The 46,242-nt window shown below is 68.7% G+C and carries 50 protein-coding genes (1 of these 50 running past the window's edge); 19 read left to right on the top strand and 31 right to left on the bottom strand.

The genetic code is table 11. The features are described from left to right. Nucleotides 1-623: 623 nt before the first annotated feature. From CSIV_RS00565 to CSIV_RS00550, 5 genes are all read right to left on the bottom strand, one after another. Complete coding sequence (locus CSIV_RS00565) at nt 624-893, bottom strand: hypothetical protein (RefSeq protein ID WP_077049492.1); 270 nt, start codon at nt 891-893, stop codon at nt 624-626. After that, nucleotides 890-1,102 (bottom strand): hypothetical protein, encoded by a 213-nt coding sequence (locus CSIV_RS00560; protein WP_077049491.1) that lies wholly within the window; start codon nt 1,100-1,102, stop codon nt 890-892. Before CSIV_RS00560 ends, CSIV_RS00565 begins: the two co-directional genes overlap by 4 nt. Before the next feature lie 84 nt (nt 1,103-1,186). Beyond that, a complete protein-coding gene (locus CSIV_RS00555; protein ID WP_202969664.1) occupies nt 1,187-1,993 on the bottom strand; it encodes a transposase in 807 nt (268 codons plus the stop codon). A 2-nt stretch (nt 1,994-1,995) separates the two neighbouring features. Then, entirely contained in the window at nt 1,996-2,421 is a 426-nt protein-coding gene (locus CSIV_RS18545; protein WP_202969663.1) for an IS110 family transposase, read from the bottom strand. 220 nt (nt 2,422-2,641) lie between these two features. Further along, nucleotides 2,642-3,688: a hypothetical protein gene (locus CSIV_RS00550; protein WP_077049490.1), complete on the bottom strand. Its 1,047-nt coding sequence runs from the start codon at nt 3,686-3,688 to the stop codon at nt 2,642-2,644. A 160-nt stretch (nt 3,689-3,848) separates the two neighbouring features. Here CSIV_RS00550 and CSIV_RS00545 point away from each other — a divergent pair, with 160 nt between their 5' ends. Genes CSIV_RS00545 through CSIV_RS00535 form a run of 3 tightly spaced genes read left to right on the top strand, consistent with a single transcriptional unit; the run spans nt 3,849 to nt 5,171 of the window. Then, nucleotides 3,849-4,289: a hypothetical protein gene (locus CSIV_RS00545; protein WP_077049489.1), complete on the top strand. Its 441-nt coding sequence runs from the start codon at nt 3,849-3,851 to the stop codon at nt 4,287-4,289. Then, nucleotides 4,289-4,504 (top strand): hypothetical protein, encoded by a 216-nt coding sequence (locus CSIV_RS00540; protein WP_077049488.1) that lies wholly within the window; start codon nt 4,289-4,291, stop codon nt 4,502-4,504. The genes CSIV_RS00545 and CSIV_RS00540 overlap by 1 nt, the downstream gene beginning before the upstream one ends. Further along, on the top strand, nt 4,494-5,171 hold the full coding sequence (locus CSIV_RS00535) for a hypothetical protein (RefSeq protein WP_077049487.1): 678 nt from the start codon (nt 4,494-4,496) through the stop codon (nt 5,169-5,171). Before CSIV_RS00540 ends, CSIV_RS00535 begins: the two co-directional genes overlap by 11 nt. A gap of 34 nt (nt 5,172-5,205) precedes the next feature. Here CSIV_RS00535 and nrdH read toward each other — a convergent pair whose 3' ends face one another. From nrdH to CSIV_RS00510, 5 genes are all read right to left on the bottom strand, one after another. Beyond that, the gene (gene nrdH, locus CSIV_RS00530; RefSeq protein ID WP_077049486.1) at nt 5,206-5,439 is read right to left on the bottom strand and encodes a glutaredoxin-like protein NrdH; all 234 of its coding nucleotides are present in this window, start codon (nt 5,437-5,439) and stop codon (nt 5,206-5,208) included. Between the two features lie 5 nt (nt 5,440-5,444). After that, nucleotides 5,445-5,678, bottom strand: a complete 234-nt coding sequence (locus CSIV_RS00525) for a hypothetical protein (RefSeq protein WP_077049485.1) — start codon at nt 5,676-5,678, stop codon at nt 5,445-5,447. A gap of 41 nt (nt 5,679-5,719) precedes the next feature. Next, nucleotides 5,720-6,376, bottom strand: coding sequence for a helix-turn-helix domain-containing protein (locus tag CSIV_RS00520; protein ID WP_077049484.1), 657 nt, complete (start codon nt 6,374-6,376; stop codon nt 5,720-5,722). Between the two features lie 19 nt (nt 6,377-6,395). Continuing rightward, nucleotides 6,396-11,357, bottom strand: a complete 4,962-nt coding sequence (locus tag CSIV_RS00515; RefSeq protein WP_139340556.1) for a telomere-associated protein — start codon at nt 11,355-11,357, stop codon at nt 6,396-6,398. Nucleotides 11,358-11,591: 234 nt separating this feature from the next. Further along, nucleotides 11,592-11,894 carry a hypothetical protein gene (locus tag CSIV_RS00510; RefSeq protein WP_077049483.1) on the bottom strand — a complete coding sequence of 101 codons (303 nt, stop codon included), beginning with the start codon at nt 11,892-11,894 and terminating at the stop codon, nt 11,592-11,594. 403 nt (nt 11,895-12,297) lie between these two features. Between CSIV_RS00510 and CSIV_RS00505 the strand changes: the two genes are divergently transcribed. Then, complete coding sequence (locus CSIV_RS00505; RefSeq protein ID WP_077049482.1) at nt 12,298-13,770, top strand: hypothetical protein; 1,473 nt, start codon at nt 12,298-12,300, stop codon at nt 13,768-13,770. 43 nt (nt 13,771-13,813) lie between these two features. Next, nucleotides 13,814-14,284, top strand: coding sequence for a hypothetical protein (locus CSIV_RS00500; protein ID WP_139340555.1), 471 nt, complete (start codon nt 13,814-13,816; stop codon nt 14,282-14,284). 1 nt (nt 14,285) lies between these two features. Here the strand turns inward: CSIV_RS00500 and CSIV_RS00495 are convergent, their stop codons facing one another. The 20 genes from CSIV_RS00495 to CSIV_RS00400 form a co-directional block, all read right to left on the bottom strand. Beyond that, nucleotides 14,286-14,993: an SOS response-associated peptidase gene (locus CSIV_RS00495; protein WP_077049480.1), complete on the bottom strand. Its 708-nt coding sequence runs from the start codon at nt 14,991-14,993 to the stop codon at nt 14,286-14,288. Nucleotides 14,994-15,026: 33 nt separating this feature from the next. Continuing rightward, nucleotides 15,027-15,854 (bottom strand): hypothetical protein, encoded by an 828-nt coding sequence (locus CSIV_RS00490; protein ID WP_077049479.1) that lies wholly within the window; start codon nt 15,852-15,854, stop codon nt 15,027-15,029. Between the two features lie 114 nt (nt 15,855-15,968). Further along, the gene (locus tag CSIV_RS00485) at nt 15,969-16,370 is read right to left on the bottom strand and encodes a hypothetical protein (RefSeq protein ID WP_077049478.1); all 402 of its coding nucleotides are present in this window, start codon (nt 16,368-16,370) and stop codon (nt 15,969-15,971) included. Then, nucleotides 16,367-16,585, bottom strand: coding sequence for a hypothetical protein (locus CSIV_RS00480; protein ID WP_077049477.1), 219 nt, complete (start codon nt 16,583-16,585; stop codon nt 16,367-16,369). Before CSIV_RS00480 ends, CSIV_RS00485 begins: the two co-directional genes overlap by 4 nt. A 4-nt stretch (nt 16,586-16,589) precedes the next feature. After that, a complete protein-coding gene (locus tag CSIV_RS00475) occupies nt 16,590-16,961 on the bottom strand; it encodes a hypothetical protein (RefSeq protein ID WP_077049476.1) in 372 nt (123 codons plus the stop codon). Between the two features lie 14 nt (nt 16,962-16,975). Then, complete coding sequence (locus CSIV_RS00470; protein WP_083734902.1) at nt 16,976-17,569, bottom strand: prepilin peptidase; 594 nt, start codon at nt 17,567-17,569, stop codon at nt 16,976-16,978. Further along, nucleotides 17,569-17,847 (bottom strand): hypothetical protein, encoded by a 279-nt coding sequence (locus CSIV_RS00465; RefSeq protein WP_077049475.1) that lies wholly within the window; start codon nt 17,845-17,847, stop codon nt 17,569-17,571. Before CSIV_RS00465 ends, CSIV_RS00470 begins: the two co-directional genes overlap by 1 nt. 26 nt (nt 17,848-17,873) lie before the next feature. Continuing rightward, nucleotides 17,874-21,191 (bottom strand): LysM peptidoglycan-binding domain-containing protein, encoded by a 3,318-nt coding sequence (locus tag CSIV_RS00460; RefSeq protein WP_077049474.1) that lies wholly within the window; start codon nt 21,189-21,191, stop codon nt 17,874-17,876. A gap of 11 nt (nt 21,192-21,202) precedes the next feature. After that, nucleotides 21,203-22,234 carry a hypothetical protein gene (locus CSIV_RS18590; RefSeq protein ID WP_238592309.1) on the bottom strand — a complete coding sequence of 344 codons (1,032 nt, stop codon included), beginning with the start codon at nt 22,232-22,234 and terminating at the stop codon, nt 21,203-21,205. Beyond that, entirely contained in the window at nt 22,228-22,848 is a 621-nt protein-coding gene (locus CSIV_RS00450) for a hypothetical protein (RefSeq protein ID WP_077049473.1), read from the bottom strand. The genes CSIV_RS18590 and CSIV_RS00450 overlap by 7 nt, the downstream gene beginning before the upstream one ends. Nucleotides 22,849-22,857: 9 nt before the next feature. Beyond that, nucleotides 22,858-23,280, bottom strand: coding sequence for a pilus assembly protein TadG-related protein (locus tag CSIV_RS00445; RefSeq protein WP_077049472.1), 423 nt, complete (start codon nt 23,278-23,280; stop codon nt 22,858-22,860). Then, nucleotides 23,277-23,729, bottom strand: coding sequence for a TadE/TadG family type IV pilus assembly protein (locus CSIV_RS00440; protein WP_077049471.1), 453 nt, complete (start codon nt 23,727-23,729; stop codon nt 23,277-23,279). Before CSIV_RS00440 ends, CSIV_RS00445 begins: the two co-directional genes overlap by 4 nt. Continuing rightward, nucleotides 23,726-24,136, bottom strand: coding sequence for a TadE/TadG family type IV pilus assembly protein (locus tag CSIV_RS00435; protein WP_077049470.1), 411 nt, complete (start codon nt 24,134-24,136; stop codon nt 23,726-23,728). The genes CSIV_RS00440 and CSIV_RS00435 overlap by 4 nt, the downstream gene beginning before the upstream one ends. A gap of 5 nt (nt 24,137-24,141) precedes the next feature. Then, entirely contained in the window at nt 24,142-24,333 is a 192-nt protein-coding gene (locus CSIV_RS00430; protein WP_077049469.1) for a hypothetical protein, read from the bottom strand. A gap of 60 nt (nt 24,334-24,393) precedes the next feature. Beyond that, nucleotides 24,394-25,278, bottom strand: coding sequence for a type II secretion system F family protein (locus CSIV_RS00425; protein WP_077049468.1), 885 nt, complete (start codon nt 25,276-25,278; stop codon nt 24,394-24,396). Then, the gene (locus CSIV_RS00420; protein ID WP_077049467.1) at nt 25,275-26,153 is read right to left on the bottom strand and encodes a type II secretion system F family protein; all 879 of its coding nucleotides are present in this window, start codon (nt 26,151-26,153) and stop codon (nt 25,275-25,277) included. Before CSIV_RS00420 ends, CSIV_RS00425 begins: the two co-directional genes overlap by 4 nt. Beyond that, nucleotides 26,150-27,742 carry a CpaF family protein gene (locus CSIV_RS00415; protein ID WP_077049466.1) on the bottom strand — a complete coding sequence of 531 codons (1,593 nt, stop codon included), beginning with the start codon at nt 27,740-27,742 and terminating at the stop codon, nt 26,150-26,152. Before CSIV_RS00415 ends, CSIV_RS00420 begins: the two co-directional genes overlap by 4 nt. Further along, entirely contained in the window at nt 27,739-28,539 is an 801-nt protein-coding gene (locus CSIV_RS00410) for a hypothetical protein (RefSeq protein ID WP_077049499.1), read from the bottom strand. Before CSIV_RS00410 ends, CSIV_RS00415 begins: the two co-directional genes overlap by 4 nt. A gap of 2 nt (nt 28,540-28,541) precedes the next feature. Next, nucleotides 28,542-29,225: an SAF domain-containing protein gene (locus tag CSIV_RS00405; protein ID WP_077049465.1), complete on the bottom strand. Its 684-nt coding sequence runs from the start codon at nt 29,223-29,225 to the stop codon at nt 28,542-28,544. 30 nt (nt 29,226-29,255) lie between these two features. Next, nucleotides 29,256-29,714, bottom strand: coding sequence for a hypothetical protein (locus tag CSIV_RS00400; protein WP_077049464.1), 459 nt, complete (start codon nt 29,712-29,714; stop codon nt 29,256-29,258). A 570-nt stretch (nt 29,715-30,284) separates the two neighbouring features. Here CSIV_RS00400 and CSIV_RS00395 point away from each other — a divergent pair. Both CSIV_RS00395 and CSIV_RS17930 read left to right on the top strand, forming a co-directional pair. Beyond that, nucleotides 30,285-31,283 (top strand): ParA family protein, encoded by a 999-nt coding sequence (locus tag CSIV_RS00395; protein WP_083734900.1) that lies wholly within the window; start codon nt 30,285-30,287, stop codon nt 31,281-31,283. Next, nucleotides 31,280-31,738 (top strand): hypothetical protein, encoded by a 459-nt coding sequence (locus CSIV_RS17930; RefSeq protein ID WP_139340553.1) that lies wholly within the window; start codon nt 31,280-31,282, stop codon nt 31,736-31,738. The genes CSIV_RS00395 and CSIV_RS17930 overlap by 4 nt, the downstream gene beginning before the upstream one ends. Nucleotides 31,739-31,909: 171 nt before the next feature. Here CSIV_RS17930 and CSIV_RS00385 read toward each other — a convergent pair whose 3' ends face one another. Next, nucleotides 31,910-32,683 carry a hypothetical protein gene (locus tag CSIV_RS00385; RefSeq protein ID WP_077049463.1) on the bottom strand — a complete coding sequence of 258 codons (774 nt, stop codon included), beginning with the start codon at nt 32,681-32,683 and terminating at the stop codon, nt 31,910-31,912. Between the two features lie 281 nt (nt 32,684-32,964). On the opposite strand from CSIV_RS00385, the gene CSIV_RS00380 reads away from it, so the two are divergent. The 12 genes from CSIV_RS00380 to CSIV_RS17925 form a co-directional block, all read left to right on the top strand. Further along, nucleotides 32,965-33,198: a hypothetical protein gene (locus CSIV_RS00380; protein WP_139340552.1), complete on the top strand. Its 234-nt coding sequence runs from the start codon at nt 32,965-32,967 to the stop codon at nt 33,196-33,198. 3 nt (nt 33,199-33,201) lie between these two features. Then, nucleotides 33,202-34,227, top strand: coding sequence for a conjugal transfer protein (locus tag CSIV_RS00375; RefSeq protein WP_077049461.1), 1,026 nt, complete (start codon nt 33,202-33,204; stop codon nt 34,225-34,227). 23 nt (nt 34,228-34,250) lie between these two features. Further along, complete coding sequence (locus tag CSIV_RS00370) at nt 34,251-34,484, top strand: hypothetical protein (protein ID WP_077049460.1); 234 nt, start codon at nt 34,251-34,253, stop codon at nt 34,482-34,484. A gap of 33 nt (nt 34,485-34,517) precedes the next feature. Beyond that, nucleotides 34,518-35,117: a hypothetical protein gene (locus CSIV_RS00365; protein WP_077049459.1), complete on the top strand. Its 600-nt coding sequence runs from the start codon at nt 34,518-34,520 to the stop codon at nt 35,115-35,117. A 5-nt stretch (nt 35,118-35,122) separates the two neighbouring features. After that, nucleotides 35,123-37,690 (top strand): ATP-binding protein, encoded by a 2,568-nt coding sequence (locus CSIV_RS00360; RefSeq protein ID WP_077049458.1) that lies wholly within the window; start codon nt 35,123-35,125, stop codon nt 37,688-37,690. After that, nucleotides 37,687-39,684, top strand: coding sequence for a hypothetical protein (locus tag CSIV_RS00355; protein ID WP_077049457.1), 1,998 nt, complete (start codon nt 37,687-37,689; stop codon nt 39,682-39,684). The genes CSIV_RS00360 and CSIV_RS00355 overlap by 4 nt, the downstream gene beginning before the upstream one ends. After that, nucleotides 39,684-40,859, top strand: coding sequence for a hypothetical protein (locus tag CSIV_RS00350; RefSeq protein WP_077049456.1), 1,176 nt, complete (start codon nt 39,684-39,686; stop codon nt 40,857-40,859). The genes CSIV_RS00355 and CSIV_RS00350 overlap by 1 nt, the downstream gene beginning before the upstream one ends. Before the next feature lie 162 nt (nt 40,860-41,021). Continuing rightward, the gene (locus CSIV_RS00345) at nt 41,022-41,537 is read left to right on the top strand and encodes a hypothetical protein (RefSeq protein ID WP_077049455.1); all 516 of its coding nucleotides are present in this window, start codon (nt 41,022-41,024) and stop codon (nt 41,535-41,537) included. A gap of 433 nt (nt 41,538-41,970) precedes the next feature. Beyond that, nucleotides 41,971-42,693: a TnsA-like heteromeric transposase endonuclease subunit gene (locus CSIV_RS00340; RefSeq protein WP_077049454.1), complete on the top strand. Its 723-nt coding sequence runs from the start codon at nt 41,971-41,973 to the stop codon at nt 42,691-42,693. A gap of 80 nt (nt 42,694-42,773) precedes the next feature. Then, entirely contained in the window at nt 42,774-44,678 is a 1,905-nt protein-coding gene (locus CSIV_RS00335; protein WP_175627529.1) for a Mu transposase C-terminal domain-containing protein, read from the top strand. Continuing rightward, nucleotides 44,675-45,661 carry a TniB family NTP-binding protein gene (locus CSIV_RS00330; RefSeq protein WP_077049452.1) on the top strand — a complete coding sequence of 329 codons (987 nt, stop codon included), beginning with the start codon at nt 44,675-44,677 and terminating at the stop codon, nt 45,659-45,661. The genes CSIV_RS00335 and CSIV_RS00330 overlap by 4 nt, the downstream gene beginning before the upstream one ends. Nucleotides 45,662-46,029: 368 nt before the next feature. Continuing rightward, nucleotides 46,030-46,242: the 5' end (the start) of a hypothetical protein gene (locus CSIV_RS17925; RefSeq protein WP_175627528.1), read on the top strand. Its footprint extends 483 nt past the window's final position; only the first 213 of its 696 coding nucleotides appear in the window; its start codon is at nt 46,030-46,032; the stop codon falls past the right edge of the window.

Genomic DNA, 46,242 nt, shown 5'->3' with positions numbered 1-46,242 from the left:
ATCGAATGCGCCGGATGCAAGGAACTCAGGGACGCCCACAACGGCCACGTCCTCCGGCTAGGCCGGTCTCAGCGCTGCGCGCTCGACCCATAGCCACCGGCGGCAGGCCGCCGGCCCTCTCGTGGTTGCTCTTCTCGTGGCGGTCCAGTCCCGCCCCGCGGCCGGGTCGCTGCGCGCCCCGGTTGGCCGGGGCCATCGCTCCCCGGGCTCGGTGCCGGGCCCGCCCCTCGCCGGGCTGGCCCGCATCGGTCGATCGGCCCCGGGCGCTGCGCGCCTCCCCCCGGGCTCCCCCCGCCCCTCGTCAGGGAGGGAGCAGCAGATCGCCCCGGTCTCTCGGTGGTGAGAGCCGGGGCGATCGGGGACGTGTGTTTCAGGCTTGGCCGGGCCGGAGGACGTGGCCGTTGTGGGCGTCCCTGAGTTCCTTGCATCCGGCGCATTCGATTCGGGGGTCATCGCCGTCCCAGATCCAGGAGTGGGCGGGGCCGTCGACTCGGATGGGGTGAGGGTAGATCTCCGGATCTGGCGGCCGCGGCGGGTCTGCGGCCGCTGCGCGCCCGAAGGCATCGCCGATGAGGCGCCAGAGCTCGCCGCCGCCGGGTTCGTTGCCCCATCCGCCGGCGGTCTCAGCCATGGTCGGCCGCCGGCGTGCTCGAGGCGGGCGCGCAGCTCGAGCAGAGGTCCTCGGTCTCGCTGACCCATGTGCAGCCGAGGAAGCAAGCGCTGTCGTCCGTGCATCCGCAGCTGCGGCAGGTGCGGATGACGTCGAGCTCGACGCTGATGCCGGCGGCGGCGAGATCGTCGGCCATGGCGGTGACTCGCTCGAGGAGGTCCTGCGGGGCGATGGACGGGACGGTGATGCCGACCGTGACCGGCTCTGATTCGGTGACGCTCATGGCTGCTCCTGCCGGTAGGGGTTCGATGGGAACTTGTAGCCCGCAGCGGGGTCCGGGTGCATGGCCGCCTCGAGCTCCGCGTCGACGCCGCGGTCGAATGCCACGGCGCACCTCTCCTGGACATCGCTCAGCAGCGCCTCGTGGTCGGCGAGGAGCGCTGTGAGCGCCTCTGAGAGCTCGATTTCATGGTCCGTGGGCCGATGGGTCACGTTGCCGGCGAGGGCGGCTACAGCGGCCCTCGCGCGCTCGGCGCTGCCGGTCTCGGGCTGAGGGTGTGATGCTCCTATTGCGTGTCAAGCGGCTGTGAGCCATTCGCGGTAGCGGGTGGCGAGTTCGTCGTTGGGTCGTCGTCCAAGTTCGAGTTCGCCGACTCGGGCGGGCCAGACGCCGAGGTGGTTGGCTGCAGCAGTCAGGGTGAGGTTCTTGGCCCGGCGTGCGGGACGTAGGTCGCTGTAGTCGGGCACGACGCAGTTCCCGGTGAGTGCCTGGAAGATCTCGCGTGCGACAGCGCGTTTGAGAGCGCGGAACACGGCTTTGATCGTCCATCCCTTCGCGAGATGCGCGTCGCGGTAGGCGCGGGTGGCGGGATCGCAGGAGAGTCGGACTTTCACGATGTGGTGCAGCGCGGCGTTGGCTTGCCGGTCTCCGCCTCGGGAGAGTCGGTGTCGGTCGGTGCGGCCGGAGCTGACCGGGATCGGGGCGGTGCCGCAGAGCGCGGCGAAGGACGCGGAGGATCTGAGCCGGTCGGGGTTGTCCCCGGCGGTGATCAGCAGTTGCGCGCCAACGACGGGACCGACTCCTTTGACGGCTATGAGGGCGGGGTTGGCTGCGGTCACGCGTGCTCTCATGCGAGCTTCGATGTCAGTGATCTCTTCTCCGAGCGCGCGGTAGCGGCGCGCCAGTGAACGCAGGGAGTGGAGGATATCGGCCAGGCCGGGATCGGTGTGTTGTTCTGGCCGGACGGCAGCAAGCGCGGCGATCAGCTTTGCGTCGCTCAGGTTCCGGTAACGATCCCGGAGATGGGCGGGGGCGTTGACCAGCACTGCGCCGATCTGCCGGAAAGCGACTTGCTGAGCTTTGACCGCCGAACGGCGGGCCACGTTCAGTGACGCAGTGGCTCGATCGTGGCGCTTTTCGGATCGGTGCTGGCTTCACCCGACTGCACCGACCGTGCGGCGCGGTAGGCGTCGAGCCGGTCTGTCTTCCCCTGCCGTCGCCGCTCGGCTGGCCTGGTGCGGTTGACTTCCACCACCCGGATGCCAGCCGCGGCGATGGCCGCGGTGATGCCGACGCCGTAGCTCGAGGTCCCCTCGACCCCGACAGCCGTCAAAGGACCGTGCTCGATGAGCCACGCGACCGCCCGACGGTAGCCGGCTTGCGTGGTCGGGAACTCACGATCAGCGACGTGATGCCCGACCTCGTCGATGACCGCAGCGTGGATGCTGTCTTTGTGGGAGTCGATTCCGCCGACCCGGTGGTGGTGCTCTGTCATGCTGGTGATGCCCTTCCGATCCAGTGGGGTCGACACCGGCCGGATCGGTCAGACAGGACATGCACCAGGCCTCCTGCGACGGGGTCAGGCTCGTATTAGGTCATGCCCGACCGGCCGGTGCCGTCAGAAGGCGCGGGAGCCGGACTGATCAGACCATCGGCAGTCCAGCAGGACGCCAGTCAGATTTCGGGTCACGACCCCCGCACCGTCATACCAGCATGCATGTCTGAGGACTCATGTGCTCGGCTCCGTTGGTTCAGTTCGCGGTGATCATGAGCTGCTGGCGTTCCTCGAGCTGAGCGATCGCCTTCTCGGGGACGTGGACGGTCTCGAGGCTCTCGATGAGCTTCTGCGCGCGGCGGTAGGCGAGGCTACGCTCGGTCGATGATGCGGCCGCGTTCTCGGCCATGTCGAGGAGGGTGCGGATCTCCTTGATGAGCTTGCGCTCGGCGTGGGGCACGCCCTTCTGGCCGAGACGGCGTGCGTTGCGCTCTGCAGCGTCCCAGGCGACCGCGAACGCCTCGACTGCCTTGGGGTACGGGAGCGTGGTCAGATCGACGTCTAGGGGCAGATTCGCGGGCAGCTCGCCGGCCGTGTCGCGCTGCGTGCCGGCGGCCCGCATGGCCCGCAGCATCGCGTAGGTCTGTGGGACGTTCGGGTCGGTGAGCGCCGGCAGGAAGAACAGCGAGTCCCAGTCGGTCTCGGAGTGCACGATCTTGCGCAGCAGCTCGTTGTGGCGATCGTGGAAGGCCTGCCAGGCCGTGGCGATCCGCTCCCGGCCGGCACGCTCCACTTCGGCTTCCTTGCGGGCGGCGCGGATGCTGCGGCGAGCGCGGCCGGTGGCGGCGATGAGGATCCAGATCAGTACGGCGGCGAGGATCAGGGCGCCGATGATGCCGAGGACGACGAGCAGCCAGGTGAGGTCGGCGGGTTCCTGCACGGTCTCGGGAGCGGTCGACGGCGCAGCGGTCGATGTGGGTTCTGGCGAGGTCGTCGACGATGGCTTTGCGCTCGGGGTGGGATCCGTCTCCCCGAGTTGGTCGAAGGAGCCGAGGATCCACGGCAGGAACACCGCGGTGGCCATGACGACCACGCCGGCGCCGATGTGGCCCCACCCCGAGCTGTACTCGGTGCCGGCGGTGCGCATCAGCCTGGTGACGCCCATGATGCAGAAGACCGCGCCGAAGAAGATCGCGGCGAAGGAAAAGATGGTGGTCATCGACGAGGCGATCCCACTGATGGCGTCGAAGATGCGTGGTCCGTCGGTCTCTGTCGAGGCGAGGAGGGTGGTGAGGGAAGACATGTGCTCTACTCCCGTGGGTTAGGTGACTTGACGATCCCTATATTAGTCACACTCACGACGCAAAAACTAGTGTCTCCCGTGTGTTGAGCCGATTCTAGTGCGGGTGTCGGACGGATGCCCTATATTGGTGCATGTAAACCGCCTAAAACTAGGAGTGATGATGGCGAAGACAGAGATCGTCGGCTATGCGGAGATCGCCGACATGATGAAGATCTCCGTGCCCGGTGTGATGAAGGCGGCGCGCACGGACCCGAGCTTCCCGAAGCCGATCACCCCGCCTTCGATGCGCTCTCCCGGCTGGGACCGGCAGGTGATGCAGAAGTACGTCGACCAGCGCGGTGCGAAGTCCGCCGGCCGCAGCGGCCGCCCGCCGGCGGTGGGCAGCAAGCGGTACAAGTTGCCGGCTGAGGTGAACGAGGAGATCGAGCGGCGGATCCGCGCTGCCGGCACGTTCGCGGAGTTCGTGTCGTTGGCGGAGATCTCCGACAATGCGCTGCGTCAGCGCTTCTCCGGCAAGACGACGTGGCGTGAGGTCGAGCTCGAGCGTTTCGCGAAGCGGCTCGGCACGACGTTCGACGAGCTCACGGGGATCCGTCGCTGATGTCCCCGCTCATCCCGCTCGTGGCCATCGCCGTGTGCGTCATCGTCCTCGTGGCGATCGTCGGCATGCGCGGATGGCCGATCCTCGCGATCATCCTGGTCGCGACGAGCGGTGTGGGCATCCTGGTTGTGGCGATCGTCACGATCGTCCGCATGTTCCGGCGCCGCCCTGCACGGGTCGTGGTGCGCCGATCGGAGGCTCCTCGTGACCGATGAGACGACCCCGGACCCCTGGGCGGACCGACAGCTTGCGAGCGTGCTCGCGAACGCTCTGGGCGCCTTCGGGCGCCGTACACGGCTGGATGCCAACGTGGCGGCGAAGGAGCTCGGCGTCAGCCCGTCGACGGTGCGCCGCTGGGTCCGCAACGGCATCCCGGAGCGGCGTCGCGACCAGGTCGCGGCTCTCGTGGCTCCCGAGACGGCGGTGCTCGAGCGTGAGCGGCGTGAGCTGCTGTTCGCCCGTGAGGCGCTGTGGGACATCGCCGGCCGCGGCGCACCGATCAGCGACGCCTGGAAGCGGGACGGCTGGCTGCGGCCGCACCTGCTCACCGTGGTGCAGCTGCGCGACCGTGGTGTCCTCGTGGTGCGGCTGACCAACCCGGACAGCGGCGAGATGAGCCGGCGGCTGCGCGCCGACGGCGGCGAGGTCCTCGAAGAGGTCGAGTTCCGCAACAGGTTCCGCGCCCAGGTCGCCAAGGGTGAGCTGCTCGAGGCGGTCGGCCCCTACCGAGTGATGGTCCCCTCGGGGCGGATGAGCCGCGGCCGCACCCAGGCCTGGCTGGCGCCGGCGCCGCGGCCGACGCTCGAGTGGCTGCGAGATCACCCGCAGGTGAAGATCCCGGTGACCAAGCCCCGGAAGAAGAAAGAGCCCCGGCCGGAGTGAATCCGGACCGGGGCTCTCCCCTGTGAGCTGCAGCTCACGTGAGACGGGCTGCGAGCTCGTCGATCTTGTCGGGGCGGAAGCCCGCCCAGTGGTCCTCGTCCGTGATGACGACGGGCGCCTGCAGGTAGCCGAGGGCCTTGACCTTCTCGAGCGCTGCGGGATCCTCGGACAGGTCGTGGATCTCGTAGTCGATGCTCTTGGCATCCAGCGCGCGGTAGGTCGCGTTGCACTGGACGCAGGAAGGCTTGGTGTAGACGGTGACGGTCATGCGATTCACCTCCTCTCTCGGAGCGTGATGATCGTGCCCAGGAGGGCGTTGAAGGTCTCGTGGTGGAGCTCGCGCAGATCGGCGATCGCGAGGGACGGGCCGGCGGCGGTCGCCGGCGTCTGCGGCAGCTGCAGCTCGCCGAAGAGCAGCTCGCGCACGGCGGTGTCGTCGTGGACGTCGATCTCGCGACCGATGGCCGCGAACAGCTCGTGCGCCGGGTCTGCGGTGACGGTGGTCATTCGTGGATCCTCTCTACTCTGTAAGTTCGGAAGTTCGGGGGTCAGCGGGAGGCGCGGGGGTCGCTGCGGTCGTCGCCGGCGTCGATGCCGTTCATGCTCATCCCGGAGATCTTGCCGATCTTCCAGTCGTCGACGTACTTCTCGCTGAGGACGGCCTCAAGGTACTCGCGGGCGGCGACGTCGCCGCCCATCGCCCAGGCGCTGCGGAAGTTCTCGTACTCCTCCGGCGTGAGCTTCTGCTGGATGGTGCGATCGCGGGAGTAGTCGCGCGGTCCCTGCGTGCCGGTGACGGATACCTTCACGCCGCCCATCGGGATGCGCTGGTTCGCGCGAGCTCGGCGCACCATCTGCTGGCGGCCGCGCTTGGTGGTGACGGCCTGGCGGGCCTTCTTCTTGAGGGTGTTCATCACGGTCTGTTTGGGGTTGTGGACGCCCTTCAGCCACCGCTGCACCGTGCGCTGGCTGACGCCGAGCGCCTTCGCGGCCTCGGCGGTGGAGATCTTCGTGACGGATTTCTTGACGCCGCCCGGCGTGGTGACCGTGCGGGTCGTCGAGTAGAGCGTGCGCAGGTGCTTGGCGACGTCGGATGCCTCGGCTCCCCCGGTCCCTGGGGTCGACGGCTCGGACTCAGAGCCGAGCCAGCTGATCGCCTGGAAAAGCGTGTTGCGCTGCTTCAGTGCGTCGTCGTCGGTTGCCATGGTCTACTCCCTTCGTGGATCAGATGAGCTCGATGAGGTGGGACTTGCCCTCGTAGCGGCCCTTGCCGGTGAGGAACGGCAGGTGCTCCTGTAGGTCGGCCGAACCCTCGTACTTGAACTGGCCGAGGCCGCGGCCGTAGTTGCGCTCGTCGCCCGGCCAGGCCTTGTCCGGGTCGGTCAGCGGCGACGTGTACAGGACGGTGTCGCGGGTGATCGCGACGGGCCAACGGCCGGTCTCGTCGCCGATCTTCTTGACGCGGCGGAGGATGTTCGCCCGGGCGCGGGCCTGGATCGCGTGGTAGCGCTCGGGGGCGAAGCCGGGCTTGCCCTCGTGGTGCTCGAAGCTGGCCATCAGCCCGAGGCTGCGGACGTAGACCTCCTTGAGGAGATCGCGGGCCGCCTGCGCATCCGGGTCGGCGGTGTCGAGCTCGGTGCGGGCGTTGCGGATCCGCTCGTACCAGGTGTCCAGCAGGCGGGTGTGGTTCTCCCACGTCCACGCCTCGAGGATCTCGAAGTCGTAGCCCCACTCGATCGCGAGCTCGAGCGTCGGGGTCGAGACCCATGACTCGAGGCCGGCGAGGCTCTTGTCGCGGTTGATCGGGTCGAGCGGGTTGGGCACGAGCCACTCGGCGCGCTCGGGGAGGTTGACCTTCCAGTAGCCGGGCACCTTGCGGTCGAAGGCGACGCCGTTCGGGTGATAGGACGGCTCCCCGATGCCGAGCTCGCAGCCGCTGACGCCGGCGAGGTAGCTGCCGCCACGGTCGTAGGCGTGCACCCAGCGGTGCTGCAGCTCTTCCTCGGTCGGCTGCCGGTGCCAGTTGATGTCCATCTCGAGCGTCGGGATCGTCGCGGGCTCGACGGGCTTGTGCGGCGTGAACCGGGCGGTGCGCTCCTCCTTCGAGGGCGCCAGGTGGAACATGAGGTCCTGGCCGGTCGTGGAGGCGTTCACCGCATACGGGGTCTGCAGGGCACTGGCGAACAGGTCGAGGCGGTGCGCGAGGACGGCCGGGGTCGGGTTGTCGCCGATGAGGTGCTGGAAGTCGTCGCGCAGCGCGGGGATGATCACGAACCGGGCCTGCAGCCGGCTCTCGCCCGGCTTCCAGATGCGGGTGGTCGCGCTGAGCGCGTTGTCCTGCCCGCCGACCTCGTAGCCGGCCTCACGCGCGCCCAGGACGAGGGGGTGGTCGACGGTGAGGTCGTGGAGGATCGAGCCGAGACGTCGCTCGGGCGAGGGCAGCTCGTCGACGGGGATCCCGAGCGCGCGGGCGGCATCCGCCGTGGCGTAGATCTGGCCGGCCTCGTTCTTCCACTGGTTTTTCGTGCCCAGGCGCAGCTGCGCGACGAGCTCGGCGATGTTGCCGAGGTGCTCGATCGGCCGCTCGAGCGGGACCAGCGTCCCGTCCGGCAGCCACAGTCCATCGGTGTCCAGCACCGCGGCGGCCGCGGCGAACTCGCCCGCCGCGGTGCGGCGCGCTGCAGGCTTCTGAGCGGCCGGAGCCGCCGCCGTGTGTGCCTGGGCCGCGGGAGCCGCTTCCGGCGCCGGAGCGGGCTCCTCTGCGGCCGGAGCGGGCTGCTCAGGCGCGGGGGCAGCGGGAGCGGTCGGCGCTGCCGGTGGAACGTCGAAGAGCGCGGGGGCGCTGCCGTCGTCGAGCGGGGTCGGCGGCGTGTGGTCGTCGCCTTCCGGGGTGTCGATGCCGGATCCGTTGTCGCCGGTGAGCACGCTGAGCGGGATGTCCCAGACACGGGTGAAGCGTCCCTCGACGCGGCGGCCGAGGGTCTGGTTTCCGCCCTTGTCGGCCTTCATCCACCCGTGGGCGATGAAGCTCGAGCCGATGGTGTGGACGGTGTCGGTGATCGGCTCGCCGGTGCCGGCGGCGACGCGGGTGATCGTCTCGATCATCACGCGCGGGTGCAGGTAGAGCCGCGGCTCTCCGTCGCCGTTGTCCTTGATCGCACCGATACGCACGCCGTTCGGTGACCAGGTGTCCTGCGGCGGACGGCCGCGCTGCGTCCAGCCCAGCTGCTCGGCGTCGTCGGGGATGTCGCCGCTCGTGGTGACCAGGTGCGCCGAACCCGCGGCGAGTGCTTCGCGGAGCAGCTCGATGGCCATGACGCCGGGGTTGCTGGCGCCGCCCTCCTGTCGCACGAGGGCGTCCCAGATTCCCTTGTCGGCCCAGGTGTGGAAGTCGGTGGCCTCGGCCTGAGTGAGAGCGCCGACCTCGACGAGCATGCGCAGCATGAGGCGGATGCCGTGGTCAGCGTTCACCGCGGCATCCTTCATCCGGCCCTTGGCGCCGGGGTCGTGCGGGAGCGGTGCGGTGCGCTCGCGCCAGACCTTGGAGAGCTGCGCCTTGGTGTGGGTGGCGTCCTGCGGTCCTTCGAAGTAGTGGGTGCGCAGCGCGTCGCGGTGCTTGGCGAGCCAGCGGATCAGGGAGGCGCCCAGCAGTGCGCGCTGGTCTCGGAGTGTCTTCTGCTCGAGGAGCTCGAAGGTCTCGTCGACATTCTTGATCTCGCCGGGGTTGAGGCCGATCGAGAACGTGCGCTGCAGGGCGGATCCGTTGAGGCCGATCTGTCCGGTCGCGATGACTGAGGCGTCGATCGGCGGGGCTTCCCGCACGCCGCCGCGCTGTCCGCCGACCTTGCGGCCTTCGCGGTCGAAGACGGCGCGGACGAGGAAGTCGAACTTGGCGACGGCCTTGCGCACGTCGGTGTCGACGAAGTCGTCGGCGAGGACGGCGACGTGGCGGGCGTTGGCAAGGATGCGGGTCATGGCGATCGCGGAGTCGCCGGCGCCGGTGGCCGACAGGATCGTCTTCGGGGACTCGCTGTTCTCCTGGTTTAGGCCCGGGGCGAGGTAGTGCATGGCCTGGCGGGCGCAGGAGCTCTTGCCGGCGCCGGGTGCTCCGTACACGTAGGTGATCAGCGGGACGGGGACGAACGGCGACTGCCAGACCAGGCCGAGCAGCGGGGCGATCACGCGGGCCGGGAGCATCTTGAGGATCTCCGTCGACTCCTGCCAGGCCTGGCGCAGCGTCGCGGCTTCGGTGGTCGGCTCGGGGAGGTGGATGCGCTGCAGGCCGCCGGTGAGGCGGGTGGGTGCGTCGACGGATCCCTCAGCGGTGATCGCGCCGCCGGCGTGCACGAAGTACGGGCCGAGGTCGCTCTCGCGCCAGCCGGTGCCGGTGTAGACCTTGGTGCGCTGCGCCGGTGTCGGCCGGGCGCCGTAGAGGGCATCCCAGAACAGGTCCTTGCCGCGGCGGGACGTCGACTCGAGCATGCCGAGCCATGGCAGCGAGTTCGCCCAGGAGCCGTCGCGGATCTGGTCCTCGTCCCAGACGACAACGGCGTCCTCGATCTGGATGTTGCCGGCCTCGTCACGCAGCGGCTTGCCGGTCTCGGGGTCGCGCACCCAACGGTGGAAGTGCACCGTGATCTCGGTGGTCGGCGGGGTCGCGCGGGCCTCGTGGCCGGAGTCCTCGTAGCTGGCGGCGAGGACCTCGCCCCAACCGTCGAAGACGCGGATGTACCGGTTGCGGAAGTCTTCGCCGTCGCGCTCGACCTTGATCTGCACGGTCTGCCCGAGGCGCACACCGAACCGGGTGCCCTCGTTCGCCGTGCCGTCGTCACCAGGGAAGAACTGGTTACCGTCGAACACCGGCGGTTCGCTGTCACCATCGTCCGAGGAGCCGCGCTGCAGCGGGACGACTGCCGCGGCGATCGAGTCGGGGATCGGCAGCTCGGCGATCTCGTGAGCGCCGCGGGCGATGGCGACAGCCTCCTGGATCACACCGCGTGCGTCGTGGACAGCGCCGCGCTCGAGCGGCGTCGACGCCGGCACCATGGCGAGGGTGTGCTCGAGGTGGTCCCGCATCTTCGCGACACGGCGAACGGACTCCCCCGCCCACAGCTCGACGTTGCGCTGCACCTCGCGAGAGTCCGCACCGGATGCCAGCTGCGCGTCGATCTCGTCACGGCAGACCTGGACGGTGTCGCTGCGGCCCTCGCCGGTGAGCATCTTGCGGAGCTCGCCGAGCATGGCGAGCAGCTGCGCTGCGTTCGGGGTGAGCTGCTCGAGCTGGTCGACGGTGTAGCCGGCCTCGAGGTGGTCGGTCAGGTCAGCTTTGTCGTCGTCGACGGCGGGCCGGTACAGGGTGACGGTGGCGCCGACTCCGCCGAGCAGCTTGTGCAGCTCGGCGGCCCGGGAGTAGCCGGCGACGTCGCGGTCAGCGACCACGGCGACGTCGGCGCCCTGGAAGATCTCGGCGAGCTCGCGGGGGAAGGATCCGGAGCCCTGCGCGTTCGTGGTCGCGACGAGTCCGGCCTTCTCCGCGTTCTCGACGTCCTTCTCGCCCTCGAGCAGCCAGACGCGGGTGCCGGCCTCGATCGCCTGCAGCACTTCGGGGTGCCGGTACAGAACCGACACGAAGTCATCGGGCTTCTTCGCGACCATGCGGCCGTTCGGGCCGAGGAACCGCTGCTTGAACCGCTTGCGGGTCTCGCCGTCGACGGTGGCCGTCTCGCGGATGACCTCCTCGACGAGCGTGCCCTCGGCGTTGAAGTACGGGTAGGTCGTGACACGCTCCCACTTCGCGCCCTTGAACTTGTCGACGTCGGCCGTCGACTTGTTGGTCAGGCGGGGCGGGAGCTTCGGTGCCGCGGTGAACCGCACCTTCGGCTTGCGGCGGGGCTGACCCTCGGTGCGCTCCGGCAGCGGGGAGTCGAACAGGTCCTTGACGCCCAGGCCGATCGCCGCAGTGATCTCGCGGACGTCGGCGTGGCAGGTGAAGCAGTTCAGCAGCACCTTCTCGTTGGCGCGGTCGTTCTTCACCGACAGAGAGCGGTGGCTGTCGCCGTGCACTGGGCACAGCGCCATGAACTGATCGCCACGGCGAGACTCCGGCTTGTAGCCGTTGACGTCGAGAGCGTCCCAGACGCGGTCGAACGCGCTGCGGGCGGATTCAGGGGTCGAGATCAGGGTCATGAGCGTCCGCCCTCGCGCGGTGCGCGAGAGGGGACGGAGCATGGCACTAGGCCGCGTTGATCGCAAAAAAGACGAAACTGCGCTAGCATGAAGACGCTCCTCCTCTCAAGGGATGCGCACACCGACCCGCCAAGGTCGCTAACTCAAAACCTCGAACCCGACGCCTGGACAGCAAGGTTCGAACCACACTCTTCGAAAGTCTCTCGGTTTGCCGACCGGGAGACTTTCCTCGTTCTAGGCGCTGCGTGCCAAAGGCCGGCCTCCTTCAAGAGAGTCGAGACCCGCGATCTGGTCGCGAGCAGCTTCACGAGCCTCGGCCTCACGGCGCTCCTTCGCGCGCTTGAGTTCGTCGAGGATGTACTGCGGGATGGGAAGCTTGTGCAGCTTCGCGAGCTCCATCGTGGCGTATGAGCCGATGGGGATACCGAGCTTGTGAGCTTCGGCTTCGTACACCGCGTACTGATCGTCAGGAACGCGCGACATGAGCTGCCGCCGCCTGCCGCGGTCGCGGTGACCGGGCTTCTTCTGTTCGACCATGGCTCATGTATAGCACGTACCTGTGACAGATACAGATAGAAGTCTGCCCCGGCGCGTCGCAAGTCCATCCAAGTGCCCATGACCTCCATAGGTGCTCGGATGTCGCCAGATCGGACACGCGCCGAGGAGATTTTTTCAGCACCAGATCGCGATGGGGCAAAAAGGGTCTACATGAAGGTCTTTTGCGGATCACTCGGATCACTCGGATCACGTCGTCTAAATCCCAGATCAGAGGATCATTCGTTCTGATACGAGCTGCTGTTTCACTCGGATCACTTAACTAGTTTCATAAATCAGTATCCAAACCCGAAAAGTGTTGCTAACCTGGGGAAAGAGGGTGATACGTGCATCCCTGGCTTCGGACATCTCAGGTCGTATCAACCCCTCCCCGAGAGGAGCAATCGTGACCAAGACTGTCGATCTGGTGCGCCGTGCGCTGGGCTCCATCCCTCAGACCGAGGACCACCTGCAGCTCCTCGGCGCCGCGGTGTACTCCTGGTGGCGCCCCTTCCCAGCAATGGTCTACCTCCCCGCCGAGCCGGACGTGAGAGCCCTCGACTACGTCGACGCCTTCGCACGAGCTCTCACGGAGCTGGCAGGCCGATCCCGCGACCGCAGTGACACCGTGGCCGGGTACGAGCGAGGTCAGGCGTATGCCGGCCCGGATCCCCTCCTGCTCACCGGCACGCACCCGAGCGAACCGGCGAGTTCCGATCATGGCCGCTACTTCCGCAAGATCATCGCCGCGATGGCTGCTTCGCAGTCCCCCGCGCTCATCCCCGATGTCGCCGACCGGATCCGGCTGGTAGTCATCACCGGAGACGCTCCTCTCCCCGGAAACCTCGCCGAGCCGTTCCTCGAGGTCAATCTGCAAACCGATGTGCCCTACCACCGGTGGGAAGCGATGGATCGCGGGCGGGACGCGCGTCTCGAGCTGGCGACTGCAATCGGCCGGTGGGTCGATGATCACCGGGCTGCCGACTCCGACTTCTTCAGCTCGTGGGAGGACGACGACCATACGCCGGAGAGTGCAGCGCGCATCGGACAGGAGATCCTGAGCGCCTTCATGATCGACGAAGGCCTCCCCGCCCCACTCGCCGGCGGCAGGTGGACCCCTGCCGCCCAAGCAGATTCGGTCCGGCGGATCCACCGGCGGAAGCACCCGACTGACCCCGCGCTCGTGATGATGCTGAGAGACCTGATGCGCGACGCCCTGGCAACGCGGCGAGCGCGGATGGTGCCCGGAAGCTCAGATGTGATCGACCTCGGTCGGGTCTCCGGAGATCGCTTGCATGTCCTCCCGCAGCCTGCTCGTGAGCTCGTGCTCGCCACGGGGCACACGACGGCGAGTGCGGGAGTCTTCAGCCGCTCCCTTGCGGTTGAGGGGTGGATCAAGCGGGCTCCGGATGGGGCATGGACGGTGTTGCGTCGCATCGACGGGAAGCTGACTCGCGTGTGGGACATGCCGGCGGAGTTCCTAGGGGCGATGGTCGAGTACATCACCGAAGGCGATCCCAACAACCCGGCGAAGGAACTGGCCGAGGTCATCCGGAGCTCACTGAGATCCGCCGTGGCAGAGGGCCGTGCTGTTCTCGCACCGTCGTCAGATGGCGCGGTGGATCTCGGACGGCAGAAGAGCGGCAGGCTGTACATCGTGCCGGCCGTCGCTCGACAACTGCTCGCGGAAGCAGGGCTGCAGGAGACGCCGACCCAGATCAGTCGCGCTCTCGAAGTCGCGGGATGGATCTCCCCCGAAGCAGACGGATCGAAGACCGTGCCGCGGCGCATCGACGAGAGGATGCTGAGGGTGTGGAACCTCCCGCCATCGTTCCTCGGCGATGGCGATGCGCCCGCCTCTTCTCGTTCACTGATGTGAAGACCCCTTGACGCTGTGTGAAGTGGGGTTCACACTTGGAGCCATGAACGCCTCCCCCGCCTTCCGTACAGTCATGCTGGCCCTCGGCACACCGACCGGCGAGCTCGACGCCGCCTGGAAGGCTGCGGAGCACCACGAGGTCACCGCCGACGAGCTCGCCGCGGCGAAGCGTCTGATCGCGCGGATGATGGCTGTGCCCAAGGGTGAGGACTTCGACGCGACCGACGACCCGGACGCGAAGGCGCTCGCTCGGTTCGGTTCGCCCCGTCCCGTGCGCCACGCACGCGGGGAGGCCAAGATCTCGTTCGCTACGGAGACGCTGCGGGAGATCGACGAGACGAGGAAGGCGATCGAGCGGACCCGCACGGAGCTCACCGCGCTCGAGGCCCGCCGGCTCTCCCTCATGGCTCGTGCCGTCGACGAGGAGCGTGAGCCGGTGACGGCTGTGGCTCTCGCTGCGGGGATCACCCGCGAGCGGTACTACCAGCTGCGCCGCGCCGCCGACGCGGGGTAGCTCAGATCGCCTCGATCAGGGAGGCATCCGACGGGTCGACGCGGGTGGTGTAGTTCACCTTCCGATCGACCTCGTAGGTGGCGATGCTGCCGGCGACGCGGTCGGACTCGGCGGTGAGCAGCTCGAGCATGTGCTCCTGGCCCGCCTGGTCGAGCTTGCCCGGCTGCAGGTACTCCTCCCACACGTCACGCTCGAGGAACACCGGCATCCTGTCGTGGATCTCGCCGCTCGCGTCACGCGCCGGCCTGGTGATGATCGCGGCCGAGAGCATCCAGTCGTCCCCGACGCGACGGGCGGTGTAGATCCCCGCGGCGGTGAGCAGCTCGTCGTCGGCGGCGTGCAGGAAGTGCGGCTGCCGGTCCACCTTCGGCCCGGTCCATTCGTAGTAGCCGCGCATCGGTACGAGCGCCCGTGAGGACGCGAACGCGCCGCGCCAGAGTCCGCTGGTGGTGAGCCGCTCGATCCTCGCGTTGAAGTTGGGCTTGGTCTTCTTCTCGATGAACGACGGCCAGAAGTCCCACCGCACGACATCGAGTGTGCGGTGCAGCTCTCCGCTGCTCGAGTCGACCCGTTCCCGCACGATCGGCATCGCGTTGGTCGGGGCGATGCTGTACGACCCGCGCCACTCCTGGGCGTCGTCGGCCGCGGTCGCGGTGTAGTCCTGCAGCAGCTGCTGACCTGGCCGGTCGCTGGCGAATCGTCCGCACATGCGACGATCCTCTCACCGGCCACAGACGGCCGCTCAGCGGCGTCGACGCACCACCCGCGGGTTGAACGCCACCGAGGCGTGTGCGGCGCGCACGTGCGGCCGCCGGGAGCTTTCCGGGAGCGTGTAGCGGCCGTAGGCGATCACGTGCCGGCCGACGAGGGTGCCGGCGTCGGTGATCTGCAGGCGGGCGAGGTTCTTCTTGTCGACGAGGATCGCGACCTGGTCGGCCGCGTCGACGAGGCGCAGCATGAGCCCGTCCCACTGCGTCCGCGTGTAGCCGGCGACCTTCCCCCAGATGATGAGATCCGTGTCGAGCCTGGTGGCGATCGCGGCATCCCGGGCGTGCACGATGATCTGGTCGGCCGGCACCGGATCCTGGGTGCCGATGACGAGCTCGAGGCCGGCTGGCATCGTGTCGGCGAGCAGGTTCACCAGCATCGTCGAGAACGAGCGCTGGTCGGCGCTGTCCGCCTCCTGCTGGCTCGGCTCGGTGCGGTAGCGGCGGGTCAGCTGCCCGGGCCGCTTCGAGTCGGGACGTCGACGACCATCCGGGCCGGTGGAGGGCTCAGCGATGCCGAGGCGCATCCGCCACCGGATCGGCCGGGTGCCCTGCGGATGCTCGTGGCCGGCATCGCCCGGACGGTCCTTAGACCGCTCCGATCCCTCGTCGCACCCTTCGCCATGGTGAGCGGCGAACGCCGCGGCGCGCTTCGTGCTCTGCAGCGACGTCGCCCAGACCTTGGCGCCGCACTCGGAGCCGTCGCGCAGCTCACCCGGGCACCAGAGATCCGGGAGCACTGCGAGGCCGCGGACCTGGTCGATCGTGACCGGGTTCCCCTCGGCATCCAGCGCTGCGTCCATGGGCACCTTCCTGGGTCAATATTCCGATGAATCGTTGGACGAGAGCATTTGCGCAACGAGCCGTTGCACAAATGCCGGATCGGCAATCGTCCAGCCGGCTGCTGGACCAATTCCTCAGCCGCCGTTGATCCCGGGGATCCCCGTGTCGTCCGGTTTCGGCCTCGTCGACGGCGGGAGCTCGACGCGGCGGCCGCACTCGGGGCAGACCCATCCGCCACCAGGTGCATCGCGCATCACGACCAGGTCGTCGGGGCATGTCGCGACCGTCGACGGGAGGATCGTGAGCGCGTCCATCGCGGCGCGCAGCGCCTCGGCCGGCACCTCGAACGCCGGGTCCCACGCGATGAACGACCCGCCCTGACGCGAGGTGAGTACTCGGATCCCCGCGGCGCGCGCTGCACGGCGCAGACCGCGGCGGAACTCGTCGACGGGCGCCGGCAGCTCCTGCTGCAGCAGCGCGATGCTCCCGGTGCTCCGCAACCGCTCGAGGTAGGTGTCGAAGCGGATCTCGCTCATGCGCGATCGCCAGCCGGCTGCGCGATCGCCTCGGCCTCGACGCCGGTGGCGAGCATCCGCAGCGCCCGTGCCTGCGCGGCTGGCGACCAGGGCGATTCGACGCCGGTCACGTTCGCGATGCGCATCGTGATCTCCCCGTCCGCTGCGCGCAGGAACGTCGCCACGGCGAGCAGCTCGCTGCCCTCGTGGACGTCGACGGGGATCTCCGCGATCATGAGCTCACGCCGCGTCGCTGTAGTAGCCGGGGACCTCGCGCGTGACCGTCGCGACCATCTTGGCGACATCGACGTCGGGGAACTCGTTCTCGTTGACCGAGAGAGGCAGGCCCGAGGAGATCTTCTTGAGACCGGGCCGCGGCACCTCGAGGCGATCGCACTCGTTGTTCAGCGCCACCATGTACGCGGCGAGCGCGAGGCCGGCGTCGTCGGGTCGGATGGTCCAGACGCGGCAGAGGAGGCGGCCGATGTTGTCGCTGGGGTGGTAGGCGCCGAGGTGTGCGGTGTGGCGGGCGTCGAGCTGACCGAAGTGGGCGGCGGAGTTCTCGAAGAACGAGCGGTACTGGGTGTACGGGATCGTGACGTTGTCGGTCATTGCGGGAGCTCCGTTCAGCTGGTGGTGAGGATCTGCCAGAGGGCGACGGCGACGGTGCCGGCGACCATGTAGGGGCCGAAGGGGATCTGGCGGCCGCGGCGGCCGGCGGCGTGGATCGCGGCGTGCGGGAGGGCGAGGACGTAGGCGGCCGCGGCGCCGAGGAGGGCGGGGATGATGCCCCACCAGCCGAGGGCGAGGGCGAGAGCGCCGGCGAGCTTGACGTCACCGTAGGCGACGGCGCCGAGGAGGCCGAGGACGAAGTAGATCGCCCAGAGCGCGGCGCCGGCGAGGACGGCGATGCCCACGCGGCCGAAGTCGCCGGTGACGAGGCCGCAGGAGGCCACCAGGACGCCTGTGACGGCGTAGAGGGGCCAGACGAGCCGGTTGGGCAGGCGGCGCTCTCGGAAGTCGTAGACGGCCAGCCAGGCGCCAATGGTGGCCACTGCGGTGATGAGCAGCCACTCGAGGATCGGGAGAGGTGTGGCGGCGATGGTGGTGATCGCGGTGGCGATGAGAGCGGTCGCCCCGCCGGCGGCTCCGGTGAGCGCCCAGATGGCCGGGTTCGGGTTCCGGGTCTGGGGCACGTCGGCGGGGCTGGTCGCAGTCATCAGGGGTTGTGAGCGCGTCGGATCTGAAGGCGCACCGCAGCGAGCCTGGCGCGGCGCAGGATCCGCGGGGAGTGCCGGATTAGGTAGGTCAGGGTGGTGCCGGCGGCTACCGCGACCCACTGCAACGCGGGTGCGGGGAGAAGCGGCATGAGGATGATGAAGAAGAACGTCGTCGACACCGCGAGCGCGATGAACATGTAGATCATGTCGAGGGCGCTGTACTTCGGCGCAGCGAGAGACGGGTAGTGGCGATTCGGTGTGAAGTACTTGGCGTGCATGATCGGCTCTCCTTGGTATGAGCTGCTCAGAAGCGGCCGCGGATCTGGTCGATGAGCTCGACGGTCTCGGGCTCGGGCTCGTAGCCGTCTTCGAAGCTGTCGAGCTCGTCTTCGTGCTGGCTGACGATGCGCTCGAAGCCGTCCTTGTCGCCGGCGAGGGACTCGGCGAGCATCGCGTCGCGCCACAGGGTCTCGTTGACCGGGTCGATCTGGCGGCCGACCGTGGCGGCGAGGCGGGCATCCGCGATGCGGCTGGTGCGCAGCGAGCGGGTGACGAGCTCGTGCGCGGCGTCGCCGATCGCCTGGATGATCTCGGTGCGCAGGACCTCGGCCCAGCGGTAGTACTTCTCGCGGACGCCGCTGAACGGCTGTCCCTGCACCAGGCGCAGCGCGGCGATCAGGTTCTCCGTCGACGTCTTGGAGAGGTCGTCACCGATCAACTCCTTCCAGACGTCCCAGTCGGTGCGGACGAGCTCGTGGAGGCGGTAGCCCTGGGCGCCGACCTTCGGGAACCACTCCTCCTCGTCGGCCGAGACACCGATCCACTTGCGTGCCTTGGAGGCCAGGCCGTTGCGGTTCTGCTGGGCCTGCTTGCCGGTGGCGAGCTTGCCCGGCCAGAGCGCGTCGTGCACGCTGATCGCTGAGGCGCCCGGGTTGAGCGCGAGGAAGGCGAGCAGCTCGGTCGAGCGGACGACGGCGGAGCGGTTGATCTCCGAGGTCTGCGGGGTGCGCGGCTCGGGTCCCTGCGCGTTGTGCAGCGTCACCGGGCCGAGGATCTGCAACCACGGCACGTCGGCCGGGAAGATCTCGTCGACGGCGGGCACAGCAGGCTCCTCGTCGACGGGCTCCTCGACGACGTCGACGACGGCCTCGGCGGCCGCCTCGGCGTGCTCGGCGGTCTCGGCGGTCTCGGCGGCGGGTGCCTCCTCGGCCGTCTCGGCGGGCTCCTCGTCGACGTCGACCAGGTCGGTCTGCGCCGGGAGCTCGTCGAGCCCGAGCGAGGCCCGCCAGTCCGTCGACGCGGCCGGGGTCTCGGCGACGAGCGTGGCGACGGCCGCGGCCGCGGGGATGTCCTCGAGCGAGATCTCCGCCTCGATGTACGTGGAGGTCTGGGTGGGTGCCTCCTCCGTGGTGGCGAACAGCTCCATGATCCGGCGCAGCTCGTCCTCGTTCACGATCTGCGGGGTCAGCGGGAGGCTCGCGCCGGCGGCCGGGATGTTGAGGTTCGCGGTCTTGTCGTCGGTGAGGTGCAGCGTCCACTCCCCTGCGAGCTCACCGGCGGCGATCGCCGCGACGCCCACGCGCGGGACCCGCGTGACCAGGTCAGCGATCTCCGCCTTCGTAGCCTCATCGGGCATCTCGCCGAGGATGACGATCTCGGGCGTCCACGCCTCGGCGAACATCCCGAGCGAGCGGGCCTCTTCGATCGAGTTCACGCCGAGCTCGTCGAGCGTGGCCTTCGTCGATGCGGCCTGCGCGCGCAGCACGCGCATCAGCTCGTCGACGTCGTCGATGTGCCGGATCCGGCCGGTGTCGAGCGCGGCCGGCAGGCCCGGGGCGATCCCGACGAGCGTGACCGACAGGTCGTCCGCCCACTGGCTCGTCGCGAGCTCGACGGCCAGGCCCGTGAGGGCACCGGAGATCGTCGACGGGTTGCCGGTGAGGTTCAGAGCACCGATGTGCTCGAGGTCGACCATGAGGTGAGCGTCGCCCTGGTCCTGGCCGATGGTGACCAGCGCCGGCCACGGCGAGCTGGGGATGCGCTCGAGCTCGGGCAGCTGCTCCGGGTCGACCGTCCACGCGGTCTTGTCGTCGGTGACCGGAGCGAACGGCGCCGGCAGGTCGAACGGCTCCTCGAGGTAGAGGGCGATCTCCGCATCCGACAGGCGCAGCGCGTACAGCTGCGGCAGCTGGTTGTTCGTGTCCTGCGCCCAGATGGCCAGGTGGCGCAGCGCGTGGTCGACGTGCTCCATGCCCATCGGGTTCTCCACGGCACGCAGCTCGAGCTCCATCGTCCCGGCCTCGCCCTGCGGCATCGCGATCCGCTGGCCCGGACGGCGACGGCGGCGCTGCTTCATCCGGCGGATGCCGAGCAGCGAGAGCAGACCCGCCGCGGCGATCGCGCCGAGCCCGCCGATCGTGCGCACGTTGAACAGCTCGTCGATCCAGTCGTCGCCCTCGTCGACCGATGCCTGCTCGGCCGCGGCCGGCGCCGGCTTCTCCTCCGCCGGCGTCTGCGTCTCGGCCGAGGGCGTGCCCAGGCCCAGCCCCGACAGGTCCGGGACCGCCGCCTTCTCGCTCTCCGGCGCGGCAGCATCCGCGGCCGGCGCGTCAGCTGCAGGAGCACCCTCAGCGGACGGCGCGGCCTGCTCGGCCGGTGCTTCGACGGGAGCCTCGGCCGGCGCCTCCTCGACCGGGGCGGGAGCAGCCGAGGGCGCGGGTGCGACGGATGCCGCGGCGCCCGGGATGGTGACGACGTCGCCGGGGTAGATCAGGTTCGGGTCGGTGATCTTGTGGCCCGTGGGCTGGACGGTGTCCTTCGACGCCTCGAAGATCTCGTGGTAGTTCGCGCCGTCCCCGGTGGCGTCCTCCGCGATGTCCCAGAGGGTGTCGCCGGCCACCACGGTGTGCTGCTCGGCCGCGGCCGCCGGCGCCGTCTCTGCGGCCGGTGCAGCGGCATCCGCGGGGAGGTTGAGCACCCACCCGGCGTTGAGCCAGTGCTGGCCGTCCAGCGCCCACCCGTCGGCCTGCTCGACGCCGTAGTTGAGATCCGCGATCTCCTGCCACCGTTCACCCTGCCCGAGCTGCGTCTCCGCGATCTGCCAGAGCGAGTCGCCGTCCTGCACGGTGTACGTCGGCCCCGTCTCCTGCACGGCAGCGGGTGCCGCCTCGTCGACGTGGGAGCTCGCGTCGGCCGCGACCGTCGACGTCTGCACGAACGACTGCGACATGACCGTCGTCGGAGCTGCGGGGAGCTCAGCCGCGGTCGCCGCGGTGGCGCCGCCGCCGATCGTCACCATGGCGACGATCGCGCCGACGAGGACGGATGCGCCCTTCTGCTGCAGACCGAGGCCCGGGATCCTCGGGGCGGGCATCCGGCGGATCTGCGCGGGGATCTCGACCAGGATCGCGATCGCCATCGACAGCCACGCGAGCCAGCCGATCAGCGGGAGCACGGTGCCGACGAAGAACACTCCGCCGACATCCGGGCCGGACAGGACGCGGGCGAGCTCGTCCCCGGTGGGGAACGGGTTGCCGGCGAAGAACACGAGCGCGGCGGGGATCCCCACCAGCAGCCCGATCAGGACGACCAGAGAGGCAAGGCCTCCGAGTACGCGCTTCATGGTGTTCCTCCTCAGCCGTTCGGCGTGGTGGGCTTGACGTTCACCGACTGGATCTCGTTGATTTCCAGCTGTGTCGAGCTCGAGGTCGTGAGGTTGACGGTGCCGCTGGCGCCGGAGAGCGACGTCCAGGTGACGGACCACTGGCTCGTCGCGGTCACGGTGTAGCGATCGCCGGGCTGGTTCTGCGAGGTCCGGTCGTACCGGTGCCCGCACGTCGGGCTGTCGCTGAGCCCGTACCCGACCGAGTAGGCGGTGCCGGTGCTGCCGCACACGACCTCGCGGCCGTCGCCCATGTTCCACCGGATGCCGGTCACCTGAGCGGTCGCGGTGATCGTCTGCCCGCCCAGCGTCGCCGTCTCGGTGTAGGGGCCCCAGGTCAGCGGCTGAGGGTTCTCGACCCACAGCCAGACCGGGATGCCGACGTAGCTGCGGCGGTGGCCCCAGGCGGGGTTCACCTGCGGCGCCATGCCGATGTCGACACCGCGCAGCTGGAAGGTCGCGATGAGCTGCGCAGCTGCCCGGCCAGGCGTGAGCACCTTCAGGCCCGGAGGAACGGTCTCGCTCCAAAACTGGGTCTCCTGGCCGAGGCCCGGGGAGCCACCCGGCGAGGGGTTGAACATGATGCAGCCGTAGTAGCCGGCCTCGGGCGAGTACCCCGGAGGACGTGCCGGCCAGACCCCGTCCTTCATGAAGACATAGCACTGGCGCACGTTCGACCAGTAGGACGTGCTGCTGCCGCAGTCGATGATCGCGTAGAAGCGCTGATAGGTGCCGCCGTCGAAGACGCGGATCTCGTCAGCCGTCCAGCCCAGCTGCAGCAGCCCCGACTCGGAGTTCTCGTAGTAGCACGTGGGCGCGCCAGGGGTCCATCCATTGCTGTCGGGGTTCGGCGCTGGATCCGATGGCACAGAGATCGTGAGGTAACAGACGCTGAGGTCATTGCAGTACACGCCACCAGCGGCCTGAGCAGGCGCCGTGGCCACGAGGGATCCTGCTGCGAGGGCGAGGATCGCCGCGAAGGTTGCGAGTGCTCGTCTCAGCATGTCGTCCCCAGACTGATGCGATCGTTGACGAGCCACGTCTTGGTCTCTGCGTTGTAGATGACGTGGAACTCGACTTCGTTACGAGGCTTCGGGTTCGCCATGGCGGGCTTGCCGTCAGCAGTCGTGATCTTGCGCTGGGAGCCGTCCAAGCAGCCAGGGACAATCACGAGGCCGTTCTCGACGCCCTCGTACTCCTGGCCGTAGGCCGTCTTGGGCTCGAATACGAGCGACCCTTCGACCTTCGACTGGCCTTCGATGCTGTCGCCGTCCACGTTGAGGATCGGTCCCTTCGAGATCCGGAGAGCGTCCTCCTGGAACTCCTTGAGCGTCTTGCCCGTGGCGACGGCCTCGTATCCGCTGGCGTCGGTGCCACCCGCTGCGCTGATCTGAGCCTGGGTAGCCAACAGCAGATCAATCGTGGCCTTCGCCTTGTCGATCGCCTCATCTTCGTCCTTGGGAGCCTCGCCGGTGATCGCCGCCGGCGCAGTGGCGGTGGGGCTCGGCGATGCCGTCGACGGGGTCGGGGTCGGGCCGTTGGTCGTCGTGCATCCGGCGAGGAGCATGCTGCTGAGTGCAACGGCCGTGAGTGCGGTGATGATGCGCTTGCTGGTCATGGGGAGCTCCTACTGTGTGATGATCCGGGCCGAGCTCGTCGCGCCGACCGGAAGGCTGTTTACCCCGATCAGTGAGAGGAATCGGGTGGTGTACGTGTCTTCGACGCTAACGGTGATCGTGTCGCCGACGACAGAAACGTTGCCTTCCATGCCGGCCGCGGTGAGGTAGTTCTGCGCGGCGACTTGGGCTGCGCTGCCGTTGAGCTGCAGGGTTCCGTCGACGACGGCCTGGCCTGCGACGGCGTTGGTGCCGGCGCGGGCGGCGGATGCCGCGGTCATCTGAGCGTTCTGCGTGGACTGGTACTTCCCGGAGCTGTCGACGACGAGGCCGACGACGACGACGAGCACGACGACGCAGGCGAGGAAGATCACGGAGACGGAGCCGCGCTCGTCGTTGCGCAGCTGGTTGAGGATCTGGCGGATCTTGTTCATGGCCGCTCCCGGTAGGCGTCGACGGGTGAGGTCGCGCTCCGCTCGATCGTCCAGGTGCCGGGCAGGCCGGGCAGGGCGACGTCGGAGAGGTTGAGGGTGCAGGTGATGGTGCCGGAAACGGTGCCGACCTGTCCGAGCGGGACGTTGAGTCCGCTGTCGTCGATCAGCACGTCGAGGGTGTTGCAGGCGTACCCGCTCTGCGCCATCGACGTCTGCGCGGCCGCGTTCGCGTCCTGCTGCGCTTCGGCGGTGGTGCGGGAGAGAGAGGCCTCCCTGGCCGCGGCGTTCGCTGCCGCCTCTGCAGCGTTCGAGGCGAGGGCGATGCGGCCGCCGGCGACCAGGAGCAGGATCACGAGCACCATGACCGGGGCGAGCATCACGAGCTCGACGGACATGCTGCCCTCTTCCTTGCGGCGGAGGAGCGAGCGGAGGGCGCTGCGGAGCTTCATTGCACCCACCTCTCTGTGGGGCCGGTGACGGTGCGCGAGACCGTGACCGGGAGGCCGGGCAGGAGCGTCGCGACGGTGCCGGTGACGGTCACGGTGACCGTCTCGGCGGTGCGCTGCACCACGACGTTCGAGCCGGACACGATCGAGCCGGCTTGGGTGAGGGCGGCCTCTCCGGCGCTCACGCCGTCCTCGGACGAGGCGTCGTAGAGCCGTGCCGAGTTGTAGGCGGTGGAGGCTGCGGCCTGCGCGACGTTGTTCGCCTGCAGGACCACGGCCCCCTGGATGAGGCCGAAGAAGATCAGGAGCACCACGGGGATGATCATGATCGCTTCGACCGCTGCGGAGCCGCGCTCGAGCTCACCGCGTGCGGGGCGCGCAGTGAGCAGGAGGGTGTGAACGCGGCTCATCAGGCTCACCCGGGGAGCTGACCGATCTGGGTGTTGACGAAGGCGGTGACGGCGGCGATGACGATGCCGGCGATCACCAGGATGCCGACGACGAGGAAGATCCACTCGACGGTCTGCAGGCCCTTCTCGGCGGTCGCCTTGAGCGCGATGGCGCGCCGACGGAGACCGGAAACGAACTGACGGCTGAGAGTGCTCATGTGAGCTCCAATCTGTGTGTGCTGTTGACCATAGGTACGGTTTTCGCGGCTAATCGGACATCAGATGCTGAAAAGGTTCATCACCAGTGGCGTGAGGATGATCCCGACGAAGACCAGTGCTGAGCCCACGATCGGGAGCACCATTCGCTCGGATGCTTCGTTCGCCTTCGTGTGTTCGTTGTTGAGCAGCTGCACCCGGAGCGACTTCCCCCGTGCCCTCAGTGTCTCATATGTGCTAGCGCCCTCTTCTCCCGCGAGGCGGACGATCTTGCCGACGTCGGCGAGCTCGGGGACGCCGATCTCCTCGCTGAACGTGGTGAGGGCGTCCCAGGGTGCGACGCCGGCGTAGTTGGCGCGGTTGAGCTCCTGGCGGAGGCGGGTGAAGACCCAGGTGCTGCCGACCTCGGCGGCGCTGGTGAGCGCGCGTCCTGCCGGGGCGCCGCGGCGGCGTTCGGCGGCGACGAGCTCGAGGTAGACGGCGATCGAGCGGGAGAACTCCTCGCGGGCGTCGCGGGCCTTGCTCTTGAGCTCCTGGTCGGGAGCGAACCAGAGCGCGATCGCGAGCGGGATGCCGAGGATCCCGGGGAGCCAGAACGGGAGGATCCCGATGGCCTGCATGGCGAGCCCGAACATGAGGGGCGCGAGCAGCCCGACGGCGGCGAGCAGCGCCTTGTCGTACAGGTACTTCGTGACCGGGGTGCCGATCAGCGCGAGGTCCTTCGTCGGGATCGTGAGGAACCTGACGTCCGAGGGCAGCTGACGGTGCACCCAGGTGCCGACGCGGACTTCGACGGACTGGCCGGCGGTCTGCTCGGTGGGCGTGGTGTTGCCGAGGCGGTCGAGCGCTGCGCTCAGCGCGGGCCGCTGCGGGAGGAGGCCGGCGATCGCCACGGCGATGCCGAGCCCGACGATCACGCCGGGGATGAGGAACAGGAGCGGGTTCACAGTGCCCCCTTCGTGTCGGAGAGGTTGGCGAGGATGCGCGGCGTCGGCTTCCCGGCGGTGATCTTCTTCAGCCAGAGCAGCATGACGACGTCGAGCGCGATCCAGACGGCCAGCAGCAGCTGCCCGAGGGGCGTCTTGTACGGGGCCATGAACTGGCTGATGAAGGGCATCAGGCCCAGCAGCACGACCGTGGCGATCGTGGTGATCCGGATGGCCTGGCGGGGCTTGGCCCGGTCGGCCTCGATCTTGCGGCGCACGCCGACTTCCTCGGCGATGCTCTGCGCGAGGTCCTCGAGGGCGTTGGCGAGGCCGGCGCCGCGGACCCGTTCGGCGAGGAGCAGGTGCGCGACGATGAGGTCGCCGGTGGGGTCTGCGAGGTCGTCGGCGAACTTCCGCAGCGCGGAGCGGGTCGGCCAGCGGGCGTTGAGCCGGGCGGCGAGCAGCGCGACCTCGTCGCGGATGGAGTCGGGCGAGCTGTTCACGGACGCGATGATCGTCTGCTCGAGGCTGGATCCGGCGACGGTGAGGCCGGCGAGACCGCGGGTCCAGGTCTCGAGCCCCTCGAGTCGATCGAGCTTGCGCTGCTCTCCCCCGCTGCTGAGAAGCCAGGGCACGCCCACCGCGGCGAGGGGCACGATCACGATCCAGACGATCCACCCGGTGAACAGCCACAGGATGATGCCGCCGATGAAGCCGGCGCCGGCGAGCATCATGCGCTGCTTGCCGAAGCGGACCCGGGCCTCGAGGAACGCGAGCTGCAGCCGGCTCGGCGGCTTCGGGCCCTGCGGCACCGGGGCGGGGAGGAGCCCGAGCACGAGGACGAGCAGACCGAGTATCCCGATCGTGGTTGCGAGAGCCGCCATGACGCCGTTCATGCCGCGTCCTCCCTCAGCAGGATCCGCGGGTCGAACCCGGCGTGCTTGAGGTCCTCGAGCAGCTCCGGCGTGGGACGTCCGTCGCCGCGGCCGAGCTCGTAGGTGCGCGGGTGCGCCTGGAAGATCGGTGCGGCGATCGGCCGAGCGCCTTCCACAGACTCGCCGGCCTGCACCTCGCTGATGTCGGTGACCACGCGGCGGATGCGGCGGGCCCCGGTCTCGGGGTCCTTGTAGACGACGCGCTTGATCATGACGATCAGGTCGATGTGGCGGGCGATCTGCCGGTAGGCGTAGCTGTCGGTGGTGCCGAGGTTCTTCTGCGTCAGGGTGGCCATACGCTCGATCGCGTCGGTCGTCCCGTTGGCGTGCAGGGTGCTGAGCGAGCCGACACCGGCCTGCATCGCCTGGAACATGGCGTCGATCTCGCCACCGCGGACCTCGCCGACGAAGATGCGCTGCGCGTCGAGGCGGAGAGCTTCCTCGAGGCAGTCGATCAGGGTGATCTCGCCGGGCCGGCTGCCGTCCGGGAGACGCTCGCCCTGGCCCGGGCGGTACTGCAGCGACGTGACGATGAGGTGGCGATCGCCCATCCGGTCGAGGTAGAGCTCGCGCTCCTTCTCGATGGTGACGATCTTCTCGAGCGGGTCCATCACGTTCGCCAGTGCGCGCAGCAGGGTCGTCTTGCCGGCGCCGGGGTTGCCGACCACGACGAGCGAGCGGCCGGCGGTGATCGCGCCGGAGAGGAAGTCGGCGGCGTCCTGGGTGAGCGTGCCCTGTTCCACCAGGTGCTCGAGGAGGATGTCGACGAAGCGGTGCAGACGGATCACGGCCTTGGGTCGCGGGCTGATCGGCGTGTGCACCGCGGCGAGACGGGCCCCTCCCGGGAGGTCCATGTCGAGGATCGGGCTGGTCGTGGTGAACGAGCGGCCGTCCTCTCCCCCACGGGCGGCGAGGAACTGGATCTCGCGGACGAGATCCGCATCGCTGGTCGCGACCGGGTCGTGACGGATCATGCGACCGTCGGCGTAGCTGACCCACACGTTGTCATGCCCGTAGATGTCGATGTTCTCGACCTCGGGGAGATCCACGAGCGGCTGCAGCCGACCGAGACGGAACAGGCTGTCGAAGACGGCGCGCTGCGCGGCACCGATCGTCTCCTCGTCCCACGCGCCCTTCTCGCCGGCGTGCGTGACCATGTCGTCGACGTGGCGCGAGGTCACCTCGGCGATGTGTGCGCGAGCGACCTCATGCCGGTCCGCGTCGGACATCCCGCCTCGGGCCTGCTCCGATGCCGTCAGCATGTCGGAGACCTCGCCGCGCAGCCGGGTGATCACGTCCCAGTCGAGCCGGCGGGACAGCTCGTAGGCGCGGGTCGCGTCCACCTTCTGCACCGCGCGGCGCTTGAACGTCGCCGGCACCTCCGGCTCGGGTGCCGTCGACGCCTCAACGGCGGGCGCGGGCTGGCCGCCGGCTGCGGCGAGCAGGTGCTGCGCGGGGCCGGTCGCCGGCGGTGCGTCGGGGATCTCGATCGCGTCAGGGGCGGCGTCGTTGAAGAACGGCAGCCGGGTGATGTCGAAGTCGTTGCTCATGCGTTCACTTCCTCGAAGGGAATCGCGCCGAGCTTGTTGCGGCGCTCACGGATGGCCTGCTCGAGCACGTTGGGCAGGAGGGTGAGATCCCGCGACAGCGCGCTCTTCTTGGTCTTGGGGGTCGGCTCGGCGCCGACGGAGAACACCGCGGCGGTACGCGGGTCATTGGCCAGGCGGCCCAGCACGGGCAGCTGCACAGCCTTGGAGACCTCGCCGTCGCGGAATGCCTCGTCGTGCGCGTCGACGAGCAGCAGGCCCAGCCAGTCGTCGTGCCCGACGTGCGCCAGCGTCTCGCTGAGATCGCGTCGACGAGCACGCACCGTGGCGATGTCAGGCATCACCGGGTGCGCCACCAGGGCGACCATGTCCGCCAGCTGCATCAGAGCCGTGCGATCGTCGCGGATGCCGAACCGGCCGCCGTCGATCAGGACATCGGCGCCCTGCGCGGCGATCGCCGAGAGGGTGCTGCCGAGCGTGTTCCAGAACGACGCGCCCGCGCCTGCTGCGGCGACGATGTTGGAGAACCCGGGGACGAGGAACCGGTCCTCGCCCAGCTGCACGCTCTGCTCCCAGACGGCGCGCGGGGTCAGCTGACCACGCTGGTGCTGGACCGACAGCGGTGTCAGCCCGCGCGAGTGATCCATCTGGCCACGGAGGTAACCGGGCAGGATCCCCGAAGGCTTGGAGATGTCAGCCTCGACGAGCATCACCGGTCGTGGCCACGACAGTGCCAGACCCACGCTCGCCGTGGTGACGCCGGGCGACCCGGCGACGCTGGTCAGGTAGACGACGGCCACGGTCACTCCCCCGAATCGAGTACGAGCGCGACGCGACCTGTCGCGGCACGGGCGGCGATGTCCGGCGCCTTCTCCGGCGAGACGAGCAGGTCCACGATCCACCGGCTGTTCTGCGCGTCCTCGCGGACGGAGAACACCGTCGCGGTGAACGTCTGCGGCGTGGTCGCCGGCGGCTCACCCTGCGAAATCGGAGTGTCAACGATCCGGACCTTGTCGCCCGCGACGAGCGCCTGGCTGGGCATCTGCGCCGACGTCAGCGCGACGCCGACGAGGCTCTTGCCGTCTGCGAGCACCAGGCTCTCGCCGACGTTCGTGGACGTCACGAGCGATCCCGCCGGCAGGTCGACCAGGGCGACATCCCCGATGGCATCCTGCGTCTCGGTGGCCTTCAGCGCGTTCGTCGCCTGGTCGCCCGAGATCTGCAGGGTCCCGAGATCCTGCGCGGTGATCTGCTGGCCGCGAGGGACGTCCTTGTTCACCGTCAGCACCGTGGTGGTGTTCCCGACAGTGGTGAAGAAGTACCAGGATCCGAGGCCACCCACGACGGCCAGGGCGATACCCGCCGCGATCAGCATCGGCCGCCGGCGGCTCTTCGTCGGCGGCAGCACCGCCGGCGAAGACGCCTCCGGCGTCGGCTTCTCCCCCCGGCGCCGCCCCCGCTTCTCCTTGACTGCTGTGTCGCTCATCGCTGCTCTCCTCCGGTTGCTTCGTTGGGTCTACTTCGAGCGTTTCCGCTCGGTGTCGTCGGTCTTGGTCATCGCGGTCAGATAGTGCTTGTACGCGGCCGCGAGCATCGCGGTGCGGCTAGGCGCCTCGAGCTGCTTCCACATGTCTTCGATGACGTCCTTGTTGGCCTGCGTCATGCGCACCACGAAGGTCTCCGTCTCGACGTCCTCGTGCTTCGCCGGCGACGACGGACGCTCGAAGAGCTTCTTCCGATCGGGCTCGAGCCGCGTCGCTCGGTCCTTGATGAGGTTCGGGAGCTCGTCGTAGCTGTACTCGAGCGCGTCGAACAGGATGTTCGGGTGCGACATCTCGGTGCGCGCCTTGTACTCGGTGAGCATGTCCATGACGGGCTGTTCCAGCGTCACCTGCACGCCCTTGTCGGCACGCCCAGGCTTCGCTGCCCGATCGTCCTTCGAGGTGTCAGCTGCGCCGACGTCGTCCGTCGTCATCACCGCGCCACCTCGCATCCATTCACTACTTGCCCAGTTGATTGCTGCATGACGGCATGATAACACCAATCACGCGCAAGCACCATAGCAAACAGATGCGCCTATGACGCCAACAGCACGCCAACATGACGCCAACAGGACGCCGGAAGTAGCATGCAAAGCCGCCAGACGCGGCCATATCGCCGCAGTAGGCGGCAATAAGGGCGCAGTACAAGCCAACCCGACATCAGCGCCCCTTCCCGAACTCCCGAACTCCCGAGCTCCCGAACTCCCGAGCTCCCGAGCTCCCGAACTCCCGAGCTCCCGAACTCCCGAACTCCCGATGATCCGAAGTCTGGAACTGCCGAACATACAAAGTTCGGAAGTCTGTTAGTTCCGAACTCTGTAGTTGCCGAAGTTCCGAAGTCTGTTACTCTGCAACTACCGAACATCCGAAGTCTGGAACTTACGCACTCTGTAGGTCTGGAAGATCGGAAGTTCGTAAGTCTGTAAGTAGGGCGGCAACCCGAAGCTTGCAGACTCCGGAAGTTCCGGACTTACAGAGTTGGTTCGACCTGAGAGGGAACAGACATGGCAGCTACGGAGCCCACGATCGACCGGGACTCGTTCGGACGAGTCATCGCCGTCGAGAGCCTCAAGGGAGGTGTTGGGAAGACGACAATCACCGCGAACATCGGTGGCTACCTCGCCCTGTCGGGCGCTCGAGTGCTGCTGGTCGACCTCGACCCGCAGGGCAACCTCGAGGACGACCTCGGCTACGCCGACGACGAGCGCAACGACCAGGGCGAGTCGCTGGCCAAGGCGCTGATGTTCGGAGGCAAGGTCGACGGGATCAGGAACGTCCGCGAGAACCTCGACGTGTGGACCGGAGGCAGCGCACTCCACAACGTCACCGCGGTGCTGAGCTCGAAGATGGGCAGCGACGCGAAGAACGCCAAGCTGGCGCTCGCGAAGATCCTCGCGCCCGTCGTCGACGACTACGACTTCATCTTCCTGGACTGCCCTCCCGGTGACGGCGTCCTGCAGCTCGCGGCCCTCGCCGCGGCGCGCTGGGTCCTTGTGCCGACGAGGACCGGGGCCAAGGACATCAAGGGCGTCGCGAAGGTCGCTGAGCGCATCGACCAGGTCCTCGACGTGAACCGCGCGATCGACCTCCTCGGCGTCGTGCTCTTCGCGGTCGGCACGGCCTCCGAGCGCAAGGACGGCACGGTCGTGATGAAGAACGCCGAGCGTGACGCACGCGCCGACCTGGACGCGATGTTCGGGGTGGGGGAGGAGGGCGGCATTGGCCGGGAGATCGTCTTCACCCAGTCCATCCGCCACAGCGAGGCCGTGGCCAGCCAGTCCGGCCGCGCCGGACTTCTCGTGCACGAGCTCGACGAGCGCGCGAAGCAGGAGGCGAAGGCCGGCATCGCCTGGTGGAAGATCCGCAGCGGCGAGCTGAAGAACAAGCAGCTGACCAGCGCGACCGCCGGATCCGTCGCCGACGACCTGCAGACGATCGCACAGGAGATCAACGACCGCCTCCTCGAGGCGGAGAGCGTCGAGCTGGAAGGAGCAAGCGCATGAGCGACACCACATCCCGCGGCATCGCGAACCTCGCGACCCGCCGCGTCGACCCGAAGCGGATGCTGGCCCGTAATCGCCAGGCCGAGGAGGCTCCCGTCGACGAGCCGGCCGAGGTCGAGCAGGCAGGCCTCGAGGCCACTCCGGTCGCGGAGGTCGCAGCGCCGCCGGCGCCGGCGCCCAGCCGGCCGAAGACCCCGCGTCGATCGGCCGCCGCATCCGCCGACGAGGACGAGGCCGGCTACCTCGCCCTCGAGCGCAAGGAGACACGACTGCGCGAGGGGCAGATCGGCGAGCTGACCGCCCACGCCCGACGCCTCAACAAGGCCAAGACGGGACCGGCTCCGCGCATCACGGAGAACACGCTGATCCGCGTCGCCATCGACCTGCTGCTCTCGCGCGTAGACGAGCTGCAGGGCACCACGGAAGCCGACCTGCGCCGCTCGGTCGGCCTCTGACCGCTCCTGTCCTCCCACGACGAAGGGCCCTCCACCTGATCCGGTGGAGGGCCCTTCGTCGTCTATGCATCGGGGGAGGGGCGCTGCGGGGCCGTGGAGCGCCAAACGGAGGCGTCCGGCTGTCACTGGCCACCCAAGGGGTTTGAGGCCCTCAGAGCGCCGTCTGCGGCTTCACTCCCAGGTGCCGTTCTCGCGGATGTGTGCCTGCACGGCCTCCATGAGCTTGACGCGGATCCGGTAGACCCGGCGGGTCAGGCTCGCCCGCCCGATGCCGAGGTCCTCGGCCAGCTCGTCGCGCTCGTGCAGCTCGCCGAGGTCGAACCGGGCGAGGAGGCGGACATCGTCGGGGGTGAGCGCCTCGGTGTCGATCGCCCAGGTGAGGACCGTGACGAGGTCGTGGAACGTGTCGTCGCCCCACTCGGGCTCGATCGTCGCCGACTTGCCCTGCTCCTGCAGAGCCTGCTCGAGGTAGACGTCCTCGGTGACGTGCTCGCTGGGGTCGCCGGGGCTCATCGACTTGTTCACGATGAGCAGCGCGTCCATGCCGATGTTCGCCTTGACCTTCTCGACCCGGTTGAGCGGGTAGCGGCGGATCGACTCCCACATCGCCCCGATCGCCGTGGAGACCGCGTCGACGGGGGTGTGGTCGCTGAGGGTGAGAGCACGGAGGCCGCGGCAGGTGCGGGCGAGGTGCACGGCCTTGGGGAGCATGTGCTGCAGCACCACCCGCTCGGCGAGGGCGTCACCGTCGTGACCGGCGGTCAACAGGGCGTGCAGCAGACGGTCCTGCTCGCGGCCGGCGGCTGCCTTCAGCTCGAGCTCGAGCTCGCTGCAGGTGCGGATGCCGATGCCGGCGAAGTCGTGTTCGCGGTCGGTGAGAGATCCCGACCATTCGGTGCGGAGTGCTTCCAGCAGACCGGTCTGCGTGGGGGTGGTGGTGGACATGAGCGGAGCTCCCTGTGTCGATGCATGGACACAGGGCACGCTCCTCACGGGCTCTGGTGTGAATCCTTGAACGATTTCGCGGCGGTCTCGTTCGAGGGCCTGGAAACGCCTCTCGAACGCGCTGGAAAACACCTGATGCGAGCCGGTTTCAAGGTGCGTCCCAAAAAAGACGGAAGAAAAATCTCTGAGCCCTTGTCCGATCTGGGCTGATTTCCGCACCCATGGTCTGTGAGCGTGCCGACCGGCCCGCCGATCAGACCTTTGGGACCGAGGAGATAGCCATGGCACAGGCAGCGGAGGAGCAGTTTCCGGAGAGCTTCGTCCGGGACACCGCGAGGGTGATCCGCGCGATCGAGGACATCCCGCATGCCGCAGCCGTCCTCGCCGACCGACCGCTCGACCAGGCCGCGCAGGAGCGGATGCGTCGGGCGCTGGATCCGTCCTCGATGGACGAGGTCAACGCGGCCGCGGGCCGGATCGTGAGCCTTCGGGTGAGCGCGGACGAGGGGGTCTGACTCATGGGCTTCTGGACGAACAACCCGAGCAGCGCACCCAAGGCGAAGAAGCCCAAGGGTGAGCCGAAGCCGGCCAAGACCGAGGTCGCACCGCAGGGGTCGACGTGGACCCAGGGGCGTCAGACCGGCGCGCACGTGATCTCGATCCTGATGCTCGCCGCGATCGTCTGCGCCCCGTTCAGCCTGTTCATGTCGTGGCAGGCGATGTCCCGTCCGGTCGCCGCGGCTCCGGTCGTCTCGTCCGACGGCCTCACCGTCTCGCAGCAGGAGGCCGGCGCCTACGCCGCGGGCTTCGTGTCGGAGTGGCTCGGAGCCTGGAAGGACCACCCCGGTCAGCTCGGCGACTACGTCGACGTGAACACCCTGCGGACCCTCTCCGAGGTGCCCGCCGAGTACCGCGACCTGACCGTCGCGACCATCGAGCCGAACAAGGACAGCGACATCGTCACCGTCGTCGTCTCGGCGAGTGTGAAGGAGCTCGGCCCCGACCCCAAGAAGGAGGGCGCGGCGATCGAGATCTGGCCGCGCCGGTACTTCCAGGTGCCGATCGTCGTCACCGACGTCGGCATGCGCCCGGTGGGCCTGCCCGTTCCGGTCTCGGCACCGACGTCGACCGGCACCGTGCAGCTGGCCTACGCCAAGCCGCTGCCGTCCGCCGACCCGGCCGCGCAGACCGTGATGGCGTTCCTCGGCGCCTACACGACCGGCAAGGGCGACCTGAGCGTGTACGTCTCCCCGGGTTCCGAGATCTCGGCGATCACCCCGGCCCCGTACCTGGCCGTCGAGGCCGTCGACCTCCGCGTCGACACCGACGCCCCGAAGACGCCGAAGGACGGCACGCAGCTGAAGGTGCTCGCCACCGTGACGCTCACCTCGCAGACGGACCAGACCGTCACCTCGACCTATGCCCTCACGTTGACCGCCCGCGCCACGCGCTGGGAGGTCTCCGCGATCGACCCGGCCCCGGCGGAGATCCCGAAGTCCGACTCCGCCGCGGAGCCCGCACCGACCCCGTCGCCGTCCCGGTGACGTCACCTGAAAGGAACACTGCAATGAACATCTTCGACACCATCAACAACCTGGTCAGCCAGGCCGGCGTCGCCTTCCGCGGCATCGTTGGTCTGGGCGCGGCGATCGTCTTCTTCGTCGTCGCCTCCAAGGTCCGCTGGGCCGTCGGCACCACCCTCCTCACGGGGATCATGGCCGCCGCCGTGATCTTCTTCGTCGCCGGCGGCCTCGACTGGGTCTCCGGGATGCTCGGCAACACCGTCCAGACCGCGAACTAGCCGACAGACAGCTACGACGACGGGAGGACGGCCATGAGCGATGAGAAGCAGCAGCAGACCGAGGTCGCGCGGTTCTACACGCGCAGCCGCAAGTTTCCGCGCCTCATCGGCCGCCTGCACGACGGCACGAAGATCCCCGGCGGGCCCTACACGGTCACGCAGGGCATCGTCGCGGCCGTCTTGCTCGCCCTCGGGCTGGTGACCCGAGGGCTGTGGGGGACGGGGACGATCCTCGTCGACATCCCCATCGTGCTGCTGGTGGCCTGGGGAGGTGCCTGGGGCGCCGGGCGCCTCCCCGCCACCCGCCGCAACGTCGCCAGCATCCTGCTCGGCGCGTTCGGGGCTGTGTTCAGCCCCGCTGCCGGCAAGTACCAGGAGCAGACCGTCCGGCTGCGCCCGCCGCACTTCGCCGGCGGCACCACGACGATCAGCGGCGGCGCCGCGACGTCGACCACCACCCGCCCCCAGACCACCGGCACGCCGGCACCGGTCGTCCCCGCACCGGCGATCGCCGCCGTCGAGGAGACCCCCGCCGCGGCCGCCGAGCTCGTGTCCGCCGGCACCGCCCCACGCACGCCGGTCACCGGCGTCGAGCGCCTGCTCGCCCAGGCCCGCGGAACGAAGAAGGAGTAGAGATCGTGCGCATCCCCACTACCGCCATGGCGGATCACCTGATGTGGACCCGGTCCGGGATCACCTGGGCGACGTGGCGTCTGAAGCCCCTCTCCGGCGGCTTCGGCACCCACCAGATGAAGTCGATGACCAAGCTGCACCACCAGGCTCTGTTCCAGGAGCTGCGCGGCGAGGCCCTGCTCCTCGGCCTGTGCGCGGACCTCGACCCGGTCACGATCGTCGAGCGGATGCTCGAGGGCGTCAAGATCGGCGAAGACACGAAGGACTGGGTCGACGAGGTCGAGCGCACCCTCGACGCGCTCGAGCAGGTTCTGATGGGGGAGCGGGCGTTCTGGCTGTCCGTGCCGATGTCCTCCGCCAACATCAAGGACCGCGCCTGGTCGATGATCCGCGCCGCCGACAACAAGGTCCGCGACATCGGAGCCCTTCCGCGCGTCCTGCCCCGGGAGACCGAGGTCGCCGCCGCCCGCCGGATGGCGAACGAGATCGCCGAGCGCATCCCCGCGATCTTCGAGGCCACGCCCGCCACCCCGGCCGAGAACATCTGGATCGCGCTGCACAACCAGCAGCGCGGTCTCGCCGTCGACGGCTCCGTCCCGCTGCCCTCCGCAGCGAAGGAAGACGCCAGCCTGTTCGAGACCGACCTCACCCAGTTCCAGCTGCCCGCCGGCATGCCCAACCCGTGGCTCGACGAGGGCGGGCAGAGCGACCTGGCCAAGGGGCAGCAGTTCCTCCCGTTCAAGAGGAAGTACCTCAAGGTGCAGAGCCCCTACGCCGACGAGGCCAGCTACCAGGTGCTGCAGGCGATCGTCACCGGCCCGAAGGCCGGATGGCGTACCCCCGGCGTCGAGTGGATCAGCGCCGTCGACAACCTCCCGATGGACGTCGACTTCGCGCTGCGCCTGCAGATCTCGCCGGCCGCCGAGGTCCGTAAGCGCAACAAGCGCGCCGAGGACGCCCTGAAGGATCAGTACTCGCAGCAGGAGGGCACCAACAGCATCACCGGCACCGGCAACGACCTGGCCGAGGTCGCCGAGGCCCTGAAGGCGTACCACGAGAGCCTCAACCACTCCGACAAGGAGGTCGAGGCTCAGGTGACGGTGATCTTCGCCGTCGCCGGCACCACGCCCGAGGAAGCCAAGCTGCGCGCCCGCGTGCTCGCCGACCAGTACAAGGCCCACGACTTCCTCCTCGAGGCGCCCCTCGGCGGCCAGGAGGAGCTCTGGTGGGCGATGCAGCCCGGCGTACCGACCACCCGCCTCGTGCGCGAGCTCGCGCAGATCACCACCGGCCGTGAGCTCGCCTCCGGCACCCCGATCGTCTCGAGCGAGCTCGGCGACATCCGCGGCGCCCGGTTCGGCGTGAACATCACCAACGGCCGCCGCGGCCAGATCTTCCGCGACATCGAGGGCAACAACAAGGCCGACATCTCCGGATCGTTCGGCGTCGTGGCCGAGAAGGGCGCCGGCAAGTCGGTGCTCCTCAAGTGCGAGTTCGGCACGACCGTCGACCGCGGCGGCCGCGGCTACGCGATCGACCGCACCGTCGCCCACGAGTACGGCACCTTCGCGCGGGCACTGCGCCCCGACCACACCGTCATCGCGAACCTGCTCGAGTTCGAAGACGAGGACGGCACCGTGGTCCGTCCCGAGTGGAACATCGACCCGCTGCTCATGTTCGGACCCCGCCAGGGCGCCCGCATCCTGCAGAGCCTGTTCGCGGCCATGCTCGGCATCCCCGTGCTCAGCGAGCAGGGCGTGTTCCTGTCCAGCCTCCTCGAGGGCGAGTACCTCGCCAGCCACGGCATCACCAGCACCCGCAAGCTGCTGCAGCACCTCGAGCGCGACCTGTCGGGCTCTCCCGAGGCCAACGAGCTGCGCATGCTCATCAAGGTCATCGCCAGCAAGGACATCGGCGAGGTGCTCTTCAACGACGCCCTGCCCCCGGTCGACACCCGCGCCACCGGCATCGTGTTCCTCACCGCCGGCCTGACGCTGCCGAAGAAGATGGAGCTCGAGCAGAAGCACCTGTTCAACGAGATGCCGATTGAGAAGCGGTTCGGTCGCGCCGTCTACGCGATGCTCACCGCCGTCGTGAAGCAGCTGTGCTTCCGCGACAAGACCACCCTCACCGGCGCGTTCTTCGACGAGTGCCACGCCATCACCGCCAGCCCCGAGGGCGCCGCCGAGCTCACCGACTTCTACCGCGACGACCGCAAGCACAACGCCTTCGCCGCCGTCGGCTCCCACGACCCCGAGGACTTCGGAGACGAGCGGGCTCGCGGCCTGATCGCCACCCGCTACCTGATGCGCCAGCGCGACCGGAACCTCGCCCGTCGCGCCCTGCACTGGTTCTCCGACGGCCTCGAGAACGACGAGGCCATGCTCGACCTGGTCACCAAGAACCTGAGCCCGCTGGACCCCTCGACCGGCAAGGTGCCCCCGCACCGCCGCGGTGAGGGCCTCATGCTCGACGTCGCCGGCCGGATGGGCATCTTCCAGAAGACGCTCCCCGAGAACCCCGAGCGCCGCGCCGCTGTCCTCTCGACCCCGAGCGAGGCGGTAGCAGCATGATCCGATACGCGCTGTCCTCGCTCGATCTCGTCTCCCGGCTGCTGTGGTCGTCGCGGGTCTGGTTCGCCGAGCACAAGTGGTGGCGGCGCATCCTCACCGTGCTCTCCCTCGACCTGCTGCTGATGATCTTCGGCAACGTCGCCGCACACGCCGCTGACGGCGGCAGCGGCATCGTCGCGCCGTTCCTGCCCGGCGGCTCCATCCACGACAGCGCCGGCATCCCGCTCGCGAACTACATCGTGCTGCCCCTGGACCGCGGGGGAGTGTTCGACTTCGGGAAGGCGATCGTCACCGCCCCGCTCGACTTCATCTGGACCGGCCACATCGGCGCCTTCGCGTGGATGATCTGGCTGTGCAACTGGGTGATCAGCTTCGAGTGGCTGCAGCTGCTCACCGTCCCGTTCAACGCCCTCGCCGAGCTGCTGCAGAGCGCCCTCGGCCGGCTGAACTGGATTCCGTTCGCCCTGTCGATCACCGCCGGCATCGCGGGCCTCGCGATCCTCACCGGCAAGAAGGTCGCCTCCGGGTGGGTCGAGATGCTGATCTCCGCCTTCCTCGCCTTCCTCGCGGTCGGGATGCTCGCCAACCCCGTCGCGACCCTCACCGGTGCCGGCGGCGCGCTCGACACCGCCCGCAGCTGGGGCAACACCCTCGCCGCGGCCGTCGCGGTCGACGACCTCGACACGGTCGACTTCAACACCGAGGACGTGCTCTCCGAGACCGTCAGCATGCAGCTCGTCGACGTGTTCGTGAAGATCCCCGCGCAGGCGCTCACCTTCGGCCACACCCTGCAGGGCGAGTGCGCGGCGAAGTTCGACGAGACCATGCTCACCAAGGCCCCGGTCATCAGCAACGGCAACGACGTCCGCGACGCCGTCAGCAGCTGCGACGAGTCGGCGAAGAACTTCGTCGAACACCCGAACTTCGGGCAGGTGATCTCGGCGCTCATGATCGCCCCCGGCGGCATGGTCATCTTCGGCTTCCCTCTCGCGCTGCTGGTCCTGTTCTTCAGCACCGCGATCAAGACCCTCTTCGACGCCCTGAAGACGATGTGGAACGTCTACTGGGGCATCCTCCCGGTGAACCGGCACGCCCTGTGGAGCTCGCTGGGTGGCATGCTCGTCGGCGCCGCGACGATCGTCTTCCTGATCGTTCTGATGGCCGCCTCGCTGCGGCTCATGGTCGCGTTCCTCACCGGCCTCAACGCCATGGGGGTCCAGATCGTCGCTGTGATGATGCTCGCCAGCATCTTCCTGCTCGTCCTGATCGTGATGCTCATCCGTGCGAAGATCCGCGCGAAGAAGGCCGGGCAGAGCCTCGCCGACCACCTCTCCCGCGCCGGCCTCTCGAACGGTAGCAGCGGCAGCCAGCGCGACGGCACCAAGGCCCTCGCGATCATGTCGATGGGTGCCACGGTCGCCGCGGCCGCGCTGCGCCGCCCCGACAACTCGACCGCCATCGACGGCCGCTCGATCAACTTCTTCGGCCCCGGCGGCGCGAACACCGGCGGACCCGTCACGCCCATGGCCCCGATGACCCCGCCGCCCACCGGCGGCGGCCCCGCCCCGGCACCGCTGCCCTCCGGCAGCTCCGGCGGCGCGCCCCGCGCCCTGGGCGCCGGGAAGGTCGGCAAGACCGCGGATGTCGCGTTCACGGCCACCAGGCTCGCGAAGGGCGCCGCCGGCGGCGTCCCCGGCCTGGTCGGCGCCGCGGCGCTCGAGGTCGGCGGCCGTGTCGCGTCGAAGGCCGGCGGCAGGGCCCTGAGCTCTATCGCCGGCCCCAAGCCGCACCCGCAGAGCCAGCCCGCGCAGCCGGCTACCTTCGTCGTCCCGCCCCGCCGGATCGTCGTCGACGAGTCCGGCAACGGCCACATCCTGCGCCCCGCCCCAGAGGTGAACGGTGTGTATGACGTGAGCGGGATGGCACCGGACCCCGCCCGCACCGCCCGCAGTGAGGCCTTCCGCGCCCGGCTCGCCGACGCGAGGGCCGCCTGATGAACCCCCGCATCCTCACGATCATCGCGGCCGCCATCCTCGTCCCCGCGGTCCTGATCGGCGGAGTCGCATTCGGCCTGCTCGCCATCATCGGCGGGCAGGCCGCCTCCGCGAACGCCGGCGGCGGCGCCTGCACGGTCGGCGACGCAGGCACCGCCCTGACCGTCACCACCAGCGGCGGCGACTCCCTCGCCCTCGACGAGAAGCAGCTGGCCAACGCCGCGAAGATCATCACCGTCGGCACGCAGGCCGGCGTCTCCGCCGCCGGCCTCAAGGTCGCACTGATGACCGCCCTGCAGGAGTCGAAGCTGTGGATGCTCGCCAACTCCACCGTCCCCGCCTCGCTCGACTACCCGCACGAGGGCGTCGGCAGCGACCACGACTCGCTCAACCTGTTCCAGCAGCGCGCCGGGTGGGGGAGCGTCGAAGAGCGCATGGATGCCGACTACGCGATCCGCGCGTTCTTCGGCGGCCCCAAGGGCCCCAACCACGGATCTCCTCGTGGCCTGCTCGACGTCAAGGGCTGGGACACGATGCGCCCCGGAGAGGCGGCCCAGGAGGTCCAGGTGAGCGCGTTCCCCGACGCTTACGACCAGTGGGAGGGCGCAGCCGAGACGATCATCAACAGCATGTCCGGCTCGATCGTCTGCGACGGCGCCGGCATCGGCGGCGACGCGAGGCAGCTCGCCCAAGGCCTCGTCGCCGCGATCGACAGCGGCCGTCTCAGCGTCTACGGAGCACACGAGCAGCAGATCCGCGACATGGCCGCCGGCACCGCGTCCCAGGACTGCCGCATCGACGTCGGCGTGCTGCAGATCATCACCTTCACCCTGCAGCACTTCGACACCGTCACCGTGAGCTCGCTCAACCGCCGCTGCACCGGAGAGACCCCCGGCGCCGGCACCCGCTCGTACCACTGGAAGGGCCAGGCCGTGGACTTCAGCGTCCTCAACGGGCGAGGCGTCACCGGATGGGACTCGAACTCCCTCAAGCTCGCTCAGCTGCTCAACCCGTACATGCCGGCGGGCCTGGCCGGCCTCGGACAGTCCGACTGCCGGGCCGATCACGGCGTCAGCCTGATGCTGTCGAACTTCATCCAGTTCCCCGACGGCTGCAACCACTTCCACGTCGAGATCCGGCAGCCCGACACCCCCTTGAATTTCCCCTCTTCGTAGAGGTTCGAGGGTCTCGAATTATCGAGGCGACAGCCCCACCGGCCGCGGATTCATAGGGATCCGCGGTCGGCTCGGTATCCTGGTGATCCCCCACGGAAAAAAGACGAAACCCGATCCGTCCATCCGAAAATTCCAGACTCCCTGCAAGGAGGCCGTGCGCGGATGCCCGCCAATGGCTCCCCCCAAACCGCTGCCAAAGCCGGCAAGACCTACTACCTGCCCAAGGGCCTACACGCGCGCCTGAAGGCCGCATGGTGGGCGACTCGCGAACACCCGACGCTGAGCGCCGTGGTGGCATCCGTGCTCGAGACGGAGGCCGCCCGGCGCGAGCGCGAGTTCAACGACGGGCAGCCGTTCTCGATCGCGGCCGCACCCCTCGGCCCGCGCGCTCGAGGCGTCGACGGCGAGAGCCACACGTACTACATCCCCCTCACCGTGCACGAGCGATTCGTGTCCTCGTGGGTGGGAACTCGCGCCGAGCAGCCGGCCGCCGCATCGGTGTCGGCGCTGGCCGCTGAGCTCCTCGAGGCGGAAGCCGGTCGGCTCGAGCGGGAGTTCAACGACGGGCAGCCGTTCCCGCCGGCACCGCCGCGCGCTCGGGGCGTCGACCCGACAGCCGCCCGTCGACAGGGCGAGATCATGTCGGAGATCTGGCAGCAGCGCCGCTCCGAGAAGTAGCCGCGAGACCCCCGGCTCAGTGGAGCCCGGGAGAGACCTTGCGTCTGGCGGATGCGAGGTATGCAGCGAGTTGGCGTGAACCTGGCGACCCTTGAACGTCTGGGAGGCGTCTCGCTTCTATCTCTCTTGCTGCTGGGATTCGCTCGCTCCGCTTATCTTCGAACGCAGGCGAGCGTAACACAGTTGTCAAGTAGGTGCCAAGTAGGCAAGCCCTGATTTCTCATTGGCGTGTCCGTGTCCGATGACAGTGATTCTGTCGTCCGTGCCATTGATCTTGTGTCTGGGACGTTGATTCTGTCGTCCGTGCCATTGATTCTGTGGGCGAGCCTGCGACACGCGGCTTCTCGTCGAGCGGTCGACGAGTGGCGAGTCGTACTCTGGCGCCGTCAGGTTCACTTCCTCAACTGAACATCTGCGAGTGAGAGGAGTGAGCGTGAGCGGGTCGTTGCAGACGGCGGGGTCGGTCCGAGCCGATTTCGAGTGGGTCCTGGACGGCAAGCGGGATCGCCGTGACGCGATGGACGCTGCCGGGGTCGCCTTCGAGTCGGTCGACGTCGTGCGGGTGCCTGCGTCGTGGCAGCACAAGCGGAGCTACGAGGGCTTCTACTGGGCGGCGACCACAGCCTCGCATGTGTGGTTCGAGTCGCTGTACGAGCGCGCGGCTCTCATGCGGCTCGATCGTGATCGTCGAGTAGCGGGTCTCGCATCACAGCCGATGTGGATCCACTGGCCGCAAGGCGCCGGCAAGCACGCACCCGACTTCTTCGTCCGCTATCACGATGGCAGCGCCGCGCTCGTCGACGTCCGACCTGCCGAGCGCATCGGCGATGACGACGCCGAGGTGTTCCGGATGACTGCTGAGGTCTGCGAGCGGCTCGGATGGGGCTACCAAGTCGTGAGCGACATCTCCGTAACTGAGCATCGCAACCTCCGCTTCCTCTCTGGATATCGCTTCGACCGTTGGATCTCAGCGTCAGCCACGGCCAGGATCCGTGCATCCGAAGGAGAGCAGAGGACTCTGGGGGAGTGGGAGGAACTACTCGCGAACCTATGCGCGGAACCATTGGGCGCCGTCTACTCGGCACTTTGGTGGCGGCGGCTTCGGGTAGACGTGGAACTCCCGCTCTCGCTCAGTACGGCGGCAGTGGCGGCATAGCGATGCGCGCGCGGATCGGAACACACCTCACCTGGGACGGTCACGAGTTCGTCGTTATCGCGATCGACTATCGGCACGCCGTGTTGCGATCGCTGGAGGAGGAGTTCGTCCGCGAGGTCGTCATCGAGGAACTGCTGCGCGCCCCCGACGTCGTCTGGCACGATGTGCGACCGCTCTCGAGCGAACCGCCCGACATTCAGTTGATTGCCGCGTTGCCGGAGGCGGAGCGACGCGTGCTGGATGCCTGGGTCGAACAGCTGGAGGCGGTGAAGGTCGCGGTCGACGCCGGCGCCGAGCTCAAGCCATTGCTCCAGGACGTTCGCGATGCCATGGCACCGTTCGTCCAGGTGTCGACGGAGACCGTGCGTCGCAAGTACCAGCGCTACCGCGCCGAGGGCGTCCTCGGGCTCATCGACAAGCGCCGACAGAACGGACGCAAGCCTTCGGTCGACGCGCGCATCGCGGCCGCCCTGAGTCAATTGGGCGCTGCAGGAGTGAAACGCTCCTCGGGCACGCGGTCTCGCACCGTCGACAACGTGAAGTGGATGCTCGAGGAGGATCTCGGTGAGAGCATCGACCTGCCGAGCGACCGGACGCTGTACCGCCTGATCGCGGCACACCCCACGGCTCGCAAGCTCAGTTCATCGGCGAGGCGTCGAGAGACCGAAGCGAACAAGCCGGGCCGGGCATTCGGGTTGCATGGATCCCTCCGCCCGGGCGAACACGTGCAGATCGACTCCACGGTGATCGACGTTCCTTGCCGGCTGCTGGATGGGCGTCTCAACCGTGCCGAACTCACGATCATCCACGATGTCGCCACCCGCTCGATCCTGGCGGCGATGGTTCGCGCGATCGCGACCAACAGCGCTGACCTGGCGGGAGTCCTCGCTCGGGCGCTGACCCCCTACGACCGGCGGCCGCCGGGTGCCCGCGAGCAACGTGAGCGGGTGGCCGCGACCTGGGCGGGCAAGTTCATGATCGAGCAGGATCGGCTGGATCAGCATCGGCTCGCGCAGCCGTACATCTTCCCCGAGACGATCACGACCGACAACGGCAAGATCTTTCGCTCTCAAGCCTTCCGGCTGGGATGCGCACGGCTGGGGATCTCTCTGATCTTCGCGAGCAAGCAGACGCCGACCGACAAGCCGCACGTCGAGCGCACGTTCGAGACGATGGTCACCCGGTTCGTGCAGTATTTGGAAGGCTTCACGGGCGGCAGCGTCGAACGGCGGGGCCGAGATGAACCGACCGACGAGGCGCTCGCCCTGGCCCAGCTGCAAGAGCTCCTCGAGGACTGGGTCGCAATCGAGTGGCAGAACCGACCACACGACGGGCTCACCGACCCATTGCTCCCCGGCCGCTTCCTCACGCCCAACGAGATGTTCCGTGCGTACCGCCGGGTGGCGCCGGAGATCCACGTGCCCTTCGAGCTCGCCGACTTCATCGGACTGTTGCCATCGAAGACCTGTACCCTGCAGGACTACGGCATCAACTTCTCGCGTCGCGTCTACAAGTCCCGGCGCCTTCCAGAGCTCCGCGCCGCCGGAGCCCAAGGCGAAGGAGCGACACGGCCCTGCCAGATCCGGTACGATCCCAACAACCCGCTCTACATCTGGGTCGAGCACGACGGCGACTTCGTGCCTTTCCGCGGCGCCCCCGATCTGCTGGATCAGCCGATGGGCGGCGACATCTGGCGAGCCTCCCGTGACGTCGATGCGGATCACGATCGCGCCGTGAGATCGGATGCCGCGCAGCTGGCAGACCGGATGAAGCGGGCTCAGTGGGTGCGCTCCGGCAACAAGCGCAACCGTTCCGTTCGCACGGCGGAGGTGGATCGCGACCCGATGCACCTGACGGGCATCTCCAAGACGGTCGCTCGCGAAGAGTCCGAGGACGAGCCCGGCGGCGACGAGGTGATCTGGGAGCGCGGCGGTGGGTTCTCGCTCCTCGCGGACGATGACGGGGTGTGGGAGCGGCTGACATGACCCAGGCGATCAACACGCGGGAAGGGTGGTCCGCGTTCGTCAGCGAGACCCTCGACAAGCCCATCCCGATCACTCGCGCCGAGCTCGACGCGCTCTCACCGGCGGATCGTGCGATGAACCGTGAAGCCCGCAAGCAGTTCATGATCCGCGGCCCGGTGGTGCACACGGCGCAGTTCGCTGCGATCGAGACCGAGATCCTGCGGCGCCTGATGCTCAACCAGTACAAGTCTCACGGCAAGCTCGGCGTGATCGTCTCCGGCGAACCCAACATCGGCAAGACGACGACCGTCGCGCACATCGCCCGCCGGTTCGAGCGCCGCCGCCGCGATGTCGGCCGCGCCGGCGGCGGCAACTCGATCCCCGTCATCTACGTCTCGGTTCCGCCGTCGTGCTCACCGAAGCTGATGCTGGGCGAGTTCGCGCACTTCCTCGGTCTCCCGATCCGACCGCACTACAACACCGGCGAGCTGATGAACACGGTCGCGAGCGTGATCGCCGCGTGCGGAACCGAGCTGATCATCGTCGACGAGATCCACAACATCAACCAGAAGTACAAGCAGATGGGAGAAGCCTCTGACACCCTCAAACAGCTGTCGGAGAAGTGCCCCGGTACGTTCGTGTACGCGGGTGTGGATGTCGAGGCCAGCGGGCTCCTTGACGGCACCCGCGGTCGGCAGATCAGCAGCCGGTTCCAAATCATGCACCTGCAGAAGTTCGAGAACTCCGGCAAAGCCAAGGCGAACTGGGCCGATCTGCTCGTCGCCGTGGAGAGCTCTCTCGGGCTCATCGGCCAGCAAGAGGGCGCGGTGCTGCGCCACGCCAGTCAGCTGCATGCCGCAACCGGAGGCGTGATCGGCGATCTCACCGGGATGCTGCACATGCTCGCGATGGACGCGATCGACAACGGCACCGAGCGGCTCGACCTCGACACGCTGTTCGGCACCGTCCCAGCCGACTCCACTCCGGTGCCCGCCGCAACATGAGGTCTCCGCAGCGAGTGGAAGACGTGCGTCCCCTTCCGATCGGGGTGCGTCCACTGCCTGCGGAAACGGTGAGCGGGTACCTCGCCAGGCTCGCCACGGCGAACATGCTCACGCCGCGCGATCTGCGACTCCACGTCACGGCCGTCGCAGGGCTCTCTCCGTCGCGCCCCAACCTCGAGCGCGCGGCGGGGTGGGCGGAACGGCTCGGCGGGCTCGCCCCGGGCCACTTCGACGCCGACGCCCGCCGAAACGCGATGTACGTGCGCTGTCAGCACTACCAATGGCAACCCACGCGCTGCAGACAGTGCGGGTACACGCAGCGTCCGCGCACCGCGTGCCAACGGTGCTCGGACGGTTCACACACGACCGTGTGCAGTCGCGGCGGAGCCGTCTGCAACAGGCACCGCCGATGGCACACCGACGGAGCGGATTTCGACCTCGCGCCATTCCCCGAGTACGCCCGCGCAGAACGCTGCCTGTCGGGAACGCTCTGGAAGCGCGGGATAGGACTCGCGACCGGCGAGTTGCAGCTGGCGGCAACGTTGATCCGGTACTGGGCGGTGGACGACCAGATCAGCCCG

The organism is Microbacterium sp. CSI-V, assembly GCF_001984105.1.
In the GTDB taxonomy this organism is placed as follows: domain Bacteria; phylum Actinomycetota; class Actinomycetes; order Actinomycetales; family Microbacteriaceae; genus Microbacterium.
This window is presented reverse-complemented; position numbering and strand designations above follow the sequence as displayed.

What these genes read in the sequence shown, in the direction of transcription:
- CSIV_RS00545 (WP_077049489.1), top strand. Translation starts at nt 3,849, where the DNA reads ATGGCGAAGACAGAGATCGTCGGCTATGCGGAGATCGCCGACATGATG.
- CSIV_RS00445 (WP_077049472.1), bottom strand. Translation starts at nt 23,280, where the DNA reads ATGAACAAGATCCGCCAGATCCTCAACCAGCTGCGCAACGACGAGCGC.
- CSIV_RS00440 (WP_077049471.1), bottom strand. Translation starts at nt 23,729, where the DNA reads ATGAAGCTCCGCAGCGCCCTCCGCTCGCTCCTCCGCCGCAAGGAAGAG.
- CSIV_RS00430 (WP_077049469.1), bottom strand. Translation starts at nt 24,333, where the DNA reads ATGAGCACTCTCAGCCGTCAGTTCGTTTCCGGTCTCCGTCGGCGCGCC.
- CSIV_RS00510 (WP_077049483.1), bottom strand. Translation starts at nt 11,894, where the DNA reads ATGGTCGAACAGAAGAAGCCCGGTCACCGCGACCGCGGCAGGCGGCGG.
- CSIV_RS00365 (WP_077049459.1), top strand. Translation starts at nt 34,518, where the DNA reads ATGAGCGATGAGAAGCAGCAGCAGACCGAGGTCGCGCGGTTCTACACG.
- CSIV_RS00415 (WP_077049466.1), bottom strand. Translation starts at nt 27,742, where the DNA reads ATGAGCAACGACTTCGACATCACCCGGCTGCCGTTCTTCAACGACGCC.
- CSIV_RS00565 (WP_077049492.1), bottom strand. Translation starts at nt 893, where the DNA reads ATGAGCGTCACCGAATCAGAGCCGGTCACGGTCGGCATCACCGTCCCG.
- CSIV_RS00495 (WP_077049480.1), bottom strand. Translation starts at nt 14,993, where the DNA reads ATGTGCGGACGATTCGCCAGCGACCGGCCAGGTCAGCAGCTGCTGCAG.
- CSIV_RS00345 (WP_077049455.1), top strand. Translation starts at nt 41,022, where the DNA reads ATGCCCGCCAATGGCTCCCCCCAAACCGCTGCCAAAGCCGGCAAGACC.
- CSIV_RS00460 (WP_077049474.1), bottom strand. Translation starts at nt 21,191, where the DNA reads ATGAAGCGCGTACTCGGAGGCCTTGCCTCTCTGGTCGTCCTGATCGGG.
- CSIV_RS00380 (WP_139340552.1), top strand. Translation starts at nt 32,965, where the DNA reads ATGGCACAGGCAGCGGAGGAGCAGTTTCCGGAGAGCTTCGTCCGGGAC.
- CSIV_RS00515 (WP_139340556.1), bottom strand. Translation starts at nt 11,357, where the DNA reads ATGACCCTGATCTCGACCCCTGAATCCGCCCGCAGCGCGTTCGACCGC.
- CSIV_RS00385 (WP_077049463.1), bottom strand. Translation starts at nt 32,683, where the DNA reads ATGTCCACCACCACCCCCACGCAGACCGGTCTGCTGGAAGCACTCCGC.
- CSIV_RS00500 (WP_139340555.1), top strand. Translation starts at nt 13,814, where the DNA reads ATGAACGCCTCCCCCGCCTTCCGTACAGTCATGCTGGCCCTCGGCACA.
- CSIV_RS18590 (WP_238592309.1), bottom strand. Translation starts at nt 22,234, where the DNA reads ATGCTGAGACGAGCACTCGCAACCTTCGCGGCGATCCTCGCCCTCGCA.
- CSIV_RS00370 (WP_077049460.1), top strand. Translation starts at nt 34,251, where the DNA reads ATGAACATCTTCGACACCATCAACAACCTGGTCAGCCAGGCCGGCGTC.
- CSIV_RS00395 (WP_083734900.1), top strand. Translation starts at nt 30,285, where the DNA reads ATGGCAGCTACGGAGCCCACGATCGACCGGGACTCGTTCGGACGAGTC.
- CSIV_RS00355 (WP_077049457.1), top strand. Translation starts at nt 37,687, where the DNA reads ATGATCCGATACGCGCTGTCCTCGCTCGATCTCGTCTCCCGGCTGCTG.
- CSIV_RS00375 (WP_077049461.1), top strand. Translation starts at nt 33,202, where the DNA reads ATGGGCTTCTGGACGAACAACCCGAGCAGCGCACCCAAGGCGAAGAAG.
- CSIV_RS00350 (WP_077049456.1), top strand. Translation starts at nt 39,684, where the DNA reads ATGAACCCCCGCATCCTCACGATCATCGCGGCCGCCATCCTCGTCCCC.
- CSIV_RS00520 (WP_077049484.1), bottom strand. Translation starts at nt 6,376, where the DNA reads ATGGCAACCGACGACGACGCACTGAAGCAGCGCAACACGCTTTTCCAG.
- CSIV_RS00485 (WP_077049478.1), bottom strand. Translation starts at nt 16,370, where the DNA reads ATGAGCGAGATCCGCTTCGACACCTACCTCGAGCGGTTGCGGAGCACC.
- CSIV_RS00420 (WP_077049467.1), bottom strand. Translation starts at nt 26,153, where the DNA reads ATGAACGGCGTCATGGCGGCTCTCGCAACCACGATCGGGATACTCGGT.
- CSIV_RS00490 (WP_077049479.1), bottom strand. Translation starts at nt 15,854, where the DNA reads ATGGACGCAGCGCTGGATGCCGAGGGGAACCCGGTCACGATCGACCAG.
- CSIV_RS00480 (WP_077049477.1), bottom strand. Translation starts at nt 16,585, where the DNA reads ATGATCGCGGAGATCCCCGTCGACGTCCACGAGGGCAGCGAGCTGCTC.
- CSIV_RS00550 (WP_077049490.1), bottom strand. Translation starts at nt 3,688, where the DNA reads ATGTCTTCCCTCACCACCCTCCTCGCCTCGACAGAGACCGACGGACCA.
- CSIV_RS00435 (WP_077049470.1), bottom strand. Translation starts at nt 24,136, where the DNA reads ATGAGCCGCGTTCACACCCTCCTGCTCACTGCGCGCCCCGCACGCGGT.
- nrdH (WP_077049486.1), bottom strand. Translation starts at nt 5,439, where the DNA reads ATGACCGTCACCGTCTACACCAAGCCTTCCTGCGTCCAGTGCAACGCG.
- CSIV_RS00400 (WP_077049464.1), bottom strand. Translation starts at nt 29,714, where the DNA reads ATGACGACGGACGACGTCGGCGCAGCTGACACCTCGAAGGACGATCGG.
- CSIV_RS00450 (WP_077049473.1), bottom strand. Translation starts at nt 22,848, where the DNA reads ATGACCAGCAAGCGCATCATCACCGCACTCACGGCCGTTGCACTCAGC.
- CSIV_RS00465 (WP_077049475.1), bottom strand. Translation starts at nt 17,847, where the DNA reads ATGCACGCCAAGTACTTCACACCGAATCGCCACTACCCGTCTCTCGCT.
- CSIV_RS00525 (WP_077049485.1), bottom strand. Translation starts at nt 5,678, where the DNA reads ATGACCACCGTCACCGCAGACCCGGCGCACGAGCTGTTCGCGGCCATC.
- CSIV_RS00470 (WP_083734902.1), bottom strand. Translation starts at nt 17,569, where the DNA reads ATGACTGCGACCAGCCCCGCCGACGTGCCCCAGACCCGGAACCCGAAC.
- CSIV_RS00475 (WP_077049476.1), bottom strand. Translation starts at nt 16,961, where the DNA reads ATGACCGACAACGTCACGATCCCGTACACCCAGTACCGCTCGTTCTTC.
- CSIV_RS00540 (WP_077049488.1), top strand. Translation starts at nt 4,289, where the DNA reads ATGTCCCCGCTCATCCCGCTCGTGGCCATCGCCGTGTGCGTCATCGTC.
- CSIV_RS00405 (WP_077049465.1), bottom strand. Translation starts at nt 29,225, where the DNA reads ATGAGCGACACAGCAGTCAAGGAGAAGCGGGGGCGGCGCCGGGGGGAG.
- CSIV_RS17930 (WP_139340553.1), top strand. Translation starts at nt 31,280, where the DNA reads ATGAGCGACACCACATCCCGCGGCATCGCGAACCTCGCGACCCGCCGC.
- CSIV_RS00330 (WP_077049452.1), top strand. Translation starts at nt 44,675, where the DNA reads ATGACCCAGGCGATCAACACGCGGGAAGGGTGGTCCGCGTTCGTCAGC.